Source organism: Heyndrickxia shackletonii (genome assembly GCF_001420715.1).
GTDB classification, from domain to species: Bacteria; Bacillota; Bacilli; order Bacillales; family Bacillaceae_C; genus Margalitia; species Margalitia shackletonii.
In genome coordinates this window covers 2,007,848-2,065,518 of the sequence record NZ_LJJC01000004.1, presented here as the reverse complement: position 1 = coordinate 2,065,518, position 57,671 = coordinate 2,007,848, and the positions used below count along the sequence as shown (strand labels likewise).

Genomic DNA, 57,671 nt, shown 5'->3' with positions numbered 1-57,671 from the left:
TTGCTGATTTTTATAAATATATGAACCCTGCCTTGCATATTCAATATTATCAAAAACACTTAGAATATTTAAACAAAGCTATGTTACAAAGCCGATCAGGCAATCGGTTAAATCCCGTTTATGTTAGATTTTTAAATGCAACAAAGGAAATTGCTAATATTGACATTTATACGAACGGGAGAATGTTTATAAAAGAATTACCGTTTAGTAATATCACACCTTATTATACCTTACATGCTGGGAAACATCATCTAGATATATATCCTGCAGGCACCCAAACAGCAACAATCATCAACAAGAATATCGGATTTGAAACAAACCGTGCATACACTTTAGCAACAGTCTCCACTAATGATAAAATTCAAATATTATCCTATGAAGACTTACCAACTTCCTCTTCACAGGAGACCAAAGTAAAATTTATTCATTTAACATCTGATTACCCCTCTGTTAATGTCTTCTTTAAAAATAAAAAAGTTCTATTCGAAAACATCGGATATAAAAAATCATCCGATTATACATCTATTGAACGAATAACAACCAATATTGAGGTTGTGGACAGAGAAACGGACAAAGTAATACAGACATTGGAAAATGCAGACTTTTCTACTGCTAAAACGTTTTCGATTTTCTTTGTGGATTCCCAAATTCTCCTTATTTAAAAAACAGGTGCCCTTCACCACTAGGCACCTGTTTTTTTATGGATTCTCAACTGGAAATAATAACGAAAAGGAAATATCATCTTCCTTTAAATTAAACTTATCAATGCGGGCTCTCATATCACTATGTCCAATTTTCATTTTTTGTAAGCCAACATAAACTGTTTTCTTGTCAGGATCGATACTAACCCAATCCGGTAGTTTATAGGATTGATTAATAAATTTAAGGACATATGAAACGGGTAGATTTAAATAACCAATAGAAATCGTTTTTTGTTTTAAAAGTAAATCTCCGTTTTTTAATGCCTCAGGCTCAAATGTCATTTTTAATTGTACATTCTCTGAAAAGACAGGAATAGAACCATCTAATTCAACATCATCTTTTAGATAAACATTGTATTTAATCGGACCGTTCAAACCTTCTTTTTCTATATAATGATTAATTAATTTATTCAGATCATCTTTATTGGTGCGAATAGAGAATCGAACATGTTTATCAGTATTTATGGTTGTTTTAGGTATAGTCCCTTTTTTTGTCGGAGCAAAAATAAAAAATCCAATAACCAATACAAATATTACAATAAGAATTGATAAGGCAATAAATGCCGCTTTCCAGCGATTTTTAACTTTTTCCATCTTTTTTACCTCACGGTGCTATTTTCTTAATTGTTTAAGCTTATTTTTAAGAAGAAATTCCCCTACACGTTCCGCCATTAACTTATAGCCTTTATCATTTGGATGAAAATCGTCAGAATAAAATAGATTTTCATGTTGATTTTCAAATAAATCACTAATCGGTACAAATTGGGTGTTTTTATAATTCACTAATGTTTTTTCACTAGAATGATTCCAATCTTGTACAATTTGATCTAATTCTTTAATATTAGAAAACCATTTTGAAAAAGGATTATAAATGCCAATTAAAACAATTCCTACATTTGGTTTATATTCACGAATGGTTTTTAGAATATCATCTAGTCTTTTTTGATACCCAGTTATAGCTTCTTTAAACTTAACTACCTTCAAATTAGTGAAATTGTCCCTGAACACCTTCATTACATCATTACCGCCTATGGTAATCATCACAATATCGGAGCTTTTTATTTTACTTATTACTTTTGGATCTTTTAGCCGTTTTAATAGTTGGTCAGTTCGATCCCCTCTTTCTCCGAAATTATCAAAGGTAACAGTACCAATGCCTTTATCCTTCTCCATTATATCTTTCAAATACGGAATATAACCACCTTGATTAGAACTATCCCCAACCCCCTGTGTAAGGGAATCTCCAACTGCAACGATATGAAGATCTTTCGGAGGCATCTGCTTAACGGCAACGCTCGCTTCCTTACTCGGTTGGTTGTTAGTATGCACAGAACAGCCTGACACTAAAATAAAAATAGCGAAGAGTAAGGTGAGTTTTTTCATCATGTTGGTCACCTCGCTTTAACAAATCCCTTTTATTTTAACATTTTCACCCGGCTGTAACATCTTTTTTTCATATACTGCTAGTCATATTATGAAAGATTACTATTTTTGATTTTATTTCCTAATACTACTTTTATGTTGTAAGAGGATATATTCATGCAAAAAATAAAAGGGCTCCTGTTTCCAGGAATCCCTTATGCGTTATTTTTTAAAGAAGTGGACTGGTAGATTAATTCATAATCCGGCCACCTAAGCACTGTTTTTAAATAGTCTCTAAATGAGTAAGTGGTCTTAACATTTTTTGAAGTATGAATTTGTCTTACTAACTGTGCAAGCTTAATATTTATTTTGTAAAAAAGGGGGCTTGCTTCATTCAATACCGGTATATCGGTAATTTTCACCTTCTGTCCATTATTTGTTTTGAACTCAAGGCTTTTAAATAGCAAAATATCAATCCTCTTTTTTCGCCCGTTTGTATATATTATACTGCATATTGAATGACAATTCCTGTATTTTTATTGTAAATTTTAAATATTTTTTTATCGAAACCATTTGAAAACGACATGGATTACATCATATTCTTTCGTAAATTTGAAACTCATAATCATATGGGTTTTCTTTGTTCTTTATCCCTTTTTCATTTGAAATAAGCTTCCATTCTGACCAATCTATAAGAGGAAAATATGTATCGCCATCGAATTCCTCATGAATTTTTGTTACATACAGACGATCAGCCTCTTCCATAAATAATCCGAAGATAGCTGCTCCTCCGGTAATAAATACCTCGTCATTATTTTCTCTAATCCATTTTAATAATTCAGTTTTTGTTTTAAATATTAGACAGCCTTCTGCTTGAAATCGCTCATCTCTCGTTAACACAATATTCGTTCTTCCAGGCAGGGGTTTTCCAATTGATTCGTATGTCTTCCTTCCCATTACAATTGGATGCCCCATCGTTGTTCTCTTAAAATACTTTAAATCCTCTGGTAAGCGCCATGGCAACTGATTATTTTTTCCAATTACACCCTTTTTATCTTCTGCCCATAAAAAGGAAATCATACGCTGACAACTCCTTTTATATGTGGATGTGGATCATAGTCCTGCAATGAAAAATCTTCAAATTGAAAATCAAAAATGGATGTAACCTCTGGATTAATTACCATTTTTGGTAATTTCCTTGGTTCTCGAGTTAATTGCAGCTTCACTTGATCGATATGATTAGTATAAATATGAGCGTCTCCCAGTGTATGTATAAAATCACCCGGCTGTAAATGACATACATGTGCTATCATCATCGTTAATAAAGCATAGGAGGCAATATTAAATGGAACGCCTAAAAAAATGTCCGCTGAACGTTGATAAAGCTGGCAAGACAATTTACCATCTGCAACATGAAACTGAAAAAAACAGTGGCATGGAGGGAGCGCCATCTTATCTATTTCTCCAACATTCCAGGCATTTACGATAAGTCTTCGAGAATTAGGATTCGATTTAATTTGTTCAATGACTTCTGAAATCTGGTCAATTGTTTCCCCGTTTGCCGTTTCCCAAGATCTCCACTGGCGTCCATAAACAGGACCAAGATCTCCATCTTCATTTGCCCATTCATTCCATATTCTAACACCATTTTCTTGGAGGTACTTTACGTTTGTATCCCCATTAAGCATCCATAGCAGTTCATATATAATGGATTTCAAATGTAATTTCTTGGTTGTTAGAAGAGGGAAACCTTCTTCCAGATTATATCTCATTTGATAGCCAAATGTGCTGATGGTGCCTGTACCCGTCCGATCTCCCTTTATCGTTCCATGTTCTAAAACATGTTTACATAAATCCAGATATTGTTTCATCTTAACACCTCTTATTACCCTATGATAAAGCTTGTATATAGTTGAACGTCATAGGGGCAATTTTTTTTAATTGTATTTTCGTATCACGAGAATAGTAATACATTGCAAAGCTTTCTGCAAAATATTCTTCTTGATAATTAATAAAATAAGAATTACCTGGAAATAATTTCGGAGCTTCTTTTTTCCATATTGGAATGAATGCCTGCTCCTTTTTTCCATCATATAAATAATGTTCTAATGAGTGTGCAAGTTCATGAAGCTCTAAATTTACTGAACCATGCCCTTTTCCTTTTTCACTGCAGCCAATTTTAACAAGCACGGTTTTAGAACCACCTATTCCCGGCACATTATCCCAAGTGATCGAATGATCTTGATACCCTCTCGGAGTTTTTCCCTTTAAATAGGCAGCTGTCGGATTATCGGTCAGTTTTCCGGTAAATAATTTTATTTTTATGTTTTTATTTTCCACCTTTGATAGCATCGAAGATGGCAATTTTTCTAATTTGGATAGGATTTTTATAACTTCATCCTTATCATAATTAGATTGAAGCGGCAAAACAACAATATCTCCCAATAATGCTTGAGACCGCAAATGAACGTTATGATATAGGGCACTATTCTTTAATAATATACCATCTAAAGATGGTTTTGATAGCCCTAACAGCAAAATTGCACATAAAACAAAAAGATATATTACTACCTTGCGCATATTAATGCACTTCCTGCGTTTCTCATTTAGTAGTTTCATAATCTCATTATATCATAGGAAAAAAAGGTCCTTTGTTAATCATTTATTGGTATATATACTAAAAAAAGGTGCCGTAAAAAAGCACCTTTTCCTTGTCATCGACGATAAAAGTAAAATATACACTTCTAGTTTCATTCATCCATATTTTCGATTGGCAAGTTGCCCCGCGTACTTGTTCTTATACACTCATCCATTTCGGCGGAGTGTTTTTATCCCAATATATGGTGCCTAGCGTATAATGCTTTTGGTAATTATCATATTGCACATGGTAATGAAAATTAAAATAATATCCATCCATAGGCGGGTGGTCTCTTCTTACATGAAAGCGTATAATATCTTCATTCGAATTTGTATCATATATATGGAATATTTTCTCTCCTAGTCCTCCGCTTGGAGATTCGGATACCGCAAAGGACTCAAGCTTTTCTTCAGGATATTCGGCAACGGTCATTTCAATGGCTTTTTGAATATTTGGTAATATAACCTGTCTAAATTCGTCTTCAATTACAGGAGATATTTTAGAACCAAATTTCTCAAAGGATTGTTTCTCAGCTTCCGCCATTACCGAGTTAATAAAACTTTCCTTATCAAGCTTCGTCTCTTGATAAGAAGAATAGGCTTGATTTTGTAATTGATCATGCTTTTGTTGTTCTGATTTATCTACTTCTTGATGTCCATTCCAAAAGGCATGTGTGGGAGTGACCATTCCAAATGTAAAGATAGAAACCAGTACAACGATTGACTTTTTCATCCATTTTTTCACGGCAACCTCCCCCTTTCTATTAGATGTACATTCAATCTTTATTCATCATTCTTTCATTCTATTATGAAATAACATTCTTAATACAATATTAATTTTTTATAATATATCTCTCATTTTACACTCTATCCAATCATTTTTATAGGGAAATATTGTCTAATTTGTTGCAATTTTTTGAAGTCTGCCTTTTGTCCAATCTATGCTTGCAAATAAAAAATAGGAGTGCCACCAGACACTCCCAAAATGATTTAACAATACTTTTGAAAAGAGGTACTTAAATTATCGACAATTTCCTCTACTTCATGATCTTCAATATCATCACGCGGAATAAAATGTAATACTTCTTTTCCTTTAAGGATAGCCATGGATGGGGATGATGGTTCATAGTTTACAAAATACTCCCGCATTTTAGCTGTTGCTTCCTTATCTTGACCAGCAAATACTGTTACAAAATGATCCGGTTTTTTGGAAGCCCCTTCAATCGCTTGAACTGCTGCCGGTCTTGCTAAGCCTGCTGCACAACCACATATGGAATTAACGACTACAAGTGTTGTACCTTCAACATTTTCCATAAAATTTTCTACTTCCTCAGCAGTTGTAAGCTCTGTGAAATTTGCATGAACAAGTTCTTCTCTCATCGGTTTTACAATTTGTTTCATATATTCTTCATATGCCATGGACATTTTTATTTCCTCCTAACAAATTACTTTGATTTTCTTGCTTCAGTCATCTGCTTCCAAACAGAACCTTGTGCGGCTTCTCCGCCCTCAATTCTTTCGATAGCCATTTTTACTTGCAGCTGAACTTCGAATTCTGGATCATTTTGAGCCTCTCTTAAGGCAGGAAGTGCCGTTTCGTCTCCTTCTTCATACAGAAACATCGCTGCACGCCATCGAACAATTTTACTTGTATCTTTTAAAGCATCAGCCATAGGCTGAATAGCTTCTTTAAATCCAAGATCTGATAATGCATCACCAGCTGTTCTTCTAACTGTCACTACTTTATCTTTCAATCCTTCAAAAAGGTAAGGAAGAACTTTTTTATCTTTAATCATGCCAAAATACACAACTGCCAATCTTCGAATAGATGATTTTTCATCATGAAGTGCTTTTTCAAGAACAGGTAAATCCTCCAGAGTAGGATCTTCCATTTGTTCAAGAAGCTGATATCTCTTGCGCCAATCCGTATTATCTAACATATCAGCAGTTACTTTATGCATTTTCTTTTTTTCTGGCTCTTTGTTCGGGTTCTGTGCTATAGCAACGATTTTATTCAATCGTTCATCAGGATATGCTGCAATGATTTCCTCTACCACTTCATTTCCCACTTGCTCTAATTCCCCGTAACGAACACCTTGCTCTTTCCATTTTCTTAAGAAAACATAATTATCACCGGGCAGCTGAGCCTTTTGCATTGCCTCCAGAAAATTTTTAGGCAATCCAAAGCGTTTTTCTTGATCCCCTTCTACTAACTTCACCTGAAGCGGTATTCCCTTGAACATTTGGATAAAAACACTTACCTCACCAAAGTGCTCATTTATTTTTTGCTCTCCGGTTACTTGGCTATTTTCCTCTTCACCAAATGCTAATCTTATTTTGGGTAAAATATCTTGCCAATCTACTCTTCCATCTCGTTCTACCGCAAGAAAATCTGCAACATGATAGACACCCTTAACTCCTGCTAATCCGAGAATTGATTGAATAATTGGTGGGGCACCAATTGCAGTCTCAGCTTTATAATTTGAGCTTTTTCCTGCAGGCAATTCTTCATTTAAAATAATTTTCATCGTATTAGGACTTGGGGTTGGTTCAATCGTAACTATTTTCATCCTTTTTTCACCTCTTTAACCGTTTGCTTAGTGCTATTTCAAACTAGCTCTGACAAATAAGTCCATCTCTCAATCAATTTTTCCAATGTCTCATCTTGGAATGCGATTTCATCCATAATTTTTTGTGCTTTTTCAAAATCACTTCCAATATTATTTAATTCTTCTTGAAGTAATTCCAATTTTTGCTCCGCATCTGCTATTTTGCCATCGATTTCTTCCCATTCCTTTTTCTCCATATAACTCATTCTTTTTGGCTTATTCACACTTTTTGTCTCAGTTGGAGCAGCAGATTCCTTCATTTCTTTTTTGTTTTCCGCCTGTTTCAAATCTAAGTATTCACTGTAAATTCCGTAGAAGCGAGCAATGTTTCCATCACCATTAAATATTAAAAGCTGTTCCGTGGTTTTATCTAAATAATACCGATCATGTGAAACAGATATCACGACTCCCGGAAACTCCTCTAAATAGTCTTCTAACACCGTTAATGTTTGTGTATCCAAATCATTTGTCGGCTCATCCAGTAATAATACATTCGGTTTTTCCATTAATAACCTTAATAAATATAATCTTCTTTTTTCTCCTCCGGATAATTTCCGAATTGGTGTACCGTGTGTATATAATGGGAATAGAAATCTTTCCAGCATTTGTGCAGCTGATATGGTATCGCCGTCTTTTGTCGTAACGGAATCTCCATACTCACGAATGTATTCAATCATTCTCTTTGAATCATCCATGTCTTCATTTTCTTGCTTGTAATAAGCAATTTTAACGGTCTGTCCAGTTATTATTTTCCCGCTTGAAAGTGGGATCGTTCCAGCAAGAAGGTTCATAAAAGTGGACTTTCCGCTACCATTTTTCCCGATTATGCCTATTCGATCTCCCGGTTTTACAAGCCAATTAAAATCTTTTAAAATAACCCGTTCTCCAAACGCTTTATAAGCATCTACAAATTCAAACACTTGTTTACCTAGGCGACTCCCTTGAATGGCAAAATCCACATTTTCATTGACCGCAAGCTTGCCAATCGAAGACTCAAGCTTTTCAAATCGTTCTATTCTCGCCTTTTGCTTCGTGGTCCTTGCCTTTGCTCCACGTCTCATCCAAGCAAGCTCATTGCGGTAAAGATTCTTTCTTTTACTCTCTGTTGCCAGGCTTTCTTCTTCTCTTAATGATTTTGCCTCAATGAAAGCCTGATAATTACCTTTATAAGAATAAAGCTGGCCATGGTCTAATTCAAATATCCGATTGACAACCGAATCAAGAAAATAACGATCATGGGTCACAAGTAATAAAGCTCCGGGATATTTATTCAAGTAATCTTCCAACCATTTTACGGATTCATAGTCTAAATGGTTTGTTGGTTCGTCTAAAATTAATAAGTCTGGTGTTTCAATCAGTATCTGTGCTAAAGCTACCCGTTTCTTTTGTCCGCCTGACAGATTTCCGATTTTCCATGTATAATCGTGAATTCCCAATTTCGTTAATATTGTTTTGGCGTTAGCATTCGCATCCCAAGCATTTAAAGCATCCATTTGTTTGTGCAAGGAAAATAATTTATCTTGTAAATCGGAATTAGCAGGATCCTTCTCCATTTGAATTAATAGTTTTTCATACGATTTAAATAACTGGATAATCGCTGCTTCCCCTTGAAAGACCTGTTCTAAAACCGTTAATTCAGGATTTAATTCCGGGTTTTGGGATAAATATCCGATGGAATACTGATTCGGATGAATGATTTCTCCTGAATCCGGTTCATCTATTTTCGCCAGGATTTTAAGCAGACTTGATTTTCCTGTCCCATTCACCCCAATTATTCCTACTCTTTCCTTCTCACTTATGTGAAAGGAAATTTGGTTAAACAGTTGTTTCTCGCCGTATGTTTTTGAAAGTTCTTCAACTGTTATTGACTTCATAATCACCGTTCCATTCTTTATAAAATTGCTCCAGGAAAGTTTTTAAAAATTGATGTCTTTCTAAAGCAATTTGTTTCCCAGTTTTCGTAAGCATTTTATCCTTTAATAATAATAATTTTTCATAAAAATGATGGATTGTCGAGGATTTACCCTTTCGATAGTCTTCAATTGTCATATTTTCTCTTACTTGTAAGCCCGGATCATACAGGAGCTGCCCTTTTTTTCCTCCATAAGCAAAAGCTCTTGCAATTCCAATCGCGCCGATTGCATCCAGACGATCTGCATCTCTTACAGCCATTTGTTCAAATGTATGTAATGAAGACTCATTTCCGCCTTTAAAGGAGAGGGTCTCAATTATCTCGATTATTACTGCATGTAGATGTGGTGCGAGTGATAAGGAGGATAAAAAACTATTTAAATTATTTTTTCCTTCTTCTAGTGAAGAATTTAATTTTTCATCTGGAATATCGTGAAGTAATGAGGCCATTTCGATGACAAATAAATCTCCTTTTCCTTCACATTTTGCAATGTACAAAGCAAGGTTTCGAACACGATCTACATGAAACCAATCATGACCGGTCGAATCTGTTCCCATTTCTTGTTGAACAAAATTTTCCGTTCTTTTAATAATTTGTTCCACTCTGCTTCCTCTCCTCCTAAATAATATTTTACCATGATTATATATGAAAAAATATTAACCTGCTTTAAATAATAAAAGCCGTATTTGCGGTAAATACGGCCTTTATCGCTTAGGATATTATAAATTCATATTTGTAGATAACCTTTACGTCTAGCTGTAGCTCCTATTGGTTTGCGCATTTGTTCATTTTAAATGATTTTTTATCTTAGGAAATACCTTCAATGCGTTATGAAAAAACACATCATCATAGTGTTTTTCCGGAATAAGTGACTTGATGAAATCTACATATGTCTTTATTGGAGCTAATGGCCAATCTGTACCAAAGACTAATCTTTCATAGTGATCACAAAACTCTAATGCATGCTTTAAATGATCGAAAAATCTGCTGTTTCGTTTCATTTTAAAATCTTGTTCAGTCCCCACTAGCAGCCCTGATAAATCTGCATACATGTTGGAATTCTTATAAACTACCTCTGCACCTGTCAAAACCCATGGATCCCCGAAATGGGCCATCATAAATCTTACTTTACGGTTCTTTACGGCCACTTCATCAAGAGTTAGTGGATGAGAATATTTTAAAAGTCCCCTCTCTGAATACGTATCACCTGTGTGAAACACCACGGGCATATCGTATTTTTCAGCCAAAGTATATATCGGATCGTACACCTTATCATATGCATAGAATGGATAGTAGCCTAAATAAATTTTGATTCCAACGACATTTGGTTTTTGAAGCTCCATTTCTAAGTTAATAAGTGAGTTTTCATTTAGTGTATATGGATTAACACCCGCACAGTACATAATATTAGAAGGTATGCTTTCTTCTAAATCCAAGCCCATTGGAGTTTCGGCTTCAGGGTCCGGAAAGCCGAGTCCATCTGTTTCTGTTAATCCCATGCCTATACCTAAAATTACTCCTGCATCCTTATATTCTTTTATTATTCCTTCATTAGAATAATTCACAAATGAAAGGTTTTGTGCTGTATGATGGAATTCTTTTATATCGGATAAATGCATATGTGCATCAATTATTTTCACAACTATTACTCCTAAAATTTAATTTTCAAACATTACAGCTTTAAAATAAACCCATTGCCTTGCCTTTTTCATCTACATCCATATTGTAGGCGGCAGGCTTCTTTGGCAGTCCTGGCATTGTCATAATATCTCCCGTAATAGCGACAATGAAACCGGCACCAAGCTTTGGTTTTAATTCTCTGACATGGACAATAAAATCCCTTGGTCTGCCTAGCTTACCAGGATCATCCGATAAAGAATACTGTGTTTTAGCCATACAAACAGGGAGTTTATCCCAGCCAAAGTTTTTAAATTCTTTTAATTGTTTCAAGGCTTGTGCAGAAAAATCTACATCCTTTCCACCGTAGACTGTTCTTATAATGGTCCTGATTTTTTCCTCCAATGACAAGTCCAATTCATAAATGGGCTGAAATGTTACATTATGACTATCCATCACCTCTAAGACTTTAGCTGCAAGCTCAATACCGCCTTGCCCGCCTTTTTCCCATACTTCTGTTAAAGCTACCGGAATTGAATTCTCGTCACACCAACTTTGCAAAAGCGAGATTTCGGAATTAGAATCATTGGTAAAACGATTAATCGCAACAACAAAAGGTAACCCAAACTGCTTAATCGTTTCAACATGTTTTTTAAGATTTTCGAGCCCCTTTTCCAATGCTGCAACATTTTCATTTGTCAGTTCAGATTTTTCTACTCCCCCGTGCATTTTTAGTGCTCGAATGGTAGCTACGATTACGACAGCGGATGGCTTTAATCCTGCTGATCTTGCCTTTATGTCTAAAAATTTTTCCGCTCCTAAATCTGCACCAAATCCTGATTCGGTAACAACATAGTCTGCTAACTTCAACGCTGTTTTCGTTGCCATTACACTGTTGCATCCGTGCGCAATATTTGCAAATGGTCCCCCGTGGACAAGTGCAGGAGTGTGTTCAATTGTTTGAACCAAATTTGGTTTAAGAGCATCTTTTAAAAGCAAGGCTAGTGAACCTTCAACCCCTAGATCACCAACTGTTACCGGCTGCTTATCATAATTGTAAGCAATGACCATCTTCGATAATCGAAGTTTTAAATCTTGAAGATTATTCGCTAAACATAGAACGGCCATTATTTCAGAGGCTACTGTAATATCAAAACCATCCTCTCTTGGTACACCTTGACCTGGTCCTCCAAGCCCAATAACAATTTGCCGTAAAGCACGATCATTTAAATCCAAACATCTCTTCCAAACAATCCTTCTTGGATCAATCTGCAACTGATTACCTTGATGGATATGGTTATCCATCAAAGCGGCAAGAGCGTTATTAGCTGTTGTTATGGCATGAATATCACCGGTAAAATGAAGATTAATATCCTCCATCGGCAAAACCTGAGAATAGCCGCCGCCTGTAGCTCCCCCTTTCATGCCCATGGTCGGACCTAAAGACGGTTCACGCAAAGCAATCATTACCTTTTTACCTATCAACTGGAGAGCATCACTTAGACCAACCGTAACCGTTGATTTTCCTTCTCCTGCAGGTGTCGGATTTATAGAAGTAACAAGTATTAATTTACCATCTTCATTGGATTGCAAACTATGTATTTTTTCATATGAAATCTTCGCTTTGTATTTACCGTATAAATCAAGGTCATCCTCTGTTAATCCTATTTTTTCTGCGATTTCTTTAATAGGCAATAAAGTAGATTCTTGGGCAATTTCAATATCTGTTTTCATTGTTTTGCTTTCACTCATTTTCTTTTCCTCCTTACGATTATTTTGTATTTAAATAATAGTTTAATATTGGTAGATTTAACCCTTTGAATCATTAGAAAAATATACCTCTTCAAAAGGCTGTACTACAACAAAACCATTCCCTGAAAATTTCATTTGAATAGATTCCCCGCTGCCGCGTCCAAGAAAGGTTTTGAACGATACATCTGTCACGAAGTCGGGCTTTAATTGCCCGGACCATGCGACTGTCGCATGAGGATCTGTAAATACGGGATTATCGGGAGTAACAATTAATGTTAGAGGTTCATAATGGGAGGTTATAGCAACTCGTCCATTTCCCTCTAGTTTCACATTAAAAATACCACCTGCAAGCATTCCAGCAATTCTTCTCATTAGTTTAATATCCCATTCGATGGTTTGTTCAAATGCTAATAAATTATTCCCATTTACAATTAGTGATTCATCTTTTAAATGGAGAATGGAAATTTTTTTTCCTTGATCGGCAATATATAATTTCCCATTCCCGGTTGCTTTCATAAGCGAAGTGCCTTCACCAGTTAATGCCTTTTTGAATAATCTGCGAAGGCCGTGTTCCAGCATTCTCTCCCGTACAAATTTAATATTCCCACGATAAGAAACCATGGAGCCTGCTTTTGCCCATACTTGTCCATTTAAATTGATTTCAAGAAGCCTAGAGGTTTCTAATTCAAATAAACCTTGATGCTTATCCTCTTGCTTTGTCTTTTGGATAAACTCCTGAATAGAATATCTTGAATCTTCCACCTGCAAATCACCCCTTAAGCTCCACTTTTTTTAAAATAAATAGAGTAATAAAGCTCAACGCCTGTTTCAGCTCATTTGAAAGTCCCTCGAGATGCCGTTCTGTAACTCCACGTTTATAAACATTCGTTTCGGCAACTTTTTCCCAGCCGTGCCTTATGGCGAGTTTTTCAAATTCCCATGGCATCATTGTATTGCATATTGCTTCTTTTTCTTCCAACCTTGGGAAACTATTTATTCGAGGCTTTGCAGTCGGTCCTAATATTCCAAAGCAGCCATAACCGTCATTTGTTAGAATTCTTTTTATTTCATTCAGGGCAATTAGAGGTCTTTCGGTCCATTCCAGTGAATTGATGGCCAATATTCCTTTAAATTGTCTATCTTCAAATGGTGTTTTAAGTATATTGCCTTGTACAAAGGTTAAGTTATCGTTTTCATAATTCCTGGCAAGTTTCACCATATTATCGGAAATATCCATTCCAATCACTTCATATCCATTCTTGCTCAATAAAGACGATCCAAAGCCATCCCCGCAACCGAGATCTGCTATTAATCCTTTAGGTACATATTTCGTAAAAAACGGAACTATTTCTTTTCGACTACCATGCAACCACATGTTTTTTGAATTAGAATGCCAGCTTTCCGCGTTAAGATCCCAACTTCTTTTCGATTCCTGATCCCATGAGAAGGAATTCACCTAAAATCTCCCCCCTTTAAATAACTTCATAACCTATAAAAATAATATTAAATATTTATGTTTGATTTCCCTCTAATTTAACCAAAATATTATTATCCTTTCATTTACTTCACATATTTTTACTCTATCTTTGTGAGGGATAAAAGGAATACAAAAACAAGGGAGTAAGTAAAGTGGAACATATTATTAAGGTTCAAAGAAATTATCAAGGTGATATTATAAGCTTCGAAACATCGGAAGGCAGAATTATTTCTTACCTAAAAGCGTTGATGGAAACGGAGAATGGAAAAATCGAAGGGACAAATATTGAATGGAATCATGACGGACACGCCTGTTTATATAATAACGATGAAAATGATAAATATTTCTCGAACTTCCCTCCTATATTTTAATAACAGTGCATGCGTTGGAGCTAGAGAAGCACTGCGCAGAATAAATCATTTATTTGATAATAGATTTAGACATTCTTCTATATAATGAAAAAGAACCGTCCTTTTGGCGGTTCTCCTACATTTCTTCTTCATTTTTCTCTTGTAGAATTTTTAATGCTTTTACACGTTCCGGATCTTCCTCAAAAAATTGTACTAAGTCACCAATTCTGTCAATAGAATTCCAGCTTAAATGATGTTCGATTCCTTCAACATCTTGATAGATGTTTTCCACTTTAACACCGATTATCTGAAGAAACTTTTCCAATAGATCATGACGATCTACCAGTCGTTTTCCAATTTTCTTGCCTTTCGATGTTAATATTAAGCCGCGGTATTTTTCATATACTAAATAATCATCTTTATCTAGCTTTTGTACCATTTTTGTTACAGAGGAGGGATGGACAGAAAGCGCTTCTGCAATATCTGATACACGTGCATATCCTTTACTTTCAATTAATAAGTAAATTTGTTCTATATAATCTTCCATACTTGGTGTTGGCATCCCTAAACCCCCATTATGTAAGGCTCTTTTCTTAAGGTTACTGTTTCAAACTGAAAACAGTGTAAATTTCTTCTTCCAACTAAATAATGGATTTTTTTGAAAAGATGCCCAGAAACTAAAACGTATTTTGATTTTCCACTATGTGCGAAAACTAAATAAATATGAAACAACTTTACTTGAACAGTAAGACTACATACTTCATTTATAATAGGCTCATCAATAAAATTTTACTATAGATGCTGTAAATAAACAAGAAAACAACTGAATCTTACACCTTTAGGAGAAATTTTCACCCTTTTTCCTCCTATTCTGAAAAAATAAAAAATTACCTCATATATTCTTGACTCACTAATTCGGTTGGTGTATATTTATTTTAACATTAAACATATCGTTTATATTCTTTTAGATTATGCAAAGTATACGTTTGATGTTACATTTTTTCTTGGCACTATGTGCTTTAAAGATTTAGGAGGATTAAGAAACATGCAAAACGGTAAAGTAAAATGGTTTAATAACGAAAAAGGCTTTGGTTTTATTGAAGTTGAAGGCGGAGACGATGTATTTGTACACTTCACAGCAATTCAAGGTGAAGGCTTTAAAACGTTAGAAGAAGGCCAAGAAGTATCTTTTGAAATCGTTGAAGGTAACCGCGGACCTCAAGCTGCTAACGTAACTAAATTATCTTAATTATAAATGAACAAGGCTGGCATTTTTAATGTCAGCCTTTTATTGTTCATTTTTCAATGATAAAAAAACATATCTAATTGAGTTTCTTGCCAAATTCCTTTAATTTTTCCCCGACCGTACACTTTTCGATACAGAAACGATGGGCAAATGTTTTACCATGTTCCTTTTGCAAGGTTGATTTTATAAAGCATCCCTCACAATAATACTCTATGATTGAATCAACTTCCTTCAAAAGTTTTTTCCTTTCCATCAAATATCGTCCCTTTTATGGCTGTTTTCTTAAGTGGTTGCTTTTTTATTAAAAATATTTAATACATTCCTCATTCAGTATAAGAAAGCTTAACTACTTTCTTAAATAGATCCCCTGAAACGAACTATATGAGGAATTGTAATATACTACGAAAAGCAGCATTTTAATCGAAAACAGCCCTAATAAATTAGTTTATTTTAATATGACTAGATATACTTTTTCCAGCCAATGCCTGTGAAGCAAGCTGATCTGCTTCTTTATTATCTTTGCGTGATATTGGAATATAGGTTGGTTTTAATCCGAGCACACTCATCTTTTCTTCGATCCTGTCAAGCCAATCATTTAATACCTGTTCGAAACATGGCCACTCTCCCGATAATTGTCTCAGTACACCTTGGGAGTCCCCTTTAATAACACAAGGTATGTGGTGTGCACCAACTTCTTCCAATAAAGAAATGGCATTATATAATGCAATATATTCAGCTTCATTATTGGTTTGAATAGAATCAATTTTTCCGTTTTGCCTATATCGGTATTTCTCCGAGCCGATTTGATAATAAAGAACCATCCCAATACCAGCGGTACCTGTTTCCCGATCAAAACCACCGTCAAAATAAATCGTACATTCGCTGGGCTCTTTTTTGATTTGTTCCTTCAATTTTAAGTATTCCTTTTTAGTCCATTCCGATCCCATTTCGTCTATTATCGTTAAATCTTTTACACGTCCGGTATTATATATATCATCAATAGATCTGTCAAATGTATCAGCTGAAATCCAATCGGATTCAAATGGAATATCGGCTGTTTTTGAACCTCGGTACAGCCATTTAATTTTCACTTTCATATAATAACAACCCCTAGGATGAAATAAAGGCTACTTATGCATTATATCAGTTTACATATTAATTGATTTAATCATATTGTTTTCTTTTCCACATAATTTAAACCCAGAAGAACAAATGCGCAAGGCGCTTTTCTCATCTGAAGAAAACTTCCATATAAAATTTAACAAGTTTATAAAATTTATGATATTCTAACAAGTAGTCATTCTTTCTATATACAGCATTCCCATATTCACATGATATGTTGGTATAACCATGTTTAAGACATGAGCCATAGGTAAAAGGAGAGTAGCAATTGATTGAAGTTTATATAGATGGTGCCAGTGCTGGTGATCCGGGTGAAAGCGGCGCCGGAATCTTTATTAAAAAAAATGGGAATGTGGAGCGATATTCCATTCCGCTAGGACATAAAAATAATCATGAAGCAGAGTACCTTGCATTAGTAAAGAGTATGGAAATTTGTATTCAAAATGGATATAAAGTAATATCCGTTCGATCCGATTCAAAAGCAGTCGTTCAAGCGGTCGAAAAGGAATTTGCTAAGAAGGAACCATATCGGACTTTACTTAAAGAGATACTGACATTAGCAAAACAATTTGATTTATTTTTTATCAAGTGGGTTCCCAGCTCAGAAAACAAAACAGCTGACGAACTTGCAAGAAAAGCAATACGCATGAATAAATAAAGAGGGGTTACATCATGAATAAGAAATTCTTGGCAGAATCAGGTTTACTGCTTGTTGCATTCATATGGGGATCAACTTTTGTAGTTGTACAAAATGCAATTGAATTCTTGCCGCCGTTAACGTTCAATGCGGTTCGTTTTTTCATTGCGGGCGTTATTATTTTCTTTATCTACTTTATTCAAGAAAAAGGGAAAATAAAGGCTACCGGAAAACAGCTTGTACCAGGGGTTCTGCTTGGTTTATGTCTATTTATCGGCTATTCCTTTCAAACTATCGGCCTTTTATACACAACACCTTCTAAAGCCGGATTTATAACGGGATTAAGCGTGGTTGTGGTGCCGCTGCTATCCTTTATTTTTTATAAAAACCGTCCTGCACCAAAAGCAATCATTGGTTCCATTGGAGCTGTGATAGGATTATATTTCTTAGTAGCGAAAAATAGCACTGGACTTTCGATTGGAGACGGATTCGTTCTTATTTGTGCTTTTGGATTTGCTTTTCACATTATACTTACTGATCGTGTGACAAAAAAGGTGCCAATTTTATTTTTAACTACTGTTCAAATTTTCACTGTATCCCTGCTATGTGCCGTAAGTGCCATTATATTTGAAAACTGGCAGGTAGTATTTGAAACTAGCCATATTCTTTCAAAAACAACAATTTTAGCGATGATTATTACATCCTTATTAGGTACTGCTTTTGCTTTTTTTATGCAGACTACTGCACAAAGATTCACTTCTCCTACAAAGGTCGGGATTATCTTAACAATGGAACCCGTTTTTGCAGCGATTACATCCTTCATCTTAACAAATGAAAGATTATCGTTATTTGGTACTGTCGGTTGTTTATTAATCTTTATTGGAATGATCATCAGTGAGCTTCCAATTGAAAAAACATTGGCCATTTCGTTCTTAAAAAATAAAAAATCGCTGGACCGCAAACTTTAAAAGCGAAAAAAGAGGCTGTATACCTCTTTTTTATTTTGTAATTAAACCAATCTTCTCAGCATATTCGAATGCTTGGTGTCTTGAATGAACATTATTTTGTTTTAATGATTCTAATATGGAAATATAGAAACTTCCATCAAATTCTTTTTGTGTTTTTAATGTAATTTCAATTGCTGCTTTTATGATAGAATCGCAAGCTCCAGTGTATTGCTTTCCAAAATATATAAACCCGATAACATCATCCGCAAATTTAAAGCCTTTTCTGCGAAGATCCAATAGAAAATCATCTAATGGCAATTCTTTCGTTTTCAACATACTCTCCCTCACTAACATGTCACGTAGAGATAATCCCCTTCTACTCACTTTTTTTATTTTACAATACTTTTAATAGCATGACTATATGGCAGTTTATGAAAATACTTAATATTGCTATAAGCGAATAAACATACTGTATAAAAGGGAATTCTAGATAAATGGAGGTGATGACAATGGCGAAAAAAAATAATAATCGAGGAAAAATGGCCCCTGGAGCTAACCCGCAAGGTTGGGGACAGGATACAGAATTTGCTGTTGATGATCCAAAATCCAAACTTGAAAATGCTGCAAAAAAAAGTAATAAAAAATAAATGAGAAGTAAAGCACCTTGCCATCAGCTTATGGATTTCGTAGCCTTCGAAGCAAGATTAGGGAACTCAGTGAGATATTGCAAGAACTGATGGTTGACTTATCGGGGTGAAGACGTAAAAACCCATAAGCCGATAGGAGCGGAGCTAATCATAAAAAAGAGCAATCACTGATTGCTCATTTTTTAGGCTTGTCTGGCAAGATTTGACCACTTGCTCCCGATAAGATGTCTTCGAATGCTCTTTAATTCTAATTCATCAATATAGGTTAAAAACGCAGGTGTAATATCCGTTAATACAGATTCTTCTATTCTAAAAGTTATAGGCACATCACACCTAATTTCCGCTAGCTCTCGCGACATATGAAGCATATCAAGATCCTCTTCAATTTTTTTCCGTTGTGAAGGGGTTAATTGATGAAGATTACTTAGAAGTTCATTAATCGATCCATATTGTTGGATTAATTTTAAAGCCGTTTTTTCACCAATCCCTTTCACACCGGGATATCCATCACTAGTATCGCCCATTAAAGCTTTTACATCAATAAATTGACTTGGAGATATTCCATACTCTTCATAAAAAATATCATTGGAATATGTTTTATAATTTCCAAACCCTTTTTGAATAATGTTCACATGAATTTGATGATCTACTAGCTGCAACAGGTCTTTATCGCCAGTTAAGATTGATACCTGTAAGTCATTTTGCATGGATTTTGCAAGCGTTCCAATGCAGTCATCCGCTTCAAAACCGACAACTCCTATATTTGGAATATCAAATGCTGTCACTACCTCTTTCACTAAATCGAACTGAGGTATTAATTCAACAGGCGGTGCATCTCTGTTCGCTTTATATCCTTCAAATTTTTCATTACGAAATGTTTTACTGCCCATATCCCAACAAACAACTGCATGAGTAGGATTCATTTCTTCCAAAGCAGTAAGCAAATGTCTCATAAAACCTTGAACGGCATTAGTTGGCATTCCTTTAGAATTAATCATGTATTGACCGGTAACACTTGTAGCATAAAAGGCACGAAATAATAGTGCCATACCATCTACAAGTAATAATTGTGATGAGTTTTTCAAATAATCACCTCTACTATCATTTCATTGCTTATCCATTATACCATGGATTGATAAGAGACATTCCTATTCTCCTAATTCTACAGAATTTTCCTCATAGGATACCCAATCCGAATAACTACCAGCATAAAGTTTCACATTTTTATACCCCGCCTCTTTTAAAGCGATGAAATTTGGGGTTGCCGTTACGCCTGAACCGCAATAAACAATGATAGGCTTTTCTGGAACCATATGTGCAAATCTTTCTTTTTGTTTTTCAGCTGATTTCCAGCTGCCATTTATAAAACCATCTTCCCATACAATATTTATCGCTCCAGGAATATGTCCTGGCTTTTTATCAATTGGTTCCTCTAATCCTAAATAACGGTTTCTAGCACGAGAATCGATTAGAATAGCAGATTGGTTTGCTATTATATTTTTAATATCTTCATATGAAGCAAGCATGTTATCTTGAATATTTATGGAAAAGGATGTCTTATCAAAAGCAGGTACTTCATGTGTACTGGTATAACCATTTTGGACCCATTTCGTATAGCCACCATCTAATATATATACTTTTGTATGGCCCAGATACGTTAATAACCACCAAAATCGGCCCGCATAGGAACCTTCTCCATTATCATAAGCAACCACTGTAGTAGATGCATCAATTCCCGCTCTTTCTAATTTTCCCTTTAATTGAAGTGAATCCGGCAATGGATGTCTTCCACCGTGATCCGATGGTTTACTGGACAAATCATCCTCCAAATGAAAATAAAGGGCACCTGGAATATGACTATTCAAATATGCTTCCTTGCCCGCTTCTGGATTACCCAGAGTAAATCGGCAATCAATCACCCTTACATTAGAGTCTTCTAAATGATCCGCTAACCATTCTTGACTTTTAATATATTTCAACCCATCCACTCCCTTTTTCTTTTCTTTTTCCATTAGCCTAATAACATGTTCCTTCGGAGTCCAACAATTGAATTGATAATTAGGCTGCGTGTCATAGCCTAACCGATTACACTTGTAATTCATTTTTCCATGTATTCTCGCTGCTTGAAAGTGAATACATGTTGCACAAGCATGATATCTGCTGCCTTTCATCCCCATTCCCCCGCATGTGAAAATGTTACTTTGCAATTTTCTCTCGAATAGCGGTCCATTCCTCAATATCGATTTTTTCATTTAACACTGCAAGCATTGCCTTAAATTGTTCGTTTGCATCCTCCTGGATATGTTGAAGCAGTTCTGCAAATTCCTTCACCACATATGGATTAAAATATTGCTCCATCCTAACTTTTTGCTCTTCCAGATAGGTATCTGCAAGTGGCTGTAATAAATGTTGGAGTTCATCCTCCATCAGTTTCTTTTCATTTTTTTCAAAAAATGATTTAGCATTTTTAAAATACTTAAATGTTTTTTCTAATTGACTTCGGTCTATTTCAATAAATGCAGATGGAAATTCCGGTGTTGATATGGAACCTATTTCATAATCGGAAATCGAAATGGAAGATTGAATCTTAGATATCTGCTCTTGAAATTGATAAAGTTTTTTCCTAAATAAGTCTTTTACATAGTTCTCTATTCTTAAAGATGTGGCCCGCATTTCTTGTGCAAAGTCATAGCCTAAGCTCTCTAATAGTTCAATAAGCGCTTTATGCAATGCGGATTTTTGATTATTTTGTAATGTTGCTGGATTAAAAGCTTCTTTAAAGAAATCACTAAACCGATAAAATGTCCGTTGTTTTACATAAAATAATAATTCCTGCAGCTCTTGTTTAAGCTTAGTTAAAAAGATGGTTGGTGCAGCTTGCTTTAATAGCTCTTCCATTTTTTCCTGATTCATTACCAATTGTTTTCTTCTATTTTCTTTTTCCTCTTGACTTTCCAATGCTGATCCAATCAGCTCATCAATCATTTTAACTGCTCTTTGAACTTCGTTAGCGGCTGATTGAATACTCATCCTCATTAAATCATTAGATAAAAAGGAGTCAAAAGAATTTTTAAATTCCACTATACCAGATTGTTGATTTTCATTTTGGAGTGCCAAAAGACTGGATACTCCAAATAACTTAGGAAAACGAATACCATATTGGGTTAATTGCTCATACACATAGCTTTTTACATCATTTAATTCTTCTTCTGAATCTGCTAGGTCAATTGCATTTACAATAAAGAACATTTTATCCAGTTCGAATGCGTCTTTTACCCTTCCCAATTGAATTAAAAATTCCCTGTCCGCTTTGGAAAAAGCATGATTATAATAAGTTACAAAGAGAACCGCATCGGAATTCTTAATATATTCAAAGGCTACACCTGTATGTCTAGCATTAATGGAATCTGCCCCAGGAGTATCAACAAGCGTTATTCCCTGTCTTGTCAACTCACTGTCAAAATAAAGATCAATTGATTCTACAAAGCATGATTGTGACTCATTTGCAACAAATCCCCTGAATTCTTGTAAACCTGCAATGATATTTTCACCAAGCTTATCTTTATACACTTCATACCCTTTTAAAAATGCATGTAAAAAGGAGAGGTGAATTTTCTCACGGGCTTCTTTTGTCTCTTTTATTTGCAAAATAATAGATCCTGCTTCATCCAAGCTTTCACACGCAGCATTAAATTCTTTTAAAGATTTTTGAATGTCGTCCAATAACTGTTTTTTGCTTTTCAGATGAATAACAGCTGTTCCATGTGAATATTCCTTGGTAGGGGGACAAATTCGATTTATTGCTGCTGTTGTCGGATTTGGTGAAACAGGTAAAACCTTCTCACCAATAAGCGCGTTTGCAAAGGATGATTTCCCGGCGCTGAATGCTCCAAATAAGGCAATGGTAAATTGTTTATTTTCAATTCTTGATTTTTTAGACAGTAAATGTTCTGTTATCCGTGCAAATCCAGCTTTATTTTTTAGAAGATCATCTGTTAACTGCAATTTATTTACGATTATTTCAGATGAAACGGATTCTTTCTCTATCCTTTGATTATCGTCGGTTTCAACAACTTGAGGATCTAATTGTTTAACTGTTAGCTCCATTTTTTGGTCATTAGAATATATTCGAAATTTTGTTTGCTCTTCCTGCCATTTTTTCTGAATACCTTGATAAACCTCTTTACTATCAACAACTGGCTTAAACACCAATTCTTCTTTTTCATTTCTCGTAATCGCAATTTCTTGAAGTTTTCTTATAGCATCAGTGTATTTTTTCACACCGCTTAACTCTGCTTCAAGCGTGTTAAGTTCATTTTGAATTTCAGCTTTCATTATTTCTTCAACTTGCAATTTAAACCTTTCCAGCTCTTGATTTGCTAATTTTTTTAGGGATTCCGCTACCTCATCACAATAATGAAGCACATATTCCCCTGACATTCTTGCCCCATGTCTAACTAAATTTCTTAATAAGTCGGTTTCAAATTGAATAGATAAATTTTGAGCTTCTAACTGTAATTCATCATTGGCAAGTTTCGCTTTTTTTAATATGCTTCCGGCAAATTCCCTAATATGCCAAACAAGTTGTGAATCTGTTTGTGTTTTTAGTTGATTAAAAAACTCCTCTAATCTTTTTACACGCTCTTCTTCCGTTTTCTTCTTACTAAATAATAGTCCCATCTTAAAATCCGGCTGAGCAGATTCCAAATATTCTTTGGCAAGCTCTCTTATCTGAAAAGGCATTAAATAAGCGCTCTTTACTATTTTTGTTCTCTCATCGTCAAAGGATTTTCTCCAATTTTCAAGTTGTACTTGCAATTTATTCATTTTGTCGATGAGATCTTGTTCTTTCGATAAAATAGATTGCTTCTCGCTAGCTGATAAATCTTGCAAACTTTCTTTAAAACGGGCACCTTGGTCTTCCTCTTGTTCGACTAACCATTTAAAGTGCTCCTGAATTAACAGATTAACGGCCGATTGAGCAGAAGATGAAATTCGGCTATCTTTTTGATTTAATACTTCATTTACAAGTGATTTCACTTTGGCAAACTCGTTATGTTCGTTGCTGCTTTTCTTTAATGTTGTATAGAAAATTCCGTTTGGATGTACATTCCATGCAGAAAATGATTCTTCTACCGATTGTTTGAACTCGGAAAAGGACAATTCCTCGTCCTTATGCTTATCAATTTGATTAATAATTAAGTAGAGCTCCACTCCATGCTGCAATAACTCTTTCGTATATTGAAAATTCAATTCTGATTGTACATGGTTATAATCCATCACATAGAAAACAATATCAGCCAGATGTATTGCTGATTCCGTTGAAATTCGATGTGCGTCATCAGTGGAATCTACCCCTGGTGTGTCCATGATGATAACTTGTTCAGGAAGATCCGTTTGTTTTTTCCCAATTTCAATTTCGGTTACATTCCCATTTTTGCAAAATTCCTTCACTGCCTGGAAATCGTATGGAGCCTCGAAAAGATAAGGGGCTTCATCTTTATAAAAAACCTTTGCATAATCAGTGGATGTTTTATGGATTTTTACTAGGTTTGCACTAGTTGGAATTGGACTTGATGGTAATAGTTTTTCCCCTAGTAATGTATTAATCATGGTTGACTTTCCTGCAGAAAAATGACCGCAAAATGCAATAATAAAATCTTTGTTATTTATTTTTTTTAGCAGCTTTTCAGATTTTTCCGCTCTTTGCAAATCACCATTTTGCTTAAAGCGTTCATACAAGCTTATTAGTTGATCGATTGCTTCAGTGGAATTGCCTAATTCAATTGTTTTTGTCATGATGGTACAAACTCCCTAAAAATAAATTATTTCTTTCTTTCATTGTAACGGATTTTACGTTGTTTCCCAAGAATCTTTTCTAACAAAGGTTGCTTATGCGGACAACAACCAAATAAACATCCTTAGCTGAAAAAAAAAAGGGATAACCTCTGCATGAAAAAACTAAGACTATATTAGGATTTATAACCATTTACGAAAGGTAACAATCTGTTTGAAAACAGGCTTTTCCAATAAAAAACGTTTATCTTTAACGGATAAACGTTTTTCGAATTGAATTTTTACTTTTCCCTTTTCAAGTGAATTAAAAATCGCCTTTCCATATTTTGTACTTTCAAATAATCTGTATGCAAACTAAGCATCCTCTCCTCCGTCGGAATTCTTACGGATAAGATAAGCAGATTAAAAATAAAAAATGCAATTAATGTGTAGTATGCTTGGAATAATAAAGGGATTATAATTAATTCTAATGTAACAATGATATAATTGGGATGTTTCAGCCAACGATATGGTCCTTTTTTGATGATTTTTGCATCCGGTAAAACAAGTATTTTTGTATTCCAAAATCTGCCCAAGGATATAATTACCCAAACTCTCCCAATTTGGCTCAGTATGAACAGAGCAATGAGTATCCACCAATTTGCAATCAACGACCTTTTAAGACCAAATACTTCTGCTAATAAAGAAAGGATAAAGCATGAATGAATCAACACCATTAATTTATAATGATTTTTTCCCGCTTCCACTCCCCCTTGCTTTTTAATCCATATTTCATTTTTCTTGGCAATCCATAATTCAACGATTCGTTGGATAATAATGACACTTATAAAAATGACGAAAAACAATTGCTAATCCCACCTTAAAAGTAATTGTTCTGAGCTAAAACCAGGTCCGAGTGCCATTGCGAGACCATATTCTCCTGGTTGAATATCTTTTTCTAAAATTCTCTTTAAAATATAAAAAATCGTGACGGATGACATATTTCCATAATGTTTTAAAATATCTCTCGATTCTTTCGTTCGTTCCTCAGAAACGCCTAATGCTTCCACATAAGCATCTATTACTTTTTTACCTCCCGGATGAGCAATAAATTGTTTTATATCCTTTATATCCAGATGATATTTATCCAAAAATGCTTGAACATTTGGCTGTAACCACTTCCTGACAATCATTGGTATATCCTTAGAAAAGATTACATGCAGTCCATCATTTTTAATATCCCAGCCCATTACATCTAAAGAATCTTTTAATAACATGGACTGTGTACCTATTATAGAGGGCAAAGCAGCAACTGAATGAAGAGGTGCTTCTGCTTCTTCCCCAATCATTAAAGTACAGGCAGCTCCATCAGCAAATAATGAAGTGCCAATTAAATTACTTTTATTAAAATCATTCTTTTGGAAAGTAAGACTGCAAAGTTCAATTGCTAAAATCAAAATTTTCGCTCTTGGAAAGGCAAGGCAATACTCGTAAGCTCTTGAAAGCCCCGCTGCACCTCCGACACAACCTAACCCCCATATTGGTATTCGTTTTGCATCTAAACGAAAGGGAAGTTTGTTCATTATTCTTGCGTCTAAGCTTGGCGTAGACAATCCTGTAGTACAAATAGTAAAAATGGCATCAATTTCGTCTAACTCAATCCCCTTATTATGTAAACAATTTTCAATTGCTTTGATCCCTAATGCTTCTGCCATTTCTATGAATATGCTATTTTTTTCGGCAAATGAATGTTCCTCACCATACCAATGAATGTCTTTTACAAAATAACGTGATTCTATTTCTGCGTTTTGAAAAACCGAAAGTAACCGTTCAATATCACGAAAGGCATTGGAAAATAACTTTTTTGCAAAGAGCATTGCATCACTTTGTGGAATGTTGAAGTCGGGAATTCCAAGTCCTACGGAATATATTTTTGGCATAAGCAGGCTCTCCTTATTACTATATAAAGATATATTTTCCAATACTGAAAAAAATATGTAAGGAAGAAAACTATATAAAAAAAGAGCTCCTTGATGGAGCTAATACGTTTTGAAGGAGTTGTTGTGCACCACCATTATATACGCAAATAGACCTGGTAAAATAGACCTAAATTTCTTCCAGTAAACTAATTTTTCAAAAAATTATTCTCTTCAAAAAACAAAAATATGTTAGTATATTTTTATACAAAATTCGGGGGGTTTCGGCATGACAATGAGTAAAAATATAACGGATGTATTAAATGGAACTATTGAATCCATTAAATCTGTCTTGCCAATCCAAGTGGACATTCAACAGCCAACACTTTTTAATTCCCCTTTTAACCAACACACCGTTGGGGTTTTAATAGGGGTGACTGGCGATATAAAGGGAAGAATCATAATTGATGGGGAAGAAGATGTTTTCTCCAAAATTGGAGAAGTAATGTTTGGCATGCCATTAGTTGGAGAAATGCTCGAAAGCTTTGCCGGTGAATTAGGTAATATGATTGCCGGAAATATGTCAACACAAATATCCAATATCGGTTTATTAATTGATATTACCCCTCCTACTGTTATTGTTGGGCATTCTAAGATTTATGGCTTTTCCAAAGCGATAAGACTACCTATTAAAATGGAGCAAATCGGTGAAATTAGTATTATTTTAATGATAGAGTAATAAGAAAAGCGCAAGCGCCGCAGCTCTAGCGTACGGATTTCGTAGTCTTCGACTGAGATAAAGGAAACACAGTGAGGTAGTTCACGAACTGATGTTGACTTATCGTAGGGAGGAGACGGAGAAATCCGCTAGCCGATAGCTGCTTGCGCTAGACAAGATTAAACTTGTTATATTATTTAGATGTTGAAAAATTTTATACTTTCCTATCCTTTAAAAAGAAATGAAAAAGCGCCGCCATTGGCGCTTTCATTCATTTAAAACCCCTGTATGGTCATTCCGCCATCCACAAAAATTGTTTGTCCATTAATATATTTACCAGCCTCAGATGCTAAAAATACTGCCGGTCCTACTAATTCCTCTAATTCTCCGACCCTTTTCATTGGAGTAACAGCCAAAATATCTTTTACATACTCCTCATCCTGCAATAATTTTTCTGTCAATGGTGTTTTGAAATACCAAGGACCTATTGCATTTACATTTATATTATATTTTCCCCACTCTAGCGCCAACACCTTGGTCATTTGAATTAATGCTGCTTTTGTAGCTGCATAAACTACACCTGTCCTCAATGCTACATGCCCGCCAACGGAAGTAATAGTAATAATTTTACCATCTTCCTGTTCTTTCATTTTCCTCCCTACCTCTTGTGAAAACATAAAGGCAGATTTCAAGTTTGTGTCCATAATTTGTTGCCATTCTTCATCTGTTACATCTAATGCTTTAGACCTGATATTCATTCCAGCATTATTTACTAAAATGTCAATCTTACCCGCTTCACCGATGATCTTTTCAATGACCGATTTTACTTGTTCTCTCTTCGTAACATCCGCTGTCACAATATAAGATTTTTTTCCTAACTTTTCAATTTCGGCGGCCGTCGCTTGCAAATCTGTTTCTGTGCGCGAAATCACCGCGACGTCTGCACCAGCCTCCGCCATTCCTATTGCAATAGCTCGTCCTATTCCTCTTCCGGCGCCGGTAACAATTGCCGTTTTTCCTGCAAGGCTAAAGGATGGTAAATACATTTTCCTGCACTTCCCCTCATTTTTTTCAAATGCATTTAAAAAATTATTAATTACATTCTACCATAAAATAGTGACTATTCTTAATAATAGTAACGATTTCAAAATCATTTTAATACATTAAAATAAAATATTATAAAGTGAGTGACATACAATGGAGAAATATTACTGTGATCACTGCAGAACGTTATCCGATACAACTGGAAAATGCAAAAGCTGCGGAAGGAACATCCTAAATAAAATTGAAATCCAAGTTCAATATCAAGTAAATACAGAATCATGCCCAAAAGGAGAGTGACCCTTCTTATTCCCTATCGATTCATGTGATTTAAATCATCATGCACCCCTTGGATTAATGGACTAAAGTTCCGGTAAGAGAAAAGAGACCGCATTGGTCTCTTTTTAATGAGTTTCTACAGGTAAATTATAAACCTTTGTATATTTATCTTTTAAATAATCAATTAAATATTTTGCATTCAGACCCTCTCCAGTTACATCCTGTAAAATTTCGAGAGGCTTCTTTAATTTTCCGTATTGATGGATGTTTTTGGTTAGCCATTCACGGATCGGTGTAAGATTTCCTTCCGCCAATAAATCATCAAAATTTGGAAGATCTTTTAGCATGCTATTTTTAAATTGAGCTGCGTACATATATCCAAGGGCATAAGATGGGAAATACCCAAAATCTCCACCTGACCAATGGACATCCTGAAGTACCCCTTCTCTGTCATTAGCTGGACGTATTCCTAAATACTCTTCATACTTATCATTCCAAATTTTCGGTAAATCCTTAACCTCAATTTCATCATTAAATAAACCTTTTTCAATTTCATATCGGATGATTATATGTAGTGGATAAGTTAACATATCTGCTTCTATCCGGATAAAAGAAGGTTTTGACTCATTAATGGCTCTATAAAAATCCTCTAATGAAATATTGTCATATTCTCCGCTTGCATATTCTTTCAATAAATCATAATTTTGCTTCCAGAATGAAAAATCACGGCCGACAATATTTTCATAGAAAAGAGATTGTGATTCATGAATTCCCATCGATGTTCCGCTGCACAATAGAGTTCCAATTAAGTCCTTGGATATATTCTGTTCATAAAGTGCATGGCCTCCTTCATGAATAGTACCAAATACTGCAGTTCTCCAGTCATTTTCATCATATCTTGTTGTGACCCGGACATCTCCCGGATTTAGCCCTGTAGCAAATGGATGAACCGTCTCATCTAATCTTCCTGACTCAAAATTGTATCCCATTTGTTCCAATATTTTTAAACTAAAATCTTTTTGATTTTGTTTAGGAAAGGTTTCAAACAAAAACGATGTATCAGGTTTATTTGGAGAATCTGCTATTTTTTGTACTAGAGAAACAATTGCCTCTCTCAATTCACCAAAGACTTTGTCTAAAACGTCCACTGTTATCCCAGGTTCATACATATCTAATAAGGTATTATACTTATTTTCTTCGTATCCCCAATACTCCACGAACTTCTTTTTATATTCCACAATTTTTTCTAAGTATGGTTGGAACATTGCAAAATCAGCTTTTGCTCTTGCTTCCTCCCAAACACTTTCTGCCTTGGATTGCAGCACAACATAATCCTGATATTCCTTTGCAGGAATCTTTTTATTACGGTCATAGTTTTTTTTACATTCTTCCAATGTTTTCAATGTAATCTCAGATAAGTTATGTCCAGATAGACTGGCAATATAAGCAGCCATTTCCTCGGAAGTGGACATTTTGAACAATTCAGATGAAAGCATTCCTATAACCTCTGAACGTTGTTCCACCCCATTTTTAGGCGCACCCGTACGTAAATCCCAATAAATTAATCCAAGTGCCTCACTATATGCCTGCATTTTTTTTACAAAATCTAAAAATTCCTTTTCAATCTCACTTATATGTTCGCTCATGTATGTACCTCCAATTCAAATTTCCGCCTTTATTATTTTATCATATTGTTCTGAAAAGAGAGAACAATTAGTTTCACTATTATGAAATAAAAAACAACCTTCCCTTTTAATTAGAGAAGGTTGCATCTACTGGTAAGATTTGCTGTATATAGTCCCAAATATTATCTTTATCCACTTTTCTTAACCATAATTGAATGTTTCCGGAATCGTTTGAAGTACGAATTAGACGACCTATACCTTGTCTTAATCGCAACAACATATATGGAAGATCCACTTCATTAAATGGGTTGTCACTATTTTTACGTTTCGCTTCGAATACCGGGTCATGTGGTGGGAAAGGCAATTCATTGATGATCACATTCGATAATGATGGACCTGGTATGTCAAGTCCTTCCCATAAATGATACGAGCAAAGAACCGTTTCTTCATTTTTCTGGAACTGTTCAACAAGCTTGCTTATCTCCCCGTCCCCTTCAAAAAGAAGTGGGTAACGATTATCCATTTTAGGTTGAATATACTTTTTAAACTCTTGCATTGACTCATTTGAGTTAAATAGTATTAATGTTCTTCCATTTGCTAATTTGATGGATCGAAGATATTCATCCCATTTTAATGTATTAGGATAACCCTCTTCGGAATGAACAGTAATTCGCATCTGGTGATCATAATCAAATGGTGAATCCACACTTAAAGATAAATATTGAGAAATACCAAGACTTTTACAAATATAAGAGAAGTCCCCGTCATTTGAAAGAGTTGCAGACGAGAATATAAAAGGAATTTTCTTGGAGAAAACCTCTTCCCGCAGAATTTCTTCTACTAGCCTTGGCATAATAACAAGAGTATGATTGTTATCGGACATTTCAAACCATGTTATTCCTTTTTGGTCCTCCATCAGCAATTTTAATGAAAATAATATTTGTTCAAGATATTCTTCAACGATTCGCAAATCATATTCATTTAATATATACAATTCACTTTCATAAACAAATTGCTCTGTTAATTGATTTATTTGCTGATAAAGTGCCATCGCACAATCCATTAATTCCTGGGATTTAATTATATCATACCTTTCAGATCCAGGTACTTTCACTGCTATTTTTTGAATGAGATCAAACATTCTTTCACTTTCATATAATACATTTTCCATCATATAAAGGGTTTCCTCTCGAACATCATTGCTCATAAGTCGATTCAATAAGGTTTCAAGAGTTTCTGAAGTGAATTTATATGTTAAGGCCTTTTGGCATGCATATTCTAATAAATGTCCTTCATCAAAAATAACACAACTAACTTCCGGAAGCAGTGGTCTTTGCCCTTCTCGTTTCCTCGATTCCTTCGTCCATATATGCTCCATATAGAAATCATGTGAACACACAATAATATCAGCTGCATCCCGGTAATATTCTCTATGTAGAGTCTGTCCGCATCGATGCCTAACATCACATGAGAGACAATCCTGCAGGGAATCCCATGCAATACTTCTCCATTCATCTTCTGTAATTGCCGGATAGTCTTTCCTGTCCCCATACTTTTCAAATTTTTGCATTGATCCTTGGATTTGAACAAAACGTGGCAGAGAATCAAAAACTGAAGATATTCCTTCAGAATTATTTTTTAGAATTGCTTGATCTAATTTTTGCAAGCATAAATATTGATCCCTTGATTTTGCCAGCCTAACGTCGATTTCTAAATCGAGAGCAGCCTCAATTTTTTTAATATCACCTTCTTTTTTGACAAGCTGCTCGATTAATGACTCGTCCGCACAAGCGATAAGCGCAGGTTTTCCTATATATCTTGCATAGCATAAAGCATATAATAAATAAACAATCGTTTTACCCGTCCCTACTCCTGCTTCTGCAAATATTACTTTCTTTTCTTTAAATGCCTTTTCTAATTGGAATGCCATATATATTTGCTCGTCACGTAATTCATATCCTTTCTCAGGGAGCAAATCATAAAAGACATCACCTATCCAATCTCCTAACCTGTCATAAAACGAATCTGTTTTAGAAAGTAAAAATGGTAGTGGTTGTTTCATTATATCCTCCGACGTTACTTTTCAATTAGTAGTTTCATATTTTAAGTTTTCATATATGCTAGAGACGTAAATCAATTTGAATGGTCAAATGAAAACGCAAGTGCAAAACTTACACTCGCGTTCATATTGCCGGACAGTCTTTTTCCAATTTATACATGATAGCTTCATTTAATGTTTCTTTCGCTTCCAGTATATTTTGAATGGCTTTCTCGGATGGTTTTTCTTCAGATTGAATTACGTCATATGTTTGTTTTAGAGCCCTTGAAATAGTTTCAAAATCAAAAGTCTCTTTCGTCAAGATTTCCTCACCCCAATTTGAAATATACGTACAGTATACTCGGTAAAGGAAGAAATCATACCATCATTTTACTGTTTTGGAGGTTTTGTTCCCCAAAATTGATAGAGGTCTGTCCGAATAAATCCATTGAATAATTTCCTTTTTTTCGTTGCCTTTTTTCCGTATACCTCTTCAAATTGTTCATAAGAAGTTAATATATAAATTGACCATGTATCTAATTTTGAAAAGGTTCTACCCATTTCCTCATACATTTTTTCAACTGCTTTTCGATCTCCCAAACGTTCTCCATACGGAGGATTTCCGACAATTACACCATATTCATCATTAGAAGTAAAATCAGTTACCTGCATTTGTTTAAAAGTTATGAGATCTCCAAAGCCAGCCTCCATTGCATTCCCTTTTGCAATATTAACCATCCGGTGATCAATATCAGAACCGATAATATTTAAAGGCTGATCATAATTGGCTAGATCCTCCGCCTCAATTCTTGCTTGATCCCATACCGTTTGGTTCATCCACGGCCATGTTTCAGATATAAATTCTCGATTAAAGCCCGGAGCAATATTCTGCCCGATTAGTGCAGCTTCAATTGGAATCGTGCCGGAGCCGCAAAAAGGATCACAAAAGGGCTTATCCGGTCTCCAATTCGTTAATTGGATTAATGCAGCAGCTAAAGTCTCTTTCAAAGGTGCTTCCCCTTGATTCACACGATAGCCTCGCTTATGCAATCCGGCACCACTCGTATCAATGGTAATGGTGGCAACGTCTTTTAAAAGTGCAATTTCTACTTTAAATAATGGACCAGATTCCTCAAGCCAAGAAGATTTTTTATAATGTGCCTTCATTTTTTCCACAATTGCTTTTTTCACAATTGCTTGGCAATCTGGAACACTAAACAGCTTTGATTTTACTGACTTACCTTGGACAGGAAATTCAGCATCAACCGGTAAATAGTCTCCCCAATTTAATGCCTTTGTTTTTTCGAATAATTCATCAAAAGTGTATGCTTTGAATTCCCCTACAATTATTTTGATGCGATCTGCCGTACGCAGCCATAGATTGCATCTAGCAATAGCAGATTCATCACCCTTAAATATTACCTTTCCATTATCGACCTTTGCATCGTAGCCGAGTGCTTTTACTTCCTTAGCTACGATAGCTTCTAATCCCATCGCAGCTGTTGCTACGATTGTATAGTTTTTTGTCATATTTTCACCCTTACTTGAGTTCGTCTCATATTCCCTATGTAATTTAAGCATAAAAATAACCCTCCCATCAAGTTAGGAGAGTATATTTCATTCTTATTATACCTAAATAACGTTCTATAAGCCATGTTTTGTACCTTTGTACTACAAACGATTGGTATCATCTTGTACTCAGGCGGTAATCATCTATCTCCAAGCAATATTTGCTTGCCTCTTTCTTCGTTCATTTCCTCAGAAAGAATGCCCCTACCATAATTTGAGTTTCTCGCTCGCGGGGTTTACCTCGTTCCACCCTTAAGATTTCTCTTAAGGCTACGTCACTGTGGCACTTTCAAGGTAGTCATACCGTATCCTAAACGGACTTAGGTATTTTCCCTGCCGTCAGACATATATCTGCCTGCCCTAGCTTATGTCTTCGCTAGGCACGAACACTACGGGCATCTCAGCACCGTGCGAGCATGGACTTTCCTCTACAACATGAAGTTGCAGCGATTACCCGAACGTTATTTACCAGCTTAACGCCGCTTATATATTATAAAAAACTTTTTCTTTATTTTCAACTTGTAAAAAATCCCAGTTGATTAATCGTTTAATTTACTGCCGAATACATGTTTTTCTAAATTGGATAATCTTTTTAAGATATCAAAATTTGTTGTTCCGGTTGCAGGAGTTGGTTGAGACGGTTGAGAAGGCTGTCTTCTATAGGAATCATCCGACGCTTGCTTTTTTAATCGCATCAATTCATGCTGCAAATCTTCAATGGTTTGATGGAATGTTTCATAATCTTTAATGATTAAATCCAAAAATTTATCTACATCCTCAGGTTTGTATCCTCTGACAGAAGTTTTGAAATCTTTTTCCAATATATCTTTTGCTGTTAATTTTATTTTATCTGATAACATATCAAACATCACCTCATATTTTACGCGAAACTTAATTTTATTTTTTCAAATATCGATTTGTTTGTCAATTTATTATGTACTAGGATTCATTCCATTGTTCTTCTTCCATTATAGATTGCAAATCATTAAAATCAATGGTTCTTATTTCATAGGATTTTCCACTTTTATACTTTTCCGCTTCCTCCAATAGGTATTTTGGCGATCCAATATTTTGTTCATCATAGACTATGAGTAGTCCATCAGTTTTATGAAGAAAAATTTTGTTTTTATTCTTGAATGCCTGCGGATTTTGATATGGCTGCTTTGAAATTGAATCAACAAAGTCAGCTTGTGCTAATATCATTTCATACATTTCCTTATTATTGTCGTTCCACTTCTCTTCTTGATTAAGAAAGGGTGTTAATATTGCTAATTTTAAGTCAGGGTATTCCATTTGGAGGTCAAAGACCACTTCTGCAGCCCAAAGTTCTACACCCAATTGACCGGATATCAGAACCCATTCTAATTCATCTTCCAAAAAACGTATTATTTCTCTTTTTAATAACATTTTTATATATTTTATTGCTGGATGATTAGTAGAGAATATACCTAATTCAAAAGGTTTATAACCTGTAATGCATAAAACTTTTACCATATGTTTCTCCTTTCATCAAATTAAACGAAAGCAGACAAATCAATATATGTAACATTATGTAATCGAAAACAAGGATGAGCGAAATCATCCTTGTTTGTTTTATTTTTCATACTTTTTTGGAAATCCATAAGGTCCTGCTCCAAAGCCTGGACCGAATTCGGATCCAAATGCAGGTCCTACATTATCAACCTCATTTATAAATGAATCGTTATGAGGATAATAGTTATAATGATGAATAACTTGATGATTCACATGTGTTGTATAAGATGGCAAGATATGCGGTTGTATGAAATGTTCAAGCAGAATGAGTCACACAACATTTAGTTGGCGCAACACATGGAGGTAAAACCTTCTTTGGTCCCCAATTGCGTATGGACATAGCTCCTTTCATCAAAATTAGACTAAATACAGTAACAAAATATGATAAAAGGATAATACTTGTACTAGTATAACTCCTATTTTACATTGGAGGAAGGTATTATTTTTTCTTTACAAAAATGTATAAAAGCTATCCTTTAAACTAGAGAAAAGTACTGCAGTTAAACCAACAATTACAAAGAAAATTACCAACAATGTCCGATACATATGATGAATCCCAACCTTCGCTTTTATTCATTTTAAAACTAATTAATATATAACGAAATCAAAAGAAAAAACCTTCAAAAAGGTTCAATTGATCAAAACGTAGGACACAGATTAATCATGTGGTGCCATAGGACATGGCATAATCGACTTGAGTTCCTACTTATCAGTAGGGACGATTAACCGCTACGTGAAGTTTCACTTTATTTTACAATGATTTATTTTTCGACACAATCTATTAATCACGCCAAAAATATTATTTTTTTATGACAATATTGTAGAAAATTGTCATTTTAATATATGAAGATAAAACTATAGTCGAAATATGCGCTTCCCCAGGAAATAGAATATTGGAAATAATCTGATTACCTGCCGCTTAATCTAATTAATCTTTTGTTTGCATCCTGAAGAAATTTATCTCCTTTTATAGGTAAGCTGCTTTGGTGTATGCTGATTGCTTTCTGTACATAGTCCTTGGCAATCTGATAATTTTTATACTGATGTTCCATTAGCTTAGCTAATTCTATATATGCCTGCTTTTGGATTTCACTATTTCCCGAAACGGCTACCTCCGACCATAATTTCTTCGCCAGATCAAATTCTTTTCGCCTTTTTAATTTAAATGCAAGCTCGTATTTTGCATTTGGGTTATTATCTCCTGCCATAAGCGAATAGGTTTCAAAGGCTTTATTTTCTTCTCCAATATAATCAAACCATTTTCCGATAAGGAGTTTTTCCTCATCCGTTTGCATAGGATCCTTTTGTAAAACTTGTAGGGTTATATGTGTGTATAAAGTGATTAAGGACAAAATATCATTTTCATTATGCTTAAGAATCTCAATAACACCTTCTGGATTTTTTCGTTCTACAAAATCAAAATAAATCATTGGTGCCAAATAGCCGGGAATGTCGTCTTTTCTTTCAAAGTGAAGGATTTCTTTTTCCACATTTACTAACTTCACTCTATCCATCTTTGTTTTCCAGAGCCTTCTGGATGCATGATATAAATCAAAATGACCGAAAGCAGGCAATTTCGGCAGGTGATCGCGTATTAAAGTATGCCTTGTTTTAACTTGTGGCCAGTCAAATGCTTTTCCATTATAAGTAACTAAAGTCGAATAATTAATATTCTCTAAAAAGCTATAATATAATGGAACTTCCATCCCAGGCTCTGGCAAAAAGTGCTGCTTTAAAATTACCTCATGGTCCGTAAAACTTGCATATCCTAAAATAAATATGGTATTACCGGCTCCTCCTCCTAAACCAGTTGTCTCCGTATCAAAGAAAAATAAATCGGCGGGAAGAAATCCTTTTGCAGACAAAGGATGGCTCCCATCGTACCCGTTCCAAAGCTCCATTGCCTTCAAAAAATCTTGAAAAGAGTATCTTCCGTGATAATGATTTAGGGGATAACGAACCTCACGAATCAGACAGTATTCATCCTCTTTCACATATATGCTAGTATTGGCAGCCTCCCACATATTTAAAAAGGGAATATTGATATTGTTTGAAATTCCCTCTTTTTTGTGTGATTGGATGGGTGAATCTATTTTCCGTTCTTCCCTTACTATATGTTGTTTCATTCGATTTAACTTATTTAATAATGACATGATTCATGTGCCCCAATCATATACATTTTCTTTCTAAATAATTCAGCAATCTAGATACTATTATTTTTGCATTTTTGGAGGTGTGCTCCATTCCAATACAAGATGGACAGCCGTTTTCACATCGGCATTTCATCACCAATTCATTTGCTTTATTAATAATTTCATTAATATTCTCATATACCTTTTCACTCAAGCCTATTCCGCCTGGATAACGGTCATACAAAAAGACAGTAGGTTTTTCATTGTGAACTGCTTTAATTTGCGGAACAACATGAATATCATGCGGGTCACACATAACAAAAAGCGGAACGATTGACTTAAATAAATTGGCAATCCCGACTAATCCGGCTTCCAAGTCTTCCTTTTCTTCTTCAATTTGCAGCGAAATCCATGCTGCATTTGTATGAAGTTCCATTTCAGGCAAATGAATGGGGCCAGAACCGATATTTTCATGTGTATTAAATTTTATTTTTTTGAAGATCGTAGCCATTGCTTGTACGGATACATCCCCATATCCTATTTCGAACTTGCCAGTTTCTTTCATTTTATCCGTTTCCAAAACACTAAGTTTTACTGCTAAGTTTGCATCTGTATAGTAATCAACATCTACCTCACGGACATAAGCTTTTTTCTCTTCCCAATCAAGCTCTTCTACTTGATATTGGACTCCTTGATGAAGATAAATAGCCTCATCATGAAGTAAGGTTAGGGCGCTAAATTGATCCATTTCCCCTATTACATGAACATTTGCCTTTTCACTTATATCGATAATAACAACATTTTCTTGGGAAGCAGATCTTAGACTGATGTTATGCGCAGGGAACGAATCATTCATCCAATACCATTTATTTCGATTAAAATGTAATACGCGTTCTTCAACAAGAAATTCAAGAATATCTTCTATATCAACCCCTCCAAAACGCTCACCTTGCTGAAATGGAAGCTCATAAGCCGCACATTTAATATGATCAACAAGAATTACTAGGTTATCTGGATTGATTCTGGCAGTCTCTGGATTTTGCTTAAAGAAATATTCCGGATGCTCAATAATAAATTGATCAATGGGAGATGAACTGGCTACCATGATGATGAGTGCTTCTCCGTGTCTTCTACCCGCACGTCCGGCTTGCTGCCAAGCACTTGCAATAGTTCCTGGATATCCTGTCATTAAACAAACCTGTAGTCTGCCGATATCAACACCTAACTCCAATGCATTCGTACTGACAACACCATAAATATCCCCGTTTCTTAATCCTTTTTCAATTTCCCGTCTTTGTGTAGGTAAATAGCCGCCTCGATAACCTTGAATCGACTTAGGACCCAATTGATATTTAACAGCTTCCTGTAAATAGGTCAGGATAACCTCGACTCGGACACGGCTTCTTGCAAAAACAATCGTTTGAATTTTATTCTTTAAAAGCTCTTTCGCAATATTTCTTACCTCTAATGTTGCACTTCTGCGAATATTTAAGGGTTGATTAACAATTGGAGGATTATAAAAAACAAAATGCTTTCTCCCTGATGGTGCTCCATTATTATTAATTAACTCCATTCGGGCACCAGTTAAGTTCTCGGCTAATTCTCGCGGATTCGCAATGGTTGCAGATGTGCAAATAAAAACAGGGTTGCTTCCGTAGTACTGACAAATTCTCTTGAGCCTGCGAATAACGTTTGCAACATGACTTCCAAACACACCTCTATATATATGTAATTCATCTATAATGACATATTTAAGATTTTCAAAAAAAGAAACCCATTTTGTATGATGAGGCAGAATAGCAGAATGTAGCATATCTGGATTTGTAATGACAATATGTCCTGCTTTCCGAACCTTTTGTCGAATATTGGAGGCAGTATCCCCGTCATATGTATAACTATTAACCTTTATTCCTGCCCCTTCAATAATTTCATTTATTTCACTTTTTTGATCTTGGGCAAGTGCTTTTGTTGGAAACATATAAAGAGCTCGTGAATTTTCGTCTTCTATAATAGTTTGCAACACTGGAAGATTGTAGCATAAAGTCTTTCCCGAGGCTGTAGGTGTCACCGCAACAAAGCTTTGCTTTTGATATGCAAGCTCGAAAGCCGTCCATTGATGTGTATAAAGTTCCGAGATTCCTCTTTCTTGAAGAGCAATTCTTAGCTTTGGATGTACGGATTCGGGAAATGGTACTGTATTTGCTTCTTTCTCCTCTATCGTATGCCAATGAACAATTTGGTCCTTAAATTGTCTATCTTCTTGTAGTAAATGAATGATCTCATTCAAAGTCTTTTTTTTAAACACAACGTTCACCTCATTACTCTAATTTTAGCGAATAAACGTTCGTTGTGAAAGGATTTTTTATAGATTTACAAATACTTCCGGTCAAACACTTTCTTTAAGCTCTATTAAGATAAGGTGATACCATCAGAAACTATTGCAAAATGACACCATTTTCTTATTCCTTCATACACTGATTTTGAATATCTCTGTTTGAAAGGAGCCTTTGTAATGTCTGAAAAACCGGATAAAATGGAAAAAAATTCACTTCATGATCCTTTTCAGGGACTGATGCGTTCCATGAATAATATTTTCCAAGAACCTCCCGTCAAGGGATTTTTAGAAAGTATTGATGAATTCTTCTCGGCACCATTCCCATTTTCTGCATTTCCAGTCGAGCTTAATGAAACGGATAAAGAATATATTATCACTGCTAAGCTTTCCGGTGTGAAAAAGGATCAAATCAATATTGATATTTTCCAACAGTACATCACGATTTCAGTAGAAAATGTAGAATCAACAACTCAAGAAAATCAAAATCAAAAATCGATTTTCAAAAAGAGCTCTATGCAACGATCTTCCAGAACTATCCCTTTGACGAAGCCGATAAATGAAGCGAAAGTGAAGGCGAATTACGAGGACGGTTTATTGACGATTCATGTACCAAAGGAAAATGGTAAACGTTTAAGAATTGAATAAAAAAGAAAAACGGAAGCAACTTGCACATCGGCGTACGGATTTTCCAAGTGAAAATAACACTTCCATTTTCTTTCACCTTATGTTGACTTATCGTAGGAAGGAGACAATGAAATCCGCTGGCTGATAGGCGCTGCTTCTAATCAAGGACTAACTTCATTAAATATTTTTTATATCAATAAAAAAAGGAATCAGCATCTAACATTTGATTCCTCTTTTTTTTCAATTATTAGGTTACTATTTGTTTTCAACTTTCTTAATAACAAATTTCATTTATATGGTCAAACTTTTATTATGGATTTCAATACAGTAATGTAGCAAAATTGCAAAAATAATAAGGCTATCTAGCCCTATGGTTTAAATAAGCCTCCAAGACCTTTCACCATCGTGGAAACTTGGGTTACTGCATTCATCATTTGACCGGCGGTATTTACCATTTTATTAAAATCAATCGACCCATCTTGTGATTTAAAGGAATTCATTATTGAATTCATCCCGCTTGCTGGTGGTTTAGCATTGTAATGTGACTTTGGATATGGATTTGAATAAGGTTTATAGCTATTTAATACCTCATTCTGATTTACTGGCTGAAGTGGATTTTGAAAAAGCTGTTGTTGTATCGGATATTCATTCGCTTGAGGGTTGTAGACTGGCACTTGATTATATCCCCCATATGCTTGAAATCCATTAGGAAATTGCTGTACAGGATAAAGATTTGGTTGATGCATTTGGTGCGGAAATGGTGCATTCGGAAAATTAGTTTGGTTAAACATAGTCTGTGATGGAATGTTCTTTCGGTAACTACTATCCGGTACGGACGGACTTCTATAGGAATTATATCCATTCATATTCTTATCCTCCTAAACTTCAGGTCATACTAATACACTTTATGAGTAGGAATAAAAATGGTGATTTGTCTAAATAAGAAAAACACCTCGCATTACAGTTAGAGGTGAGTGGTGGATTTGAGGGAATCAGCAAGGCAACCAAGTTCTTTATTTCAGTTTTGATCAAAAGTAATATCTGTTGTATTACTGTCTTCTGTTATTTCTAATTCCTCTAATAATCTATTTAAGACATAATCGACGGATTGTATATGACCTTTAAATTTTTTTAAGCTAGTTTCCGGATAGAAAGCTCTTACAGACACCATTTGAATGTTTTCTGATACATTTTTTAATTGAATTGGATGAATGTGTTTTGGGCGTGTCCTTTCTACCCATTTCACAACTTGAGGTAGCCATTCGTCACAAACCATCTTTACTCGATCTGCAAATGGCTTCACTTCTTTAAAAAAATCACCGGCTTCATTGGTTTCCCGCGCTTTTTGATAGGCTTTTAATGCAGCTTGATTTAACTCTATAAGTAAATTTGTTTGTTTTCTTAATTGTTCAATGTCCATTATATCCTCCGATAGATCGCATTATATACATAGAGAAAAAGTAGCCTATGAGCTACTAAATGCACATTTATTATATTTTTTCATTATTTATATGTCAAAAAATTAAGCTGATTCCATAAGAAAAGCGAAGTTCCTTGCCCATTGGTATTCGGATTTAGTAGGCTTCGACTGAGAAAAAGGAAACACAGTGAAGTAGCTCAACAACTTGAGAAATTGGCACTGCAAATTTCACCGAGTAAAATTTGAAATGCAATTTTACCTAATACCCTTACCTGAAAGGAGGAAACATAAAATACGATATCCGATGGCTTCTTGTGCTCGACCGAGAACTACATTGATTATATAATTTCTTTTAAAAAAATATTTATTGTTTCTAGTCCTTCAATACAATACAGGTTAGGCAAATGATTGTAGCATTCTATAGGAAACACTTTTATTTACCTTTTCTTCTAGCAATGCCATCTTTCTCTCTAAATGATAATAATCCATTTCCACTTGTCGAGTTACTTTAAGTTTCTCCATATCCATTTGACTCTCTAGTTTCTTTTCTAGTTTCAAAACCTCCTGTTCCAAATTGTCAAGCATTTGTAACACTTCATTTTTTTCGATCATATTGTTCGACCTCCAAACAAGACAAGTTTTGTTATATATAATTCTGTTTTCATTTCTATCTCCCTTCTCACCTGACAAAACTAGAAGTTATTCGGCAAAGAAAGTGTTCTTCATTAAAAAGCGGGCACCATTCGACATCTGATGCATGATGTTAAGGAATGTTGAACACACTAATCAATGGAGGTGGATCTTTATGGATAGCAAAGAAAAGAAACTGCAAGAAAAGCAGGAAAAAAAACAAGATTCCAAAGCTGGATATGGCAATCCAAAGCTCTCTGGACCAAATAGACCTTCAACCTAAACCAAATATTTTAGCTTACAGTTTAAAAAGGAAAAGCAGGAAAGAATGAGCCTATGCTTTTCCTTTTTTGCGTTAGGTTGTTTTCTAGCAATAAAGTTAAGAAAAGAACCTTACATTACAATTAATTTTTTCTAAAGAGCATATTGACACAATATTTTCTTATATTTAGTGAAACAATGAAGGTTGTAAATTCGTCGAATAATGATATACAGAATTAATGTTATTTTATTCACCATAATTTTTGCTATGATATAATTTAGCATGTGAGGTGATAAGCTAATGGATCTCCACTATCCAAATGGGAAAAAATATGTGCAGATGGAAACGGTCAAAAAGAAGGCAACTTTACCGAAAAATATTTCGTATAGTAATAGAGGTATGACCCTAGAATCAGACTTAAACGAAACAAATTTATATTATTTAGAGCAAGGAATAGCCGTCATTCATAAAAAGCCAACTCCTGTACAAATTGTTCAGGTAGATTACAAATCAAGAAGTACTGCTGTCATCAAGGAAGCATATTTTAAACAGCCCTCGACAACTGATTATAATGGAGTATATCGTGGTAGATATATAGACTTTGAGGCAAAAGAAACACAAAATATTACTTCATTCCCTTTACAAAATTTTCATGCTCATCAAATTGAGCATATGAAAAGGATTGTAGAACAAAATGGTATATGCTTTGTCATTCTTCGATTTGCAAAATCAGAAGATATTTTTCTATTAGAAAGCCAATATCTCTTTAAATTTTGGGATAGGATGGTATTAGGTGGACGAAAATCGATCAAAAAAGTTGAAATTGAGGAAGTTGGACATAAGATTTCACTTGGAATACAGCCTCGAATCGATTATATTAATATAATTAACCATCTATATCATTTTGGGGAAACTAATTCATAATGTTTTTTGAACAACAACTTTAAATAAGTCTCTTTTCGTAATCTTTGTTGTTTTAAGTACATTTCATATGTGTAAAACAAGCTTAATTTAATACAACGAATAATACTTACGAAAATACTTAATAACCTTTAAAGTTGGGAAGAGAGGAAATTTTTTTATGGCAGATAAATATCAAACACGAGAGGAACGCCGAAAACAACAAACGTCAAAGGCTCCAAATAAAAAAGGAAAGCGTAAAAAACGGTCTCTTTTTAAAAGATTGTTCCTTGCTTTTTTTCTCATTTGTTTGATTGGATTATTGTCTGGAGTAGCTACTTTTGCTTATTATGCAAGCAGCGCTCCTAAATTAAACAAAAAAATGCTAACAGACCCTGTAGCATCGCAAATTTATGATAAAAATAATCATCTTGTTGAAACAATAGGTTCAGTCAATCGAATTTATGTAAGATACGATGATTTACCAAAACTTGTGGAAGATGCAGTATTAGCAACGGAGGATGCCCGTTTTTATAAACACCATGGGATTGATCCAATTCGTTTAGGTGGTGCTGTTTGGGCCAATTTAACTCGTGGATTTGGTGCTGAAGGAGCTAGTACTATAACACAGCAGGTAGTAAAAATGTCTTTCCTATCCGAACAAAAAACACTGAAAAGGAAAGCACAGGAAGCATGGCTATCCATTCAATTGGAAAGACAATATACAAAACATGAAATATTAGAAATGTACCTAAACAAGATCTATATGGGAAATGGTGTTCATGGAATTGCAACGGCTGCAAAGTATTATTACAATAAGCCATTGAACAAATTAACTCTTCCAGAGGTAGCCGAACTTGCTGGTATACAACAGAGTCCAAATAACTACAATCCATTTGATAATCCTGAATTGGCCGAAAAAAGAAGGAATATTGTTCTTTCTTTAATGTATCAGCATAATAAAATCAACAAACAGCAAATGGCGGATGCCAAAAAGGTTCCAATTACCTATGGATTAGTGAAACAAAAAAATCGTACAAAAGCTAAGCAAAAATATGACGCATTTGTGGATGCTGTAATAGATGAAGTTCAATCTATGGGCGACTATAATGTTTTCACCGATGGCTTAAAAATTTATACGACATTAGATCCGAAAGCTCAAGAATATACAGAAAAAATGATGAATACAAATGAAATTGTTAACTATCCAGATGATAAGTTTCAGGCTGGTGTCACATTGCTCGATACGAAAACTGGCGAAGTTCGCGCCATTGGCGGTTCACGCAATCCAAAAGTCTTACGAGGAATGAACTATGCAGTTGATACAAAACGACAACCTGGTTCCACTATTAAGCCTATTCTCGATTATGGGCCAGCTATCGAATTTAATAAGTGGTCCACGTACCATCAATTAATGGATACACCAACCAATTATCAGCATGGAAATATACCATTACACGACTGGGACAGACAGTATAAAGGCCAGATGTCCATGAGAAAGGCATTATATGAATCAAGAAATATCCCAGCTTATAAAGCATTAATGGATGTTGGTTTTGATAATGCGAAAAAATTCTCAGCAAATTTAGGATTTAATTTTGATACTATCTATGAATCATCCGCTATTGGAGGAGGAATTAATGTTTCCCCTGAACAAATGGCAGGAGCATATGCCGCATTTGGAAATAATGGCATTTACAATAAACCGCATACAGTAAGAAAAATCGTCCTTCGCGATGGGGATACGGTTGTGAAAAATGACATCAAGCCAAAAATTGCCATGAGTGATTATACAGCATATATGATTACGGATATGTTAAAAGACGTGCTTACTGCTCCTACTGGTACAGGTAGAGATGCATATGTGCCAGGATTAAACCTTGCAGGCAAAACTGGAACAACCAATTATTCTGATGAGGAAATGAGAAAATACAATATTCCTGATTCTAGAGCTGTTCCGGATGCTTGGTTTGCAGGATACAACACGGATTACACATGTGCTATTTGGACTGGATACCCTGATAGAAAGAATTATATTGCACCTGGTCCTAATCAGCATATTGCACAGCTTATGTTCAAGCATTTAATTAGTTATGTGGAGCAAGGGAAACAACCAGAAGACTTTAAAATGCCAAACAGCGTTGTGAAGTTGCCGGTTGAAATTGGCACGAACCCTGCACAGAAACCGAGTCCATCAACTCCAAATGATAAAATCTCTTATGAGTTATTTGTAAAGGGCAATGAAGAACCATCTCAAGTATCGCAAAAGTATGATAAGCTTGAGTCCCCTACAAATGTAAAAGGAAGTTATAATAAGGATACGAATGAAATCAATTTAACATGGGATCATCCTAAAGCAAATGCTGGCGTCACCTTTGAAGTTACTAGTACTATTAATGGTGCTAAGAATTCACTAGGTTCAACCAGCGATAAAGCAATGACCATTGCAAATCCTCAGCCGGGTGCTACCTATACATTCGAAATTACTGCTATCTTGAATGGAGAGCGAAGTAAACCAGCTGTCATCACGGTTACCGTTCCGAATCCGAATGAAAACGGAAATGGACAAAACAATGGGGATAATGGTAATAACAACGGTAATAACAACGGTAATGGCAACGATAATGGTTCTGGAAATAACAACGGTAATGATAATGGTAATAATAATGGCAACGGTAATAATGGCAATGGCAATGATAACGGAAATAATAACGGTAATGATAATGGCGGCGGTGGCAATGATACTGGCAATGAAAATAACGGAGACAATCAAACACAACCGCCTAATCCTCCTGGTGATAATAATGGTTAATCTTATAAAGGAGTGCATGAACGGCACTCCTTTATAAAAAACAAAAATAAGGCTTCTCCTTTAACAACAAAGGAGAAGCCTTATTTTTGTTTATATTTTTCGATTGTAATCTTTCTGGCATAGTGTTTTTGCTGCTCTGTGAAAAGCTCCGAGAGTTGGATAAAAGCAGGATAAGTATGGTATTTAGCCACAATGAATCCTAGACGTTCTACCAAGTTTATAGGCTTACAATCCAACAATTTAACTTCCTTTTCCCATTCAAATAATTGAACCGGTTTTTCGTTGCTCCAAAATAATAGAGTAAAATATATTTCAATACCTTTTAACATTTGCAAACCTATATCTATATTGCGCTTCTTTAACAATGAGACTAATTCATCCTTTATCCGTTTCCATTTATCAGCTAATTTAGGAATTTCATTTTCCGAATTTAGCCATGGAGCAAGCCCGCTATGCTCAGTGTAATATAAGAGTTCAGGAAAAAAGAATATACCTTCTCCTTCCCTACCTATCCCTTTTAAATTTACATCAGGGAAAAATAAAGGATGTTTGAGTTCTCTTGGTACGGTAATATCCAATTCATATCACTTTCTTTTTCATTCGTTTTTTTCCTTCACGGCATAATTCTAAAAGCGGGCATATTTCACACTGCGGATTTTGGGCTTTACAATGATAACGGCCAAAGAAAATCATGCGATGATGAGTAATAGACCACTCTTCACGGGGTACTTTTCGCATCAGAGTATTTTCAACCTCTAAAACACTATCCTTATAACGGCAGAATCCTAGACGCTTACTTACCCTTTCCACGTGAGTATCCACTGCAATTGCAGGTTCTCCAAATGCAACAGATACAACTACATTCGCTGTTTTTCTGCCGACACCAGGCAATTTTGTTAATTCATCACGATCCTTTGGCACTTCCCCATTAAAGTCCGAGATAAGCATCTGAGAAAGCTTTTGAATATTTTTCGCTTTATTTCTAAATAAACCGATTGATCTTATATCATTTTGCAGCTCCTCAAGCGAAACGGATAAGTAATCTTCTGGTGTTTTATATTTTTGAAATAATTGTTTTGTTACTTTATTTACCAGCGCGTCAGTACATTGAGCTGATAAAGAAACCGCAATGACCAATTCAAAGGGATTGGAATGATTTAATTCACAATGTGCTTCCGGAAACATTTTTCCCATTTCATCAAGGCAAAAACGGATTTGCGATTGGTTTAACATCTAACAATACCACCTTACTTCTTACATTTAATCCTGTCTGGCGCAAGCAGCCATCGGTTAACGGATTTCTCCGTCGCCTTTAGGAAAAGTCAACATCAGGAGAAATTTGAAGTGTTAATTTCACTCATCCCTGCGTTTGAGCGGCTGCGCTTATGCTTTTCTTATTGCTCCAACCAATTATAAAATGGAACGGTATTTGTACTTTTTGAAGCAACATTTGTAGATTTGCGTTGTTCGCGAAACTTTTTGCCGTGTTTGTTCGCTTGTTCAATGGTTTTAATCCCATTCTTTTTCCATTCAAAAAGAATTCTGTCGATATACCTAAAGTTGATTTTTCCAGATAAGACGGATTCTTTTAATGCAGCTTTAATAATTTCCGGATTATGCTGATCCTGATCAAGCCACATCGCTAAAGTTTCACATTCCAAGGGAGATAATGGCCTTCCAAATTCCATTTCAAATGTGGTATATAAATTCGTTTCCTGTATCAAATTCTTTTCTAGCTCGTCCTGCTTTTTATCATAGATGAGCTCCTCTATTAACTTTTCCCATAAAGGTCTTAACGAATATTTTTCGTAGCGGATATTATTTTCAGCATAACCTTCTTCTATGGAAATAAATTTATGTTGAAGTAATTTTCCAAGGATAGAAGCACAAATACTATCAGGAATTGTCATTCTATTTGCAAGCTCTTCCGGCGTTGGAAAGTCCTTCCCCTTTTCCAGAAAAGAATGAACTTGCAGTATCAAAACTAATTCTGTTTCATTCAAGCCTATTTTCTTATATTTTGACAATAAAAGTTGTGGAATATGGAGATTACCTTCTTCCATCCATGTCATCATTATTTCTTTATCCATGATCGGACACCTCATTTATAAGTATATCATGGTGCATTGCTCTTGAGAATCGAAATAGATTTCCATTCTATCCTAGAATGAATAAGACAGAAAAAGAAACCGGCAAATAAGCCGATTTCTTTCTTAAGAGATAAGGAATTATATTATTCAGCCATTTTTCTAGTAATGAATGATGTAATTCTTGTTAGCGCATTTTCAAAATTTGCTAAAGATGTTGCATATGAAAGTCGAATATAATCTGCTGCTCCAAAACCTGATCCAGGTATTACTGCAACATTAGCTTCTTCTAATAACCCTTTTGCAAAAGCGTCTACTGATGAATATCCTGTAATTTCAGCTGCTTCTTTCGCGTTTACAAATAAGTAAAAGGCGCCTTGAGGTTTCACACAGCTGAAGCCTGGAATACTTATTAACTTAGGATAGATTATATTTAATCTTTCTTCAAACGCTTTTCTCATTTCTTCAACTGGTTCTTGTGTTCCATTGTAAGCCGCTATCGATCCATATTGAGAAGGAGTAGTCGGATTTGATGTAGAATGACTCGCCAAATCCGTCATCGCCTTAATAATCTTTTCATTTCCAGCCGCATATCCTATTCTCCAGCCAGTCATAGAATGAGATTTTGATACACCATTAATAATAATAGTTTGTTCCTTAAGAAGTGGCGAAATTTGCGCAATGGATACATGCTGATGTTGATCATATACTAATTTTTCGTATATTTCATCCGAAACAATGATGATTCCATTTTCCAAACAAATTTCTCCTAATGCTCTTAACTCTTCCTTAGAATAAATCATTCCGGTTGGATTACTTGGAGAGTTAATAATAAACGCTCTTGTCTTTGGTGTAATCGCTTCTTTTAATTGTTCCGGCGTGATTTTAAATTGATTTTCCTCCGTACCAGTAATAAACACAGATTTTCCACCTGCTAGTTTTACTTGTTCCGGATAACTGACCCAGTATGGAATTGGTATTATTACTTCATCTTCTTCGTCTAAAATGACTTGAAAAAGAGTATATAATGCGTGCTTAGCACCATTCGTAACAATGATTTCAGAAGGTTTATAATCAATTCCTTGGTCACGGATAAATTTATCGATAATCGCTTTCTTTAAGGCAGGTAGACCTCCTGTCGCAGTATATTTCGTTTTTCCTTCCTTCATAGACCTTACTGCGGCTTCAATAATATGATCTGGAGTATTGAAATCCGGTTCACCTGCTCCAAGACCGATTACATCGATTCCTTCCGCTTTCATTTCATTTGCCTTTGCTGTAATCGCTAATGTTGTTGAAGGAGTTAAAGCACTAACACGTTTTGCCAAAGTAATTTCCATTGGTTCTCCCTGCCTTTTCTATCCACTTTTAGTTAATTATAGCTATTTTTGCAAGATTTTTTCTATGCCAAATTGATTCTCATTCCTAATGAAGATTCCATTTAGGGGCATCTTTTGTCATACGTTCCCTAAGTAAAAATAATTATTAGGGTTCCCTTAACGAAATCAACATAGTGCACAATTCCTCGAGGATTGTTCCCGTTATTCGAGGTTAGCCAACATATTGGGCACGATTCTCCCGATATTGTTCCCGTATATCCATGTCAGTCCCCATATTGGGCACGATTCTCCCGATATTGTTCCCGTATATCCATGTCAGTCCCCATATCGGGCACGATTCTCCCGGTATTGTTCCCGTATATCCATGTCAGTCCCCATATCGGGCACGATTCTCCTAGTATTGTTCCCATCATTCCATATCAGCCAGAGTTACGGGCATAATTCCTTGAATATTATTCTCGCTATTCGATGTTAATAAAAGAGCCTTAAATATTTTCAATTAATGTTGAATGATTACTTGTTTTTGGAAAATCAATATAAAAATAATTAAGTTTTTTTGATTTATCTAAAAAGGATACTTCCCAAACTGGCATTTGGTCTTTCATTCCAAGACGAATTCCTAAAATTTTCGCTGGAGTTTTCTTCTCCATAAGTTTATTTAAGGCTTCTTTTTTTGATATTCCATCTGCCCATTTCATAATCGTTACATTTTCTTTTTTATTTTCCGGGATCCAAACAGCTACCTTCGTACCGTTTTTTTGTTTCCCGACCACAACAGAATAGTTCTCAGTACCGTTAAACTGATAAAACTGATCAGCGGAAACAAGATTTGCTTTTTGCTTCGCCTCTGTTATTGCGGTTTGATGCGCCGAATTTAATGGATTTACTGCTTGAAAATAAACATTTACAAATAATCCGATAATCCCTACTACTACAACTATGCTGATTCCTAATATCCATTTTTTCATATTTTACCCTCTTATGTACGGTATATCGTAAAAATTGCCTTTTTATCGTCCTTTGAATCCAATGCAAGACCGAACATTAGATCTTCCTCTTTTAAAGTTCGATTTAATGCGTCCACAATTTTATATAAATCGGAATGATGTTCAATCTTTACAGAAGATAATACTTCAATTTTACTCTCCATCTTCATCCTCCTTTACACACAAATTTTGTTACTCATATGGTCCTCACGATAAGGCAACAATAAAATTAATTACACTTCATCATTATAACAGTAAAACAACAGTAAATGATGATTAATTATTAAAAAATACTTCTAGTCCACACTTATTTACGCTGCATTTTGCAGCGTTTTTTATTGGTTAAAAAATGTTTCTATAACCATTTTTCGATATTATCAATAATGTCCGATAAATTGCCGTGCTCGATTGGCAAAGGAGGTATGGATTTAATAAATGCATTTCCATAACTGGTTGTTTCTATTCTTCTGTCAAAGACAATCACAACGCCCCTGTCCGTACTCCTTCTTATTAGACGCCCAAATCCTTGCTTGAATCTAATGATTGCTTCCGGCAAAGAATGTGCCGTAAAAGCATTAATCCCTTTTTGTTTGTAATTCTCATTAATGGCTTCTGTGATTGGATCATCTGGAGGAGAAAATGGAAGTCGTACCATTACTAAACATGATAAATCTTCACCAGGAATATCGACACCTTCCCAAAAGCTGTTCGTTCCAAAAAGTATTGCTTTATCAAAACGTTGGAAATTCTTCGTAAGTCGTGTTCTGCTCCCGGAAGTGATTCCTTGAGCAATCAAAATAAATTCCTCCAATAATCCGCAAGCTTTCATATAATCATGAACCAATCTTAATAGTTCATAAGAGGTAAATAAGACAAGCATTCTTCCTTTAGTTGCTTGAGCAATACCGATAAGATGATTGGTGATGTCTTGTGCATATTCTTGAATGGAAACCTGATGAATTTCAGGTATATCATTCGGTATGAATAATTTTGTCTGCTTTTCATAATCAAACGGAGAAGGGATACATTTTTCCATAACCTTTCGATTTGAATTTAGCCCGATGCTATCTTTGAAATAGTGAAAAGAATGATTAATGGTTAAAGTGGCTGAAGTAAGAATAACACTCTTCATTTTTTCAAATAGCTTCTCGTTTAAAGCAGAATGGACGGAAACCGGTTGAGCCATTATGGTAATACTATTGGGCAGAGCACGCTTATCCCCTTCTATCCAATATACATGATGTTCCAGTGGGTGAAGCACAAGTGACGATATGCTGCTTTGAAGCTGTTCCAGATCCCCTATAAATCCATACATCTCTTCCAATAAAGCTTTTTCTTTGTTTTTTAACTGTCCGCTTTGTTGATTTAGGGCATCTAATCTTTCTTGGATGCCTTTTCTAATATCAGTAAAAAGCGCAACAATTTGCTCTGCACATAATTTTATTTTTTCCCAACTAGGTTTCTTTCGACTTTCCTCCGTTAATCTAATCCGTAATTTTGGTTGAGATTTTTCCTTTTTATTAATGGAATGTTGAATAAACTGACCAATCATCATAAATAATTCATCCAAGGAAAGATCTAGCTCATGAATCATGAAGTCAAGTTCAAATGCATGAACTGTAACAGATATATTTTGTGCGTCTGATAAACGTTCCAGCTGATAATATAATTGCTTCTTTTCGTAAATACCTAAGCGGCTTAACAAAAATTTACTTGTATTAAATCCTAGTGAAATCGACAAATGCTGACGGGCTGCATGTTCCAAATGATGTGCCTCGTCCATAATAAGATAAGAAAAATCAGGAAATAACTTAATATCTTGGACAAGCTCCGTCAGTAACATGGAATGATTAGTTATAATAATATCTGCATCTAGTGCTGTTTTTTTGGCATGCAGGTAAAAGTCTCTTGAAATCCATGGATCCTTTTCCTTCGTTAAATGCCAACCATCATGTTTGATTCTATTCCAATAAACACTTCCACCGGTGGATATGTTTAGTTCATCCACGTCTCCTGTTACCGTTTGGGTCAACCATACCAGTATTTGCATTTTTGTTAGTAAGGAATCATATTGCCAGTCCCTTTCCGATAGAGACTGTTCAAATTTAAACATATTTAAATAATGACTTCTCCCCTTTAGTAAAACAGTTTTAAACGGAAAAGGAAGAATGTCGGATAATAGCTTTATCTCCTTCTTCATTAATTGTTCCTGTAGCTGTATGGTATATGTACTTATTACAACAGGCGTTCGTTCTTTACAGGCAAAATAGATGCTTGGGAGTAAATAACCAATAGACTTTCCGATCCCCGTACCAGCCTCAATGACTGCATCATTCGTTTGCTGAAAAGAAGCGAAAACCGCGTCCATCATTTCAAATTGTCCATTTCTGCGTTCGTAATGCTCAACATATTGAGAAAGTAATCTTTCTTTTTCCACAGATGTTTCAGGGTATTGAAACGGTTCTCTATAATGATCGATTTTAGCAGAGAGCTGCTTCTTTTTAAGGGCAATGCCTCGATAGACCTCCAAATCATGCGGTAAATCTTCAATATGTTTTCTTTTCTCCATAACAATATCATCAAAAAGAATATCAATATCACTTTTTAAATGCATGGAAAAATCCGCTAACTTCTCGAGTGTTACAAGCGGTAGCTTATTTGCCTTTTGCAACAAATATAAAAGTAATTCAGCTGTTACCAACGCATCACTATCAGCCTGATGCGGCCTTTCATGTGTTAAAGACAAGCTTTCTGCCAGTTCGATAAGTTTATAACTATCAGAGTCAGGGAGAATAATTTTAGCTAATTCAACCGTATCAATCATACTTCCTGTAAACGGTTCTACCCCCACCCTTTCAAACTCATTTTGCAGAAATTGAAGATCAAATAAGACATTATGTGCAACAAAAATACACCCTTGCAAATAATCCCTTAGAAAAGGTGCAATTTCTTCAAATGAAGGAGCATCTTTTACCATACTTTCATTTATACCTGTTAATTCCTCTATAAATGGCGGAATAGATATTTCGGGATTCACAAACGTAGTGTATTGATCGATAATATTTTCTTTATTCATTTTCACTGCAGATATTTGGATAATTCTTTCCCCTTTTTTCGGAGAATTACCAGTTGTTTCTATATCCACAACAACAAAATGCTCGTTCATAAAAATCACCTAATTTTTTATACATGTGCTTGAATTCTTTATCTAGTTACGGCACCTATCGTCTAGCGGACTTCCAAGTCTTCTCCCTGCGGATAAAACATCAGGTAAAATTACAATTCAGATTTTACTCGGTATAATTTGAATTGCCAGGATCACTAGGTCCAACTACCTGACTGTGTTTATTTTATATCAGTAAAGCCAACGTAAAATTGGCACATCAACTTCAATAGCCCGTATGTCAGTGCTGCGGTGTCTCCATTTTCTAATAGTGTAGCATAATTTTATATTGCAATACATTAATAGCATGTAAAAAACCGCATCCAAATAGATACGGTTTTTATAAGTTATATCATTACAGTAGCTTCCGGTTCATGTGAAATCATTTCTTTTACACGATTATGTTGATCCATTATCGCGATTTTAGGTTGATGAAAAGGCATTTCCTCATCACGGATCATCACATAGGAAATGATAATGACAATGTCCCCTACCTGAACTAATCTTGCTGCGGCACCATTTAAACAAATTACTCCGCTTCCCCGTTTTCCAGCTATTATATAGGTTTCTAATCGTGCGCCATTATTATTATTGACAATTTGCACTTTTTCATTTTCAACCATTCCAACTGCATCTAATATATCCTGATCAATCGTTATACTCCCTACATAATTTAGGTTTGCTTCTGTTACAGTTGCTCGGTGTATTTTTCCATTCATCATTGTGCGAAACATGATGTATCCTCCTCATTCACTCTTTGTTAGGTTGTTTCTGCATGGATGGTTGCTTTTCGTCATTTGTTAAAAATCTTAAGCAGCTTGGTGTTAGGGCATCATTTTTAAGTTTATTCATTTATAACCCAATGAAGATTGTTACCTAACTTTTAGTCACTGAAAAGCAATAAAGTTAAAAAAGAGACTTCGGTCACGCAATCTCCATGATTATATTATCAATGAGTCTTGCTTTTGAAAATTGAACTGCAAGCCCAATAATTATTTTTCCTTTTATTTCAATTAAAGGTTTTAAAGATGGATATTGATACATTTCAATATAATCAATTGCACCACTAGTAGTCGACTGCAAATGATTTTCGATTAAAGAAATAATCTTATCCATATTCCTCTCACCATTTTGTATCGATACTTTTGCAACCTGTAAACTTTTTTGTAGTTCTACAGCTTCCATTCTTTCCTGGTCATTTAAATAAACATTTCTGGAGCTTTTTGCAAGTCCATCTTCTTCACGAACTGTATCCACTGCCACTAGTTCAATTGGAAAGAAAAAGTCCTCGATTAGGCTGTCTACGACTGATACCTGTTGAGCATCCTTTAATCCGAAATATACTCGGTTTGGCATAACAAGATGAAATAGCTTCGTTAAGACCGTAACCACACCATCGAAATGACCTTCTCGTTTCTTTCCGCATAGAACGTTTACACGATTTTGAACGGTCATCTGAATAGCAGGAGAATTTGGATATATCTCTTCCACAGATGGAACAAATAAATAGTCAATCCCGACGTTGTTAGCTAATTGTTCATCCTGTTTAAGATCCCTTGGGTATGTTTCAAAATCTTCATTTGGTCCAAACTGAAGTGGATTTACAAAAATGCTCATAATAACAATGTCATTGTTTTCACGGGCGTTTTTTGCTAGAGTTAGATGCCCTTCATGTAGATAACCCATTGTTGGAACAAAGCCAATTGATTTACCCTCATTTTTATGCTTTAAAGAAATCATTTGAATTTCTTGTCGTGATGTTATTACTCTCATGATTTATTTTCCTCCGTAAATGTGAATCAGTTCTTCATTTTTCATGGAATAACTATGGCTCTCCTCTGGAAAAGACCCATTTTTGACATCAAGGATATATTGGCCAATGCTTTCTAAAGCAACACTGTTTACATCCCCATATTTCTTTACAAATTTAGGAACCCTGTTTATCCCATATGACAATAAATCATGAAAAACTAAAACTTGACCGTCTGTAGAAACCCCTGCCCCAATCCCGATAGTGGGGATATTTAATTGTGCTGTTACTTGTTCCGCGATTTGCTTCGGAACACATTCCAAGACAACCGCAAAAGCACCAGCTTCCTCACACATTTTCGCATCCAAAATTAACTGATTTGCCGCTTCAGCTGTTTTTCCTTGCACCTTATAGCCACCAAAAATCCCTACCATTTGCGGGGTCAAGCCCAAATGTGCCATGACTGGAATACCAGAATTGGTAAGCGAGCGTATCATGGATATAACCTCTCCGCTGCCTTCCACCTTGACAGCATGTGCCCCGCCTTCTTGGATAATGCGAGCAGCGGTTCTCAAAGTATCTTCACGGCTCAAATGATAACTCATAAAAGGCATATCTGTTACGACAAAGGTATTTTTTGCACCGCGTTTTACCGCCTTTGTATGATGGACCATGTCGTCTACAGTGACTGGAATGGTTGAATCATATCCAAGTACCACCATTCCTAAAGAATCTCCTACCAGAATCATATCGATGCCTGCTTCTTCTGCCAGCTTTGCACTCGGAAAATCATAAGCAGTCAACATCGAAATTTTTTCCCCTGTTTCTTTCATTTTCAAGAAATCGGTTGTTTGTTTCATTCAAATTCCCCTTTCGTATTGGTCAGGTCGTATTCCTTATACCTGCCATTTTCTCCGGGAAGAAGGTGAAACATATTCCAATCATTCATGATTTAACAAAAAAGAGTCCTTCGCAAGGCAGAAGGACTCCTGTAGTTTTTAAGATAGTTTCGACCCTCTGTCCCCGTCCGTATCGGATCAAGGCAGAACAATATTAAATTATACTATGATAATATAAGGTGCAGTTCCTAAGGATACTACCCATTCAAAGTATAGCAAATTTGCGTGAAAATGACTATTTATTTCATTTCTATATCAGCGGAATATATTTTATGGATTTGTCCATTTTGGTCCTCAATTTTTAGGACCCCCTCTTCCGTAATCCCAAGAGCCTTACCCGAAATATTTCCGGAGATGGTTCTTGCAATAATATCCTTTCCTAAGGAAACAGCATAGCTTTCCCAAAGGAGCTTTAATGGTGCAAACCCTTTCTCCAAATAGAGCAAATAATATTTTTCAAGATTTTCCAAAATCCGTTTAACAAGCTCTGAACGGGAGATTTCCTTCCCCGTTTCAATTGCTAGAGAGGTTGCATTATTATGTAGTTCCTTAGGAAAATCCTGTTCCTTTTGGTTTACGTTCATCCCTATTCCCATAATAATGGCATTAATTTTATCGGAATCGGCTTGTAATTCTGTTAAAATACCTGTGATTTTTTTGCCGTTTAATAAAAGATCGTTTGGCCATTTGATATCCGGACTAATTTCACAAATATCTTCAATCGCTCTTGCAACAGCAACCGCCGCAATTAATGTAAATTGCGGAGCCTTTGCTGGAGGTAGCTTTGGCCGTAAAACAAGGCTCATCCAAATTCCAGTGTA

The 57,671-nt window shown here is 35.2% G+C and carries 58 protein-coding genes and 1 other RNA gene (2 of these 59 running past the window's edge); 10 read left to right on the top strand and 49 right to left on the bottom strand.

Features of this window, described 5'->3' with window-relative positions:
- A protein-coding gene (locus AN964_RS09835) for a DUF4397 domain-containing protein (RefSeq protein WP_055739508.1) crosses the window boundary here: on the top strand, positions 1–662 show its 3' portion. Its footprint begins 49 nt before the window's first position; the window shows 662 of its 711 coding nt (coding positions 50–711); the start codon falls outside the window, past its left edge; its stop codon occupies positions 660–662.
- Between the two features lie 36 nt (positions 663–698).
- Here the strand turns inward: AN964_RS09835 and AN964_RS09830 are convergent, their stop codons facing one another.
- From AN964_RS09830 to AN964_RS09760, 15 genes are all read right to left on the bottom strand, one after another.
- Positions 699–1,295 (bottom strand): YpmS family protein, encoded by a 597-nt coding sequence (locus AN964_RS09830; protein ID WP_055739507.1) that lies wholly within the window; start codon positions 1,293–1,295, stop codon positions 699–701.
- An 18-nt stretch (positions 1,296–1,313) separates the two neighbouring features.
- Positions 1,314–2,087, bottom strand: a complete 774-nt coding sequence (locus tag AN964_RS09825; RefSeq protein ID WP_244885864.1) for an SGNH/GDSL hydrolase family protein — start codon at positions 2,085–2,087, stop codon at positions 1,314–1,316.
- A 191-nt stretch (positions 2,088–2,278) separates the two neighbouring features.
- Positions 2,279–2,530: a DUF2535 family protein gene (locus AN964_RS09820; RefSeq protein WP_055739505.1), complete on the bottom strand. Its 252-nt coding sequence runs from the start codon at positions 2,528–2,530 to the stop codon at positions 2,279–2,281.
- Positions 2,531–2,657: 127 nt separating this feature from the next.
- Positions 2,658–3,143, bottom strand: coding sequence for a dihydrofolate reductase (locus AN964_RS09815; protein WP_055739504.1), 486 nt, complete (start codon positions 3,141–3,143; stop codon positions 2,658–2,660).
- Entirely contained in the window at positions 3,140–3,934 is a 795-nt protein-coding gene (locus AN964_RS09810; protein ID WP_055739503.1) for a thymidylate synthase, read from the bottom strand. The genes AN964_RS09815 and AN964_RS09810 overlap by 4 nt, the downstream gene beginning before the upstream one ends.
- A 19-nt stretch (positions 3,935–3,953) precedes the next feature.
- Positions 3,954–4,643: an anthrax toxin lethal factor-related metalloendopeptidase gene (locus tag AN964_RS09805; protein ID WP_055739502.1), complete on the bottom strand. Its 690-nt coding sequence runs from the start codon at positions 4,641–4,643 to the stop codon at positions 3,954–3,956.
- A 217-nt stretch (positions 4,644–4,860) separates the two neighbouring features.
- Positions 4,861–5,433 carry a YpjP family protein gene (locus AN964_RS09800; protein ID WP_055741205.1) on the bottom strand — a complete coding sequence of 191 codons (573 nt, stop codon included), beginning with the start codon at positions 5,431–5,433 and terminating at the stop codon, positions 4,861–4,863.
- A 257-nt stretch (positions 5,434–5,690) separates the two neighbouring features.
- A complete protein-coding gene (locus AN964_RS09795; RefSeq protein ID WP_055739501.1) occupies positions 5,691–6,125 on the bottom strand; it encodes a BrxA/BrxB family bacilliredoxin in 435 nt (144 codons plus the stop codon).
- A gap of 20 nt (positions 6,126–6,145) precedes the next feature.
- The gene (locus AN964_RS09790; RefSeq protein WP_055739500.1) at positions 6,146–7,270 is read right to left on the bottom strand and encodes a conserved virulence factor C family protein; all 1,125 of its coding nucleotides are present in this window, start codon (positions 7,268–7,270) and stop codon (positions 6,146–6,148) included.
- A gap of 38 nt (positions 7,271–7,308) precedes the next feature.
- A complete protein-coding gene (locus AN964_RS09785; protein WP_055739499.1) occupies positions 7,309–9,183 on the bottom strand; it encodes an ABC-F family ATP-binding cassette domain-containing protein in 1,875 nt (624 codons plus the stop codon).
- The gene (locus tag AN964_RS09780) at positions 9,164–9,778 is read right to left on the bottom strand and encodes an HD domain-containing protein (RefSeq protein ID WP_055741204.1); all 615 of its coding nucleotides are present in this window, start codon (positions 9,776–9,778) and stop codon (positions 9,164–9,166) included. The genes AN964_RS09785 and AN964_RS09780 overlap by 20 nt, the downstream gene beginning before the upstream one ends.
- 228 nt (positions 9,779–10,006) lie before the next feature.
- Positions 10,007–10,861: an amidohydrolase family protein gene (locus AN964_RS09775; RefSeq protein ID WP_055739498.1), complete on the bottom strand. Its 855-nt coding sequence runs from the start codon at positions 10,859–10,861 to the stop codon at positions 10,007–10,009.
- Positions 10,862–10,901: 40 nt separating this feature from the next.
- Entirely contained in the window at positions 10,902–12,590 is a 1,689-nt protein-coding gene (locus AN964_RS09770) for a formate--tetrahydrofolate ligase (protein WP_055739497.1), read from the bottom strand.
- Between the two features lie 57 nt (positions 12,591–12,647).
- The gene (locus AN964_RS09765; protein ID WP_055741203.1) at positions 12,648–13,352 is read right to left on the bottom strand and encodes an AIM24 family protein; all 705 of its coding nucleotides are present in this window, start codon (positions 13,350–13,352) and stop codon (positions 12,648–12,650) included.
- Between the two features lie 7 nt (positions 13,353–13,359).
- Complete coding sequence (locus tag AN964_RS09760) at positions 13,360–14,046, bottom strand: class I SAM-dependent methyltransferase (RefSeq protein WP_055739496.1); 687 nt, start codon at positions 14,044–14,046, stop codon at positions 13,360–13,362.
- Positions 14,047–14,219: 173 nt separating this feature from the next.
- On the opposite strand from AN964_RS09760, the gene AN964_RS09755 reads away from it, so the two are divergent.
- Positions 14,220–14,438, top strand: a complete 219-nt coding sequence (locus AN964_RS09755; protein ID WP_055739495.1) for a DUF3892 domain-containing protein — start codon at positions 14,220–14,222, stop codon at positions 14,436–14,438.
- A gap of 115 nt (positions 14,439–14,553) precedes the next feature.
- Here AN964_RS09755 and mntR read toward each other — a convergent pair whose 3' ends face one another.
- Complete coding sequence (gene mntR / locus AN964_RS09750; RefSeq protein WP_055739494.1) at positions 14,554–14,979, bottom strand: transcriptional regulator MntR; 426 nt, start codon at positions 14,977–14,979, stop codon at positions 14,554–14,556.
- A gap of 483 nt (positions 14,980–15,462) precedes the next feature.
- Between mntR and cspD the strand changes: the two genes are divergently transcribed.
- Complete coding sequence (gene cspD / locus AN964_RS09745; RefSeq protein WP_055739493.1) at positions 15,463–15,666, top strand: cold-shock protein CspD; 204 nt, start codon at positions 15,463–15,465, stop codon at positions 15,664–15,666.
- 73 nt (positions 15,667–15,739) lie between these two features.
- Here cspD and AN964_RS25470 read toward each other — a convergent pair whose 3' ends face one another.
- Positions 15,740–15,916, bottom strand: a complete 177-nt coding sequence (locus AN964_RS25470) for a zinc-finger domain-containing protein (protein ID WP_083489287.1) — start codon at positions 15,914–15,916, stop codon at positions 15,740–15,742.
- A 187-nt stretch (positions 15,917–16,103) separates the two neighbouring features.
- Positions 16,104–16,760, bottom strand: coding sequence for a reverse transcriptase-like protein (locus AN964_RS09740; protein WP_055739492.1), 657 nt, complete (start codon positions 16,758–16,760; stop codon positions 16,104–16,106).
- A 293-nt stretch (positions 16,761–17,053) separates the two neighbouring features.
- Here AN964_RS09740 and AN964_RS09735 point away from each other — a divergent pair, with 293 nt between their 5' ends.
- Both AN964_RS09735 and AN964_RS09730 read left to right on the top strand, forming a co-directional pair.
- Positions 17,054–17,443, top strand: coding sequence for a reverse transcriptase-like protein (locus AN964_RS09735; protein ID WP_055739491.1), 390 nt, complete (start codon positions 17,054–17,056; stop codon positions 17,441–17,443).
- Between the two features lie 14 nt (positions 17,444–17,457).
- On the top strand, positions 17,458–18,390 hold the full coding sequence (locus tag AN964_RS09730; protein ID WP_055739490.1) for a DMT family transporter: 933 nt from the start codon (positions 17,458–17,460) through the stop codon (positions 18,388–18,390).
- A gap of 30 nt (positions 18,391–18,420) precedes the next feature.
- Here the strand turns inward: AN964_RS09730 and AN964_RS09725 are convergent, their stop codons facing one another.
- On the bottom strand, positions 18,421–18,705 hold the full coding sequence (locus AN964_RS09725; protein WP_055739489.1) for a DUF6123 family protein: 285 nt from the start codon (positions 18,703–18,705) through the stop codon (positions 18,421–18,423).
- A 173-nt stretch (positions 18,706–18,878) separates the two neighbouring features.
- Between AN964_RS09725 and AN964_RS09720 the strand changes: the two genes are divergently transcribed.
- Positions 18,879–19,016 carry a hypothetical protein gene (locus tag AN964_RS09720; protein WP_055739488.1) on the top strand — a complete coding sequence of 46 codons (138 nt, stop codon included), beginning with the start codon at positions 18,879–18,881 and terminating at the stop codon, positions 19,014–19,016.
- Between the two features lie 182 nt (positions 19,017–19,198).
- On the opposite strand, the gene AN964_RS09715 is transcribed toward AN964_RS09720, so the two are convergent.
- The 5 genes from AN964_RS09715 to AN964_RS09695 all read right to left on the bottom strand — a co-directional run bounded on the left by AN964_RS09715 (position 19,199) and on the right by AN964_RS09695 (position 26,731).
- Complete coding sequence (locus tag AN964_RS09715) at positions 19,199–20,101, bottom strand: 5'-3' exonuclease (RefSeq protein ID WP_055739487.1); 903 nt, start codon at positions 20,099–20,101, stop codon at positions 19,199–19,201.
- Between the two features lie 63 nt (positions 20,102–20,164).
- Positions 20,165–21,187 carry a sulfurtransferase gene (locus AN964_RS09710; protein WP_367591411.1) on the bottom strand — a complete coding sequence of 341 codons (1,023 nt, stop codon included), beginning with the start codon at positions 21,185–21,187 and terminating at the stop codon, positions 20,165–20,167.
- A 25-nt stretch (positions 21,188–21,212) separates the two neighbouring features.
- Complete coding sequence (locus AN964_RS09705) at positions 21,213–24,815, bottom strand: dynamin family protein (RefSeq protein ID WP_055739486.1); 3,603 nt, start codon at positions 24,813–24,815, stop codon at positions 21,213–21,215.
- A gap of 278 nt (positions 24,816–25,093) precedes the next feature.
- Complete coding sequence (locus AN964_RS09700; protein WP_055739485.1) at positions 25,094–25,657, bottom strand: isoprenylcysteine carboxyl methyltransferase family protein; 564 nt, start codon at positions 25,655–25,657, stop codon at positions 25,094–25,096.
- 3 nt (positions 25,658–25,660) lie between these two features.
- Complete coding sequence (locus tag AN964_RS09695; RefSeq protein WP_055739484.1) at positions 25,661–26,731, bottom strand: type III polyketide synthase; 1,071 nt, start codon at positions 26,729–26,731, stop codon at positions 25,661–25,663.
- A gap of 265 nt (positions 26,732–26,996) precedes the next feature.
- On the opposite strand from AN964_RS09695, the gene AN964_RS09690 reads away from it, so the two are divergent.
- Positions 26,997–27,446 (top strand): chemotaxis protein CheX, encoded by a 450-nt coding sequence (locus AN964_RS09690; protein ID WP_055739483.1) that lies wholly within the window; start codon positions 26,997–26,999, stop codon positions 27,444–27,446.
- A 254-nt stretch (positions 27,447–27,700) separates the two neighbouring features.
- On the opposite strand, the gene AN964_RS09685 is transcribed toward AN964_RS09690, so the two are convergent.
- The 11 genes from AN964_RS09685 to AN964_RS09650 form a co-directional block, all read right to left on the bottom strand.
- Complete coding sequence (locus tag AN964_RS09685; RefSeq protein WP_055739482.1) at positions 27,701–28,471, bottom strand: SDR family NAD(P)-dependent oxidoreductase; 771 nt, start codon at positions 28,469–28,471, stop codon at positions 27,701–27,703.
- Positions 28,472–28,870: 399 nt separating this feature from the next.
- Positions 28,871–30,391, bottom strand: coding sequence for a carboxypeptidase M32 (locus AN964_RS09680; protein ID WP_055739481.1), 1,521 nt, complete (start codon positions 30,389–30,391; stop codon positions 28,871–28,873).
- A gap of 106 nt (positions 30,392–30,497) precedes the next feature.
- Positions 30,498–32,432 (bottom strand): ATP-dependent DNA helicase, encoded by a 1,935-nt coding sequence (locus AN964_RS09675; RefSeq protein WP_055739480.1) that lies wholly within the window; start codon positions 32,430–32,432, stop codon positions 30,498–30,500.
- Between the two features lie 121 nt (positions 32,433–32,553).
- Positions 32,554–32,730, bottom strand: coding sequence for a hypothetical protein (locus AN964_RS26315; RefSeq protein WP_161809227.1), 177 nt, complete (start codon positions 32,728–32,730; stop codon positions 32,554–32,556).
- Between the two features lie 68 nt (positions 32,731–32,798).
- Positions 32,799–33,938 (bottom strand): THUMP domain-containing class I SAM-dependent RNA methyltransferase, encoded by a 1,140-nt coding sequence (locus AN964_RS09670; RefSeq protein WP_055741201.1) that lies wholly within the window; start codon positions 33,936–33,938, stop codon positions 32,799–32,801.
- 112 nt (positions 33,939–34,050) lie between these two features.
- Positions 34,051–34,439: RNase P RNA component class B (rnpB, locus tag AN964_RS25465), an RNA gene on the bottom strand.
- Positions 34,440–34,516: 77 nt separating this feature from the next.
- The gene (gpsB, locus tag AN964_RS09665; protein WP_055739479.1) at positions 34,517–34,837 is read right to left on the bottom strand and encodes a cell division regulator GpsB; all 321 of its coding nucleotides are present in this window, start codon (positions 34,835–34,837) and stop codon (positions 34,517–34,519) included.
- A 79-nt stretch (positions 34,838–34,916) separates the two neighbouring features.
- Positions 34,917–35,471, bottom strand: a complete 555-nt coding sequence (locus tag AN964_RS09660) for an SLOG family protein (RefSeq protein WP_055739478.1) — start codon at positions 35,469–35,471, stop codon at positions 34,917–34,919.
- A 99-nt stretch (positions 35,472–35,570) separates the two neighbouring features.
- The gene (locus AN964_RS27050) at positions 35,571–35,723 is read right to left on the bottom strand and encodes a hypothetical protein (RefSeq protein ID WP_244885884.1); all 153 of its coding nucleotides are present in this window, start codon (positions 35,721–35,723) and stop codon (positions 35,571–35,573) included.
- A gap of 695 nt (positions 35,724–36,418) precedes the next feature.
- Positions 36,419–37,663, bottom strand: coding sequence for a ribonuclease H-like domain-containing protein (locus AN964_RS09655; protein WP_055739477.1), 1,245 nt, complete (start codon positions 37,661–37,663; stop codon positions 36,419–36,421).
- Positions 37,664–37,679: 16 nt separating this feature from the next.
- Positions 37,680–39,929, bottom strand: coding sequence for a DEAD/DEAH box helicase (locus AN964_RS09650; RefSeq protein WP_205603413.1), 2,250 nt, complete (start codon positions 39,927–39,929; stop codon positions 37,680–37,682).
- Between the two features lie 225 nt (positions 39,930–40,154).
- Here AN964_RS09650 and AN964_RS09645 point away from each other — a divergent pair, with 225 nt between their 5' ends.
- The gene (locus tag AN964_RS09645; protein ID WP_055739475.1) at positions 40,155–40,622 is read left to right on the top strand and encodes an Hsp20/alpha crystallin family protein; all 468 of its coding nucleotides are present in this window, start codon (positions 40,155–40,157) and stop codon (positions 40,620–40,622) included.
- Positions 40,623–40,969: 347 nt separating this feature from the next.
- On the opposite strand, the gene AN964_RS25455 is transcribed toward AN964_RS09645, so the two are convergent.
- The 3 genes from AN964_RS25455 to AN964_RS09630 form a co-directional block, all read right to left on the bottom strand.
- Positions 40,970–41,467 (bottom strand): YppG family protein, encoded by a 498-nt coding sequence (locus AN964_RS25455; protein ID WP_083489285.1) that lies wholly within the window; start codon positions 41,465–41,467, stop codon positions 40,970–40,972.
- A gap of 152 nt (positions 41,468–41,619) precedes the next feature.
- Positions 41,620–42,021, bottom strand: a complete 402-nt coding sequence (locus AN964_RS09635; RefSeq protein WP_083489284.1) for a YppE family protein — start codon at positions 42,019–42,021, stop codon at positions 41,620–41,622.
- A 396-nt stretch (positions 42,022–42,417) separates the two neighbouring features.
- On the bottom strand, positions 42,418–42,633 hold the full coding sequence (locus AN964_RS09630) for a hypothetical protein (RefSeq protein ID WP_055739473.1): 216 nt from the start codon (positions 42,631–42,633) through the stop codon (positions 42,418–42,420).
- Positions 42,634–43,213: 580 nt separating this feature from the next.
- On the opposite strand from AN964_RS09630, the gene recU reads away from it, so the two are divergent.
- Together recU and AN964_RS09620 are read left to right on the top strand one after the other, a co-directional pair.
- Positions 43,214–43,837, top strand: coding sequence for a Holliday junction resolvase RecU (recU, locus tag AN964_RS09625; RefSeq protein WP_055739472.1), 624 nt, complete (start codon positions 43,214–43,216; stop codon positions 43,835–43,837).
- 157 nt (positions 43,838–43,994) lie between these two features.
- Positions 43,995–46,625, top strand: a complete 2,631-nt coding sequence (locus AN964_RS09620; RefSeq protein WP_055739471.1) for a penicillin-binding protein 1A — start codon at positions 43,995–43,997, stop codon at positions 46,623–46,625.
- A gap of 80 nt (positions 46,626–46,705) precedes the next feature.
- On the opposite strand, the gene AN964_RS09615 is transcribed toward AN964_RS09620, so the two are convergent.
- From AN964_RS09615 to AN964_RS09570, 11 genes are all read right to left on the bottom strand, one after another.
- Positions 46,706–47,203 (bottom strand): YpoC family protein, encoded by a 498-nt coding sequence (locus AN964_RS09615; protein WP_055739470.1) that lies wholly within the window; start codon positions 47,201–47,203, stop codon positions 46,706–46,708.
- A 1-nt stretch (position 47,204) separates the two neighbouring features.
- On the bottom strand, positions 47,205–47,858 hold the full coding sequence (gene nth / locus AN964_RS09610) for an endonuclease III (RefSeq protein ID WP_055739469.1): 654 nt from the start codon (positions 47,856–47,858) through the stop codon (positions 47,205–47,207).
- A 161-nt stretch (positions 47,859–48,019) separates the two neighbouring features.
- Positions 48,020–48,715 (bottom strand): DnaD domain-containing protein, encoded by a 696-nt coding sequence (locus tag AN964_RS09605; RefSeq protein WP_055739468.1) that lies wholly within the window; start codon positions 48,713–48,715, stop codon positions 48,020–48,022.
- A 143-nt stretch (positions 48,716–48,858) separates the two neighbouring features.
- The gene (locus tag AN964_RS09600) at positions 48,859–50,046 is read right to left on the bottom strand and encodes a pyridoxal phosphate-dependent aminotransferase (protein ID WP_055741200.1); all 1,188 of its coding nucleotides are present in this window, start codon (positions 50,044–50,046) and stop codon (positions 48,859–48,861) included.
- A gap of 491 nt (positions 50,047–50,537) precedes the next feature.
- Positions 50,538–51,020 (bottom strand): cell wall elongation regulator TseB-like domain-containing protein, encoded by a 483-nt coding sequence (locus tag AN964_RS09595; RefSeq protein WP_055739467.1) that lies wholly within the window; start codon positions 51,018–51,020, stop codon positions 50,538–50,540.
- 11 nt (positions 51,021–51,031) lie between these two features.
- Entirely contained in the window at positions 51,032–51,202 is a 171-nt protein-coding gene (locus AN964_RS25450) for a YpmA family protein (protein WP_083489283.1), read from the bottom strand.
- A gap of 191 nt (positions 51,203–51,393) precedes the next feature.
- Positions 51,394–54,204, bottom strand: coding sequence for an ATP-dependent DNA helicase DinG (gene dinG / locus AN964_RS09590; RefSeq protein WP_055739466.1), 2,811 nt, complete (start codon positions 54,202–54,204; stop codon positions 51,394–51,396).
- Between the two features lie 344 nt (positions 54,205–54,548).
- A complete protein-coding gene (gene panD / locus AN964_RS09585; protein ID WP_055739465.1) occupies positions 54,549–54,935 on the bottom strand; it encodes an aspartate 1-decarboxylase in 387 nt (128 codons plus the stop codon).
- A 190-nt stretch (positions 54,936–55,125) separates the two neighbouring features.
- On the bottom strand, positions 55,126–55,974 hold the full coding sequence (gene panC, locus AN964_RS09580) for a pantoate--beta-alanine ligase (protein ID WP_055739464.1): 849 nt from the start codon (positions 55,972–55,974) through the stop codon (positions 55,126–55,128).
- Positions 55,975–55,977: 3 nt separating this feature from the next.
- Positions 55,978–56,811: a 3-methyl-2-oxobutanoate hydroxymethyltransferase gene (gene panB, locus AN964_RS09575; RefSeq protein ID WP_055739463.1), complete on the bottom strand. Its 834-nt coding sequence runs from the start codon at positions 56,809–56,811 to the stop codon at positions 55,978–55,980.
- 278 nt (positions 56,812–57,089) lie between these two features.
- Positions 57,090–57,671, bottom strand: partial view of a biotin--[acetyl-CoA-carboxylase] ligase gene (locus tag AN964_RS09570; protein WP_055739462.1) — the 3' portion only. 399 nt of this gene lie beyond the right edge of the window; 582 of the gene's 981 nt are visible here — the last part of the coding sequence; its start codon lies off the right edge, out of view — the gene reads right to left on this strand; its stop codon occupies positions 57,090–57,092.

Excerpts from the sequence above, each read along its gene's own strand:
- AN964_RS09630 (WP_055739473.1), bottom strand. The coding sequence starts at position 42,633 with ATGATCGAAAAAAATGAAGTGTTACAAATGCTTGACAATTTGGAACAG.
- AN964_RS09795 (WP_055739501.1), bottom strand. The coding sequence starts at position 6,125 with ATGTCCATGGCATATGAAGAATATATGAAACAAATTGTAAAACCGATG.
- AN964_RS09680 (WP_055739481.1), bottom strand. The coding sequence starts at position 30,391 with ATGAGCGAACATATAAGTGAGATTGAAAAGGAATTTTTAGATTTTGTA.
- AN964_RS25470 (WP_083489287.1), bottom strand. The coding sequence starts at position 15,916 with ATGGAAAGGAAAAAACTTTTGAAGGAAGTTGATTCAATCATAGAGTAT.
- panD (WP_055739465.1), bottom strand. The coding sequence starts at position 54,935 with ATGTTTCGCACAATGATGAATGGAAAAATACACCGAGCAACTGTAACA.
- mntR (WP_055739494.1), bottom strand. The coding sequence starts at position 14,979 with ATGCCAACACCAAGTATGGAAGATTATATAGAACAAATTTACTTATTA.
- AN964_RS09770 (WP_055739497.1), bottom strand. The coding sequence starts at position 12,590 with ATGAGTGAAAGCAAAACAATGAAAACAGATATTGAAATTGCCCAAGAA.
- AN964_RS09815 (WP_055739504.1), bottom strand. The coding sequence starts at position 3,143 with ATGATTTCCTTTTTATGGGCAGAAGATAAAAAGGGTGTAATTGGAAAA.
- dinG (WP_055739466.1), bottom strand. The coding sequence starts at position 54,204 with ATGAACGAGCATTTTGTTGTTGTGGATATAGAAACAACTGGTAATTCT.
- panC (WP_055739464.1), bottom strand. The coding sequence starts at position 55,974 with ATGAGAGTAATAACATCACGACAAGAAATTCAAATGATTTCTTTAAAG.
- AN964_RS09725 (WP_055739489.1), bottom strand. The coding sequence starts at position 18,705 with ATGTTGAAAACGAAAGAATTGCCATTAGATGATTTTCTATTGGATCTT.
- AN964_RS09785 (WP_055739499.1), bottom strand. The coding sequence starts at position 9,183 with ATGAAGTCAATAACAGTTGAAGAACTTTCAAAAACATACGGCGAGAAA.
- AN964_RS09675 (WP_055739480.1), bottom strand. The coding sequence starts at position 32,432 with ATGAAACAACCACTACCATTTTTACTTTCTAAAACAGATTCGTTTTAT.
- AN964_RS09710 (WP_367591411.1), bottom strand. The coding sequence starts at position 21,187 with ATGAAAGGCAGCAGATATCATGCTTGTGCAACATGTATTCACTTTCAA.
- AN964_RS09695 (WP_055739484.1), bottom strand. The coding sequence starts at position 26,731 with ATGCCAAAAATATATTCCGTAGGACTTGGAATTCCCGACTTCAACATT.
- AN964_RS09805 (WP_055739502.1), bottom strand. The coding sequence starts at position 4,643 with ATGCGCAAGGTAGTAATATATCTTTTTGTTTTATGTGCAATTTTGCTG.
- AN964_RS09660 (WP_055739478.1), bottom strand. The coding sequence starts at position 35,471 with ATGGTAAAAGTTTTATGCATTACAGGTTATAAACCTTTTGAATTAGGT.
- cspD (WP_055739493.1), top strand. The coding sequence starts at position 15,463 with ATGCAAAACGGTAAAGTAAAATGGTTTAATAACGAAAAAGGCTTTGGT.
- gpsB (WP_055739479.1), bottom strand. The coding sequence starts at position 34,837 with ATGTTATCAGATAAAATAAAATTAACAGCAAAAGATATATTGGAAAAA.
- AN964_RS09620 (WP_055739471.1), top strand. The coding sequence starts at position 43,995 with ATGGCAGATAAATATCAAACACGAGAGGAACGCCGAAAACAACAAACG.
- AN964_RS09705 (WP_055739486.1), bottom strand. The coding sequence starts at position 24,815 with ATGACAAAAACAATTGAATTAGGCAATTCCACTGAAGCAATCGATCAA.
- AN964_RS09605 (WP_055739468.1), bottom strand. The coding sequence starts at position 48,715 with ATGGATAAAGAAATAATGATGACATGGATGGAAGAAGGTAATCTCCAT.
- AN964_RS09810 (WP_055739503.1), bottom strand. The coding sequence starts at position 3,934 with ATGAAACAATATCTGGATTTATGTAAACATGTTTTAGAACATGGAACG.
- AN964_RS09690 (WP_055739483.1), top strand. The coding sequence starts at position 26,997 with ATGACAATGAGTAAAAATATAACGGATGTATTAAATGGAACTATTGAA.
- panB (WP_055739463.1), bottom strand. The coding sequence starts at position 56,811 with ATGAAACAAACAACCGATTTCTTGAAAATGAAAGAAACAGGGGAAAAA.
- AN964_RS09790 (WP_055739500.1), bottom strand. The coding sequence starts at position 7,270 with ATGAAAATAGTTACGATTGAACCAACCCCAAGTCCTAATACGATGAAA.
- AN964_RS09800 (WP_055741205.1), bottom strand. The coding sequence starts at position 5,433 with ATGAAAAAGTCAATCGTTGTACTGGTTTCTATCTTTACATTTGGAATG.
- AN964_RS09780 (WP_055741204.1), bottom strand. The coding sequence starts at position 9,778 with ATGGGAACAGATTCGACCGGTCATGATTGGTTTCATGTAGATCGTGTT.
- AN964_RS09685 (WP_055739482.1), bottom strand. The coding sequence starts at position 28,471 with ATGTATTTACCATCCTTTAGCCTTGCAGGAAAAACGGCAATTGTTACC.
- AN964_RS25455 (WP_083489285.1), bottom strand. The coding sequence starts at position 41,467 with ATGAATGGATATAATTCCTATAGAAGTCCGTCCGTACCGGATAGTAGT.
- AN964_RS25450 (WP_083489283.1), bottom strand. The coding sequence starts at position 51,202 with ATGGAGAGTAAAATTGAAGTATTATCTTCTGTAAAGATTGAACATCAT.
- recU (WP_055739472.1), top strand. The coding sequence starts at position 43,214 with ATGGATCTCCACTATCCAAATGGGAAAAAATATGTGCAGATGGAAACG.
- AN964_RS09730 (WP_055739490.1), top strand. The coding sequence starts at position 17,458 with ATGAATAAGAAATTCTTGGCAGAATCAGGTTTACTGCTTGTTGCATTC.
- AN964_RS09740 (WP_055739492.1), bottom strand. The coding sequence starts at position 16,760 with ATGAAAGTGAAAATTAAATGGCTGTACCGAGGTTCAAAAACAGCCGAT.
- AN964_RS09825 (WP_244885864.1), bottom strand. The coding sequence starts at position 2,087 with ATGATGAAAAAACTCACCTTACTCTTCGCTATTTTTATTTTAGTGTCA.
- AN964_RS09720 (WP_055739488.1), top strand. The coding sequence starts at position 18,879 with ATGGCGAAAAAAAATAATAATCGAGGAAAAATGGCCCCTGGAGCTAAC.
- AN964_RS09655 (WP_055739477.1), bottom strand. The coding sequence starts at position 37,663 with ATGTCATTATTAAATAAGTTAAATCGAATGAAACAACATATAGTAAGG.
- AN964_RS09595 (WP_055739467.1), bottom strand. The coding sequence starts at position 51,020 with ATGAAAAAATGGATATTAGGAATCAGCATAGTTGTAGTAGTAGGGATT.
- AN964_RS09670 (WP_055741201.1), bottom strand. The coding sequence starts at position 33,938 with ATGACAAAAAACTATACAATCGTAGCAACAGCTGCGATGGGATTAGAA.
- AN964_RS09635 (WP_083489284.1), bottom strand. The coding sequence starts at position 42,021 with ATGGACATTGAACAATTAAGAAAACAAACAAATTTACTTATAGAGTTA.
- nth (WP_055739469.1), bottom strand. The coding sequence starts at position 47,858 with ATGTTAAACCAATCGCAAATCCGTTTTTGCCTTGATGAAATGGGAAAA.
- AN964_RS09830 (WP_055739507.1), bottom strand. The coding sequence starts at position 1,295 with ATGGAAAAAGTTAAAAATCGCTGGAAAGCGGCATTTATTGCCTTATCA.
- AN964_RS09645 (WP_055739475.1), top strand. The coding sequence starts at position 40,155 with ATGTCTGAAAAACCGGATAAAATGGAAAAAAATTCACTTCATGATCCT.